This is a genomic window from Kribbella polygonati (assembly GCF_050320105.1).
Lineage (GTDB): Bacteria > Actinomycetota > Actinomycetes > Propionibacteriales > Kribbellaceae > Kribbella.
In genome coordinates, this window is the sequence record NZ_CP190129.1 from 565,592 (window position 1) to 620,501 (window position 54,910).

The following is a 54,910-nucleotide window of genomic DNA, read 5'->3' on the forward strand; positions in this document are numbered from 1 at the left end:
CGTGTCGTACGACGACCCGGCCGAGACGCGGGCGATCGTCCGGGAGGCCGTTGGGCTGGGGTTCGACCACATCGTGCTGTCACTGCGGAGCCCGTATCCCGACCGCGTCGTGGAGTGGCTGGTGCGGGAAATCATCGACCCTTTCGACTGAGATCGAACCGTGCGGTGATTTTTTCACCGCAATGCGGCTGAGTGTGTCAGCATCAAACACAGACGATCCGCCCCGGTCGTCCAGTGAGGAGCTGACATGATTCCCACGACGAAGTTCAAGGCCGCGCTCTGCGGTCTCACGCTGATCGCGGCAGCGGTCCTCCCGGTGAACGCCGCCGGCGCCGTACCGGCCGGCACGTCGATCGCAGTGACCAAGCCGGTGCCGAAGCTCGGCTACTCGACGCAGAGCGTCAAGACGCTGAACATCGACTTCCAGTACCAGCAGACCGGCTACTGGTGCGGCCCGGCCGCGACCCGGATCGCACTCTCCGCCCGGATCTCACCGCCCAGCCAGCAGCAGCTCGCCGACGAGCTGCCGACCACGACCAACGGCACGGACTGGATCGGTCAGGTCACGCGGGTGCTGAACAACCACGTCGGCACCGGCTGGTACGAGACCAAGGAGATGCCGAACGACCCGCCCACCCAGGCGCAGCGCGACCTGCTCTGGCGGGACATCGTGCTCGACATCGACAACAACTACCCGATCGTCGCCAACATCGTTGCCCCGGCCAACAACCACCCGCCGGGCTACCCGAACTACACGATCTACCACTACTTCACGGTGATCGGGTACGACTCCGGCGACCAGACCGTGCTGATCGCCGACCCGGCCGGCTTCGCCCCGACAGCGACGTACTGGCTGACCTTCGACCAGCTCGCCACCCTCATCCCGCCGAAGGGCTACGCGGCCTGAGGCCGGCGCCGGGCGCCGCCGCGGCGCGGCGTCCGGCGTGATCCACGGCACGAAACGGATGTGAATTTGTGAAGCGCCACACCGGCGGGCGACAATAGGGCGGTTATGTCTACCTCCCTGCCTCTTGTCTTCGATGAGCCGCGCCGTGCCAAGAAGCCGCCGCGGCACCTGGCCGACCTGTCCGGGGAGGAGCGGCGGACGGCGGTCGAGGCGCTGGGCGAGCCCGCGTTCCGGGCCAAGCAGCTGTCCAACCACTACTTCTCCCGGCTGGTGTCCGACCCAGCCGAGATGACCGACCTGCCGGCCGCGACCCGCGACAAGCTGGTCGGCGAGCTGATGCCGCCGCTGCTGACCAAGGTCCGCGACCTGGAGTGCGACAACGGCGAGACCCGGAAGACGCTGTGGAAGCTGCTCGACGGTTCGCTCGTCGAGTCGGTGCTGATGCGGTACCCGGGGCGCGTGACGATGTGCGTGTCGTCGCAGGCCGGCTGCGGGATGGCGTGCCCGTTCTGCGCGACCGGCCAGGGCGGCCTGACCCGGAACATGACCACCGCGGAGATCGTCGAGCAGGTCGTCGACGGTGCGCGGGCGCTGGCGCGCGGCGAGATCGCCGGCGGGCCGGGGCGGGTCTCGAACATCGTGTTCATGGGCATGGGCGAGCCGATGGCCAACTACAAGGCCGTGATCGGCGCGGTCCGGCGCTTCACCGACCCGTCGCCGGAGGGCCTCGGGATCTCGGCGCGCGGCGTGACCGTGTCGACGGTCGGGCTGGTGCCGCGGATCAACCAGCTCGCGACCGAGGGGATCCCGGTGACGCTGGCGCTGTCGCTGCACGCGCCGGACGACGAGCTGCGCGACGAGCTGGTGCCGATCAACAACCGCTGGAAGGTCGACGAGGTGCTGGACGCGGCCTGGGCGTACGCCGAGCAGACCAAGCGCCGGGTCTCGATCGAGTATGCGATGATCCGCGACATCAACGACCACGCCTGGCGCGCCGACCTGCTGGCCGAGAAGCTCCGCGCCCGTGGCAACTGGGGCTGGGTGCACGTCAACCTGATCCCGCTGAACCCGACGCCCGGCTCCAAGTGGACCGCGTCCGACCCGGCCGACGAGCGCGAGTTCGTCCGGCGGCTCGAGGCCGGCGGCATTCCGGTCACGGTCCGCGACACCCGCGGCCAGGAGATCGACGGCGCCTGCGGGCAGCTCGCCGCGGCGAGCAAGTCCTGATGCTCCGCCCGCAGTTCCGGGTCCGCCGGATGGGGCAGCGGTACGACTGCGCCCAGGTCGACGCACTGGTCGACCGGATCGTCGCCACCGCCGAACGCCGGTCCGCCGGGCCGGACGTCACAGTCGGCGACCTCCGCCAGGCTGCCTTCGGTACGCCGGTCTTCGGGCCTGGGTACTCGATCGAGGAGGTCGACAACTTCCTGACCGAGGCCGAACGCTGGCTCCCGGGTGCGCCGCCGCCGAGCGCACCGGCGCCAAGCGTTGCGGTAGGACGCTCGGCGCCCCAGTTCACTCCGGTGCGACTCCGCGAGGGCTACGACGTCGGTCAGGTGGACGACCTGGTCGACCGGGTGATGGCGACCGTGAACGGCCAGCCGGTCAGTCGTCCGGTGACGGCGCAGGAGGTCCGCGACGTGCAGTTCCGCACGGTCCGCCTGACCGAGGGTTACGACATGTCCGAGGTCGACGCCTTCCTCGACGAAGCCGCGACCTGGCTCGTCTAGACCTCGAACACGTTCGGCCGGTCGAGGATCCACCTCCAGGTCCCGTCCGGCTGTCGGCGCGCAACTTCCGCGGTGGCGACCGTCGGGCTGAGCACAGTCGACGTCAGCGCCAGATCTCCGGCGACGAGCGTCGGAGACTGCTTGCCCGGCCGCGCGGTGAGGTCCGGCGGCAGCGAGGCGTAGTACGCCCGGATCGCCTGGTGACCGACCGCGAGCGAGCCGTCCGGGAGCGCGAGCACCGCATCCGGCTCGTACAGGTCGACCAGGCCGTCGACGTCGTGGGCGTTGAGCCGGTCGACAATCAGCTGGGAGAGGTCGTGCGGCGACTGGGCTGTCATGCCGTTCACGCTAGAGCAAGCCACCGACAGTCCCGGCGTACCCGGTCTGGGATGATCGGCTGGTGAAGATCCTCTCGATTCAGTCGGCGGTGGCGTTCGGGCATGTGGGCAACTCCGCGGCGGTGTTCCCGCTGCAGCGGATCGGCGTGGAGGTGCTGCCGGTCTACACGGTGAACTTCTCGAACCACACCGGGTACGGCGCGTGGCGGGGGCCGATGATCAGCCCGGACGACGTACGGGAGGTGCTGCGGGGGATCGAGGACCGGGGCGTGCTGCCGCAGATCGACGTGGTGCTGTCCGGGTACCAGGGCGGCGAGGGGATCGGGGACGTCATCCTCGAGGCGGTCGAGCGGGTGAAGGCGGCCAACCCGGCGGCGGTGTACTCGTGCGACCCGGTGATGGGGAACGCGAAGTCCGGGTGCTTCGTCGCGCCCGCGATCCCGGTGCTGCTGCGCGACCGGGTGGTGCCGGCGGCCGACATCATCACGCCGAACCAGTTCGAGCTGGGCTTCCTCACCAACACCGAGCCGGACACGCTCGAGTCGACGCTGGCCTCGGTGGAGCTGGCCCGCGCGACCGGTCCGAGCACGGTGCTGGTCACCAGCGTGGAGCGCCCCGACCGCGAGGACGGCACGATCGAGATGCTGGCCGTGGACGACAGCGGCGCGTGGCTGGTGCAGACGCCGTACATCCCGATGAAGGCGAACGGGTCCGGCGACGTGACGGCCGCGCTGTTCACGGCGCACTACCGCAGTACGGGCGATCTCGCGGACGCGCTCGCGCGGACCACGTCGAGTGTGTTCGACCTGCTCACCCGCACCCACGAGTCGGGGGAGCGGGAGCTGCAGCTGGTCGAGTCGCAGGACGCGTACGCGAACCCGAAGCTGGAGTTCAAGCCGCAGCAGGTCGGCTAGGCGTCGGCGAGGATCTTCGCCAGCTCGTCCGGCTGGGAGAGCATCGGCCAGTGGCCGGTGTTCAGCTCGGCGAGCTCCCACCGCGGTGACTCGAGCTGCTCGAGCACCGCGGCGGACGGCATCGGGCCGTCCATCAGGCATTTCAGGTACGTCGTGGGCAGCTCGCCGATCGGCCGGACCAGCTCGGCCGGCTCCGTGATCGAGCGTGCCGGGTGCGGCGTACCGCGGGACAGGATCAGCGCGATCGTCTCCTCGCACAGGTCCTGGCCCACGTAGTCCTCGGCCTCCAACGGCGGCCAGTACCCGCCGGACTGCTCCATCTGGTCCCGCAACCAGGCCTGCCCTTCCGCGGACCAGCCGTCCACGAACGACTGACCGTCGGCCGGGATGTTCGAGTCGACGTACACCACCCGCCGCAGCCGGTCCCCGATCCGCCCCGCCGCCTGCCCGGTCGGCACGCCGGCGTAGCTGTGCCCGACCAGCACGACGTCCCGCAGATCGTTCTCCTCGACGACCCGCACGATGTCCTGGACGTGCTCCTGCTGCCCGGCATCAACCCCACGCCGCTCGGCCAACCCGCTCAACGTCACCGGATGAACCTCGTGCCCGGCGTCCCGCAGCACCTGAGCCACCTCGTCCCACGCCCAAGCACCCAACCAAGCCCCCGGCACCAACACAAAGCTCACCATGCCCAGCACCGTAAACCACCCCACCGACAAACTGAGTCCATGCAGGTACGCCGCTACACCGAAGCCGACCGCCAAGCCGTCCTCGCACTGGCCCCACGCCTCGCGGAAGGAGTCGCCCCATGGCGATCATCCGAGGGAGTTCTCGCCGCCGTCACCGGCTGGGTCGTCGAGGCCCTCGCACGATCGACCGAACCGGGCCGGATCGTGCTCGTCGCCGAGGACGACGGCATCGTCGGGTTCGTCTCCGGCGAGCAGCGCACGCACTGGGCTGGCGACCGCGAGCTGTATGTGGGTGAACTGGTGGTTGCCCCGGGTCATGAAGGTCAGGGCGTGGGGCGGGCGTTGATGGAGTCGGCCGCGGAGTACGCCAAGCTGCAGGGGCTCAAAGCGGTCACCCTCGACACAGGTGCTGCCAACAGCAATGCCCGTGCGTTCTACGGCCGCCTGGGCTTCGCTGAGGAGGACGTGAAGCTGACCAAGACGCTCAGCTGACCAGGTCGGCTGCTTCGTTGATGGTGGGGACCAGGTGGACCGACATGGGGCGGTTGGTGGAGAGGGACTGGAGTAGGGGCCAGACGGGGAGGGTGGTGGTCCAGTGGTTGACGTCTACGAGGACCAGGGGGATCTGGGTGGCTGCGTCGCCGTAGTAGTTGGGGGTGGCGGCCTGGAAGACCTCCTGGACGGTGCCGGCGGCTCCTGGGAGGTAGATGATGCCGCCTCGGGCGCGGCTGAGCAGTACGTCCTCACGCTGTGCGTTGGAGAAGTACTTCGCGATCGCGGACGCGAACACGTTCGGCGGCTCGTGACCGTAGAACCAGGTCGGGATCGACACCCCACCGTCGCCCGGGAACTCCCGCCGTACGTCGAGACCCGCCGTGGCCCACGCCGCGATCGACGGACGGAACGACGGTACGGCGGCCAGCCGGGTCAGCACGTCCTCGACCACGGAGTCGTCGTACGCCGCCAGCGACGCCCCGAGGTTGGCCGCCTCCATCGCGCCCGGACCGCCGCCCGTGACCACCACATGCCCGCGGCGGGCCAGCGTACGGCCGAGTAACACGGCAGACCGGTAGTCGGAAGAACCGCGCAGTACGCCGTGGCCGCCCATCACGCCGACCCACGACTTCGACGAGGGCAGCTCCGTCAGCGCATCGGCGATCGCGTGGTCGTGCAGGGCAGCGGCGAGCGTACGGCCCGTGTCGCCCTTCTCGTCGTGTTGCCGGGACCACGCGTAGATCTGGGCATCCGGCGTGGCGTCGTACCCGTGCTCGAGCCCCGCGTACAGCTCGTCGGCGTCGTACAGCCGCCCGCGGTACGCGTCGAACGGCAGCTCGGGGATCGCCGGGAACACCAGCCCGCCGCCGTCCCGTACCCAGGCGTCCGCCTGATCCTCCAGCGCACAGCCGAGGAACACCGACCCGGTCGGCTTCAGCCCGAGGAGTTCCGTCGTACGACGGGTCAGGTCCACCGACTGCACCCGCCAGCCGGCCATCGACGCGGCCCCGGCCGCCAGCAATCGGTCGAAGTGCTCCAGGGATTCGATGTCCACATGCGGGATGCTCGGCAACGTCACGGACAGCACCGTAATGGACGCGCACCACCAGGTGAGGTAATGGTTGGACATGACACAGCGGACACATGCGGAGCTCTGGGAGCGTCACAAGGCCGTCATGCCGGCATGGCTCGCGTTGTACTACGAGGAGCCGATCGAGATCGTGCAGGGGTCCGGCCGCCGGGTGACCGACGGCGAGGGCAACACGTACCTCGACTTCTTCGCCGGCATCCTGACCAACGCGATCGGGTACGACATCGCGGAGATCTCGGACGCGGTCCGCGAGCAGCTCGGGTCGGGGATCGCGCACACGTCGACGGTGTACCTGATCCGCAAGCAGATCGAGCTGGCCGAGCAGATCGCCGAGCTGTCCGGGATCCCGGACGCGAAGGTGTTCTTCGCGAACTCCGGCACCGAGGCGAACGAGACGGCGCTGCTGCTCGCCACCCAGGCGCGGCGCTCGAACCAGGTGCTCGCGATGCGCAACTCGTACCACGGCCGCGCGTTCGGCACCGTGGCGATCACCGGCAACCGCGGATGGTCCGCGAGCAGCCTGTCGCCGGTCAACGTGCAGTACCTGCAGGGCGCGTACCGGTACCGCAGCCCGTTCCGCGACCTGCCGGACGCGGAGTACGTCAAGGTCTGCGTCGACGACCTGCGCAACGTCATCGAGACCACGACCGCGGGTGACGTCGCCTGCCTGATCGCGGAGCCGATCCAGGGCGTCGGCGGGTTCTCCTCGCCGCCCGACGGGCTGTACGCCGCGTTCAAGGAGGTGCTGGACGAGTACGGGATCCTGTTCATCTCGGACGAGGTGCAGACCGGGTGGGGCCGCACCGGCGAGCACTTCTGGGGGATCCAGGCGCACAACGTCGTACCGGACGCGATGACGTTCGCGAAGGGGCTCGGCAACGGGTTCGCGATCGGCGGGGTGGTCGCCAAGGGCGAGCTGATGGACAGCATCAAGGCGAACTCGCTGTCCACGTTCGGCGGCAACCCGATCTCGACCACCGCGGCGAAGGCGACGATCGACTACCTGCTCGACAAGGACCTGCAGGCGAACGCGGCCAAGCGCGGCGCCCAGCTGGCCGACGGGCTGCGCGGGATCTCCGACGAGTTCCCGGAGCTCGGCGACGTCCGCGGCAAGGGGCTGATGCTGGCCGCCGAGATCGTCAAGCCCGACGACCAGACACCCGACCCGGCCGCCACCGCCAAACTCCAGCAGGAGACCAAGGACCGCGGCCTGCTGATCGGCAAGGGCGGCCTCTACGGCAACGTCCTCCGAATGGCCCCACCGATGACCCTCACCGAGGAAGAGGCCGCCGAAGCACTGGAGATCATCCGCGACTCCTTCGGCACCCTGCACTGATCACGAGGTGAGGTGCAGAACCTCCGCACGACGGCTCAGCCAGAGTTCGTTGCCTTGTCGCTCGATCGTCGGTCGGGCGGCAAGGAACGCGGCCAGCCACCGGTCCTGAGCCTGTAGCGCCGGCTCGCAGGCCTTCCTGGTGGCCGCGAGCGAGCTGACGACCATCTCGTGCTTGTCGATCGACGCGGCGCCGGTCAGCGTGTTGCAGCCCGCGTCGGCCGTCACCGTGTCGGTGGTGAACGTGAGCCGGATGACCGATCCCGCGACGATGCCGCGGTTGGCGATGCTGTGGGCGACCCAGGTGGCGTCGGTGAGGTCGGACAGCTCGGGAGTGTGCCCCAGCGCGTACGTCGCGCTGCGCCCCGCGGCGGCGCCGCAGGCGGACAGTACGACCATCGCCGTGACGACGCTGAGTAGGCCGCGGCCGGACATGGTGATCAGTATGCCCCAATACACCATTGACAGCATTGTCGGGGCGGGGGAAATTTGAATGACACAGGCCGGAATGTGGCAATAGCCGCCGGCCAGGGGGATTTTTGCGCAAATTCCCGGATCGAGCCCGATTGCTCACCGAGGGGCGCGGATGACCACAACAGCGGAAGGCGTTCCGACCGCACAGAAGCTCACTTTCGCGACAATGACGACGATGGTCGTCGGCAGTATGGTCGGCGCCGGCGTGTTCTCGCTGCCGGCCCGGTTCGCCCAGCAAACCGGTGTGGCCGGGGCGCTGATTGCCTGGACGATCGCGGGCGTCGGCATGCTGATGCTGGCGTTCGTGTTCCAGACGCTGGCGGTCCGGAAACCTGATCTGGACGCCGGTGTGTACGCGTATGCCAAAGCCGGTTTCGGTGATTATCCGGGCTTCTTCTCGGCTTTCGGCTATTGGGCAAGCGCTTGTGTGGGAACGGTCACCTACTGGGTGCTGATCATGTCGACCGCCGGTGCCGTCATTCCGGCGCTCGGCGACGGCGACACCTGGCCGGCGGCGGTTTTGTCGACGATCGGTACCTGGGTTTTTTACTTCTTCGTCAGGAAAGGTGTTCGGGAGGCAGCGGTCATCAACCGGATCGTCACGATCGCCAAGGTGATCCCGATTCTGGTGTTCGTGGTGCTGTGCGTGTTCGCGCTGCGTCCGCGGGTCTTCGCGGACAACTGGAGCGGCGGCTCCGACGTCGGCGGCCTGTTCACCCAGGTCCGCGGCACGATGCTCGTGACCGTTTTCGTGTTCCTCGGCGTGGAAGGCGCGAGCGTGTACTCGCGGCACGCCAAGCGGCGGGAGGACGTCGGCCGGGCCACGGTCCTCGGCTTCCTGTGCGTCTTCGCGGTGTTCGCATCGGTGACGATCGTCTCCTACGGGATCATGCCGTACTCCGAGCTCGCGGACCTGCGGCAGCCGTCGATGGCGTCCGTACTCGAGACGGCGTACGGGCAGTGGGGGAAGGTCTTCGTCAGCCTCGGGCTGATCATCTCGGTGCTCGGCGCGTACCTGGCGTGGACGCTGATGGCGGCTGAGGTGCTGTTCGTGGCCGCCAAGGACAACGACATGCCGCGGTTCCTGAAGGCGCACAACCCGGAGACCGACGTACCCGGCGCGGCGTTGCTGATGTCGACGCTGCTCGTCCAGGTGATGCTGGTCGTGGTGCTGTTCTCGGAGGACGCGTTCGGGTTCGCGCTCGACCTGACCAGTGCGCTGACGTTGATCCCGTTCCTGCTGGCGGCGGCGTACGGCCTGAAGATCGCCCTGAACGGGGACGGCTACGAGGGGGCCGGGAGGACCCGGGACCTGGTGATCGCGTCGCTGGCGACGATCTATACCGCGTTCCTGCTGGTGGCCGCCGGGATCCGGTTCATCCTGCTCGCGCTGATCATCTACGCGCCGGCGACGGTGCTGTTCGTGATGACGCGGCGCGAGCAGGGCAAACGACTGTTCAGCCCGGTCGAGCTGGTCATCCTCGCGGTTTCGATCGCGGGCGCCGTGATCGGCATCGTCGCGCTCGCGGCCGGCTGGATCACCATCTAGGACGAGAGGACCCACCCCATGACCGAGGCACATGGCGTTCACTCGGAGGTCGGGAGGCTGCGCAAGGTGCTGGTCTGCGCACCGGGCCTGGCGCACCGCAGGCTGACCCCGACGAACGCCGACGACCTGCTGTTCGACGACGTGATGTGGGTGGAGAACGCGCAGCGCGACCACGCCGACTTCGTGAACAAGCTCCGCGGCCGTGGCGTCGAGGTGGTCGAGCTGCACGATCTGCTCACCGGGACGTTGGAGATCCCCGAGGCGAAGGCGTGGCTGCTGGACCGCAAGATCGTACCGAACATCGTCGGGCTCGGCCTGGTCGACGACACCCGCGCGTACCTGGAGTCGATCCCGGAGCGGGAGCTCGCCGAGTACCTGATCGGTGGGCTCGCGGTGTCCGACCTCTCCGGCGAGTTCGGGACCGGGTACGTCGCCCTGGCGCGTGAGCAGATCGGCGCTCGCGAGTACCTGATGCCGCCGCTGCCGAACACCCTCTACACCCGCGACACCACCTGCTGGCTGTACGGCGGCCTGACGATGAACCCGCTGTACTGGCCCGCCCGGCACGACGAAACCCTGATCTACAAGGCGATCTACTCGTTCCATCCCGGGTACGTCGGGTCGACGGTGTGGTGGGGCGATCCGGAGAAGGACTGGGCGCAGGCCACCTTCGAGGGCGGCGACATCATGCCGGCCGGGAACGGCGCCGTACTGATGGGGATGAGCGAACGTACGTCGCGGCAGGCGATCACGCAGGTCGCGGCCGCGCTGTTCGCGCGGGAGGCCGCCGAACGCGTGGTGGTGGCCGGGATGCCGAAGCTGCGGTCGGCGATGCACCTCGACACGGTCTTCACGTTCGCCGACCGCGACGTCGTCACGCTGTACCCGGCGATCGTGGACGCTATCCACAGCTTCAGCCTGCGCCCGAGCGACAAGAAGCCCGGCCTGGAGGTCACCGACGAGGGAACCAAGCCGTTCGTCGAGGTGGTGGCCGAATCACTTGGCCTGAAGGAACTCCGCGTGATCGAGACCGGCGGCGACCTCTACGCGTCCGAACGGCAGCAGTGGGACAGCGGCAACAACGCGGTCGCCGTCGAGCCCGGCGTCGTCTTCACTTACGACCGCAACACCACCACCAACACCCTGCTCCGCAAGGCCGGGGTGGAGGTCATCTCAATCGTTGGAGCCGAACTGGGCCGCGGCCGAGGCGGGGGCCACTGCATGACTTGCCCCCTCACCCGCGACCCAGTCGACTTTTGATCCGGTGGTGCCCCGGCCGAGCGCTTGTCGTGCCGGTCGTACTTGTCAGATCGGGGCGCCTTGGCCCGGGTCATTGGTCAGGGGGAGGGGTGGCGGGGCGCCGGTCACCTTGCGGCGGCGGCGCGAGCGGCCCTCGAGGTACTTCGCCAGCAGGGACAGCAGCGAGCACAGGCCGATGTAGATGACCGCGGTGACGATGTACGTCGGGATGTACGGGAACCCGTACGTGAGCCGGCCGCCCATCTGCTTCGCGACGTACAGCAGCTCGCCGTAGGTGATGATGAAGCCGAGGGCCGTGTCCTTCAGCAGGACGACGAGCTGGCTGACGATCGCCGGCAGCATCGCGCTGATTGCCTGTGGCAACAGCACCAGCCGGACCACCTGGTTCTTCCGAAGTCCGAGCGCGTACGCCGCCTCGCGCTGACCCTTCGGCACCGCGGCGATGCCGGCCCGGAAGATCTCCGCCAGCACCGAGCCGTTGTACAGCGTGAGGCCGAACACGACCGCCCAGAACGGGCCCAGCCCGAGGCCGAACTGGATGTTGCCGAAGTAGAAGTAGAACATCAGGATCAGCAGCGGGACCGCGCGGAACAGCTCGACGATCAGCGTCGCGGGCGTCCGCACCCACTTGTGGTCGCTGATCCGCGCCGCGGCGAACACCGCACCGAAAACCAGAGCCAGGACGGCCGCGAGGCCGGCGGCCTTCAGCGTGTGCAGCAGCCCGTCCAGCATCTGCCGCTGGATCGCCTTGTACTGGAACTGCTGCCAGAGCCGGCCCTCGAACTGGCCGTACACGTACATCCGGTGGATCAGCCAGGCGAGCGCGCCCAGCAGCACCACGACGACCACGACGTTGGAGATCCGGTTCCGGACCTTCGCCCGCGGACCGGGGGTCTCGTACAGGACTGAGCTCATCAGGCCACCGCCGTCCGTCGTTCGGCCCACCGTTGCAGGAAGATCAGCGGCACGATCAGGATCAGGAACCCGATCGTGATCCAGAGCAGCGTGAGCAGTTGGTTCTCACCGCGCTCGGACATCGCCGCCGGGATGGCACCGGCCTCCGCGACCGAGAAGCCGGCCGCGATCGTGGTGTTCTTCAGCAGCGCGATCAGCACGCTCATCAACGGCGGGATGATCGCCCGGAACGCCTGCGGCAGTACGACGATCGTGAGCACCTGGAAGAACGACATACCGACCGCGCGGGCAGCCTCGGACTGACCGGGGGCGATCGTGTTCACGCCGGACCGGACCACCTCGCAGATGAACGCCGACGTATAGATCGTCAGCGCGCCGACCGCGGTCCAGAACGGGTTCGGCAGCGCGAGGTGCATCTTGGCGGCGCCGAAGAACAGGAACGCGAAGACCAGCGTGAGCGGGGTGTTCCGCAGGACGTTGACGTAACCCGTGCCGAAGCCACGCAGCGCCGGTACCGGGGACACGCGGCAGGCACCCAGCAGCGTGCCGATGACGAGACTGAGTACGCCGGACACCACGAACAGGCGGATCGTCAGCCAGAAACCGTCCCGGAACAGCGGCCAGTTGTCGGTGAGGACCGAGAACATCGCGACCTTCCTCTTGCCTTACAGGAACAGAGTCCGGCCGCGGCGCCTGCAGGAGGTCGCCGCGGCCGGCCGATGGATCAGTACTTCTCGAGCGGCGGCGGGGTCGAGTCCGAGCCCGACTTGCCGAGCGTCTCGTCGTAGATCGCCTTCCAGGTGCCGTCCGACGCGGACGTCTCCAGGATGGAGTTCACCTTGTCGCGCAGCGCCTTGTCGGCCAGCGGCAGGCCGATGCCGTACTTCTCGGTGCTGAACGGCTTGCCGACCACGCGGAGCTGGTCGGGCGCGGTGGCGGCGTACCCCTTGAGGATCGCGTCGTCGGTGGTGACAGTGTCGACCTTGCTGTCCAGCAGTTGCGAGACGCACTCCGAGTAGGTCTTGAACTCGGAGATGTTGCTCGCCTCGGTGAGCTGCTCGTCCTTGACCCGCTGGATCGGGGTCGAGCCGGTCGCGGAGCAGACCTTCTTGCCCTTCAGGGCGGTCTTGCCGGCGTCCATCGAGGTGTCGGCCTTGCGGACCAGCAGGTCCTGGCCGGCGATGAAGTACGGACCGGCGAACGAGACCTGCTTCTTGCGCTTGTCGGTGATCGAGTAGGTGCCGACGTAGTAGTCGATCTCACCGCCGGCGATCGCGGTCTCGCGGTTCGCGGACGGGATCTCCTTGTACTCGATCTTGTCGGGGTCGAAGCCGAGACCGGCCGAGACCATCCGGGCGACCTCGATGTCGAACCCGCAGCGCTTGCCGCTGGCGTCCTTGTACCCGAGGTTCGGCTGGTCGGCCTTGACGCCGACCGTGACCTTGCCGGCCGTCTTGATCTTGCTGAAGGTCGGGCTGCCGGCCACGTCGACGCCGGTCGCGGTGGTGAACTTGTGCAGGTCGCCGCACGAGTCGGACGCGTTGCCGCCGCCGCCGGAGGCGCTCGGCTCGTCCTTGCCACAGGCGGCCGCGGTCAGCGCGAGCGCTGCGACGCCGACCGTGGCGACGAGGGTGCGCATTCTCATGATCTGGATTTCCCCTTCGTTTCGTTACTGGGCACAGCTGCGGGCGGCAGGACTGCCGGGTCAGTGCTTGAGGATCTTGCCCAGGAAGTCCTGGGCCCGCTTCGAGGTGGGGCTGGTGAAGAAGGTCTCCGGGTCGGACTCCTCGACGATCTCGCCGTCGGCCATGAACACGACCCGGTTCGCCGCGGTCCGGGCGAAGCCCATCTCGTGCGTCACCACGACCATCGTCATGCCCTGCTTGGCGAGATCGACCATCACCTCGAGGACCTCCTGGATCATCTCCGGGTCGAGTGCCGAGGTGGGCTCGTCGAAGAGGATGACCTTCGGGTCCATGGCCAGGGCGCGGGCGATCGCCACACGCTGCTGCTGGCCGCCGGACAGCTGGGCCGGGTACTTGTCGGCCTGGCTGGCCACACCGACCCGTTCCAGCAGTTCCAAAGCCCGCTTCTCGGCCTGCTTCTGGTCCGCCTTGCGGACCTTGGTCGGGCCGAGGGTGACGTTTTGGAGGATCGTCTTGTGGGCGAACAGGTTGAACGACTGGAACACCATGCCGACGTCGGCCCGTAGTTTGGCCAGGGCGCGGCCTTCGCTGGGGAGGGCCTGGCCGTCCAGGGTGATGCTGCCGGAGTCGATCGGCTCCAGCCGGTTGATCGTGCGGCACAGCGTCGACTTGCCGGAGCCGGACGGGCCGATCACGACGACCACTTCGCCCTCGGCGATGGACAGGTTGATGTCCTTCAGGACGTGCAGATCGCCGTAATGCTTGTTGACGCCGGTCAGCGCAACCAGACCAGTTTTCGTCAAGGTTCCGGAATCGCTCATGGCCAGAACCTAGCGGAGCCGAGGGTGCGGTCGCAGGCCCGGGTGGTTCCACGGTGGTAACGATCTGCAATAAACCGGAGCGGACCGTGATCCGGTGGTCACGGTCCGCTCCGGTTTGTGCTTCAGTGTCCGGTTGTGCCGGTTCCGCAGCAGCCTCCTGCAGCGATGGTTGCGGCGGTCGGCGGCTCCTTGACCGCCCGTTCGACCCCGGCGAGTAGTTGCTCGCGTGCCGTGGGGGAGATCACGCGGCCCCGGGTGACGACCGTGTCGATCCGGCGGCTGTTGCGGATGTCGCGCAATGGATCGGCGTCCAATACAACCAGGTCCGCAATCCGGCCTGCTTCGACCGATCCGAGCTGTGCCTCCAGCCCGAGGAACTTCGCCGGTTCGACGGTCGCGGCGTACAGCGCCTGCCTCGGTGTGGCACCCGCCCCGACCAGGTGCTCCAGCTCGTCGTGCAGCGCGAACCCGGGCACGGAGTACGGCGTACCCGTGTCCGTGCCGGCCATGACCGGTACGTCGTGCGCGAACAGTTCCCGGACGAACCGCTGCCGCCACGCCCACATCTCGTGCTGGTGGGAGATCTCCTCGGCGGTCCGGTTCGCGGCGTACAGGTTCTGGATCACGTAGTCGTACGTCCCGATCGAGTCCTCGCCCAGGTACTTCGCCAGCGCCGGGTCGAGGCGGGTGTAGTCGATCTGGTCGAGGACGTTGTGCATCGTGAGCGTCGGCGTGACCCGGGTCCGGTTCCGGCGGAGCGTGCCGAACACGTCGGCGGCGCGGGCCGGGCTGTACGTGTTGGCGGCGATCCACTCGATCGGGTGCAATTGGCGGAACCAGCTGTTGTAGTCGCCGTTCGCGACCTTGATCGCGAGCAGCATCCGCCGTACCTCGTCCTCGCGGGTGGAGACCGACAGGCCGAGCGAGTGGATGTGTTCGATGCTGCGCTGGCTGCGGTTGCTGACCTCCTTGCTGGTGACCTGGTCGGGCCCGTGGCCGTGGACGGTCAGGCCGACCGTGCGCGCCTCGTCGACGATCGCCAGCCAGGACTCCCGGCTGAGCCGCGAGTACACCTTGACGAAGTCGGCGCCCTCGGCCTTGACCCGGCGTACGGCGGCCCGCGCGTCGGCGGCGCCGTCGACCACGATCACCTTGATCAGGTTCGGGTCCCACAGCGTCGGGTCGCCGTCGATGATGTTGCTGGCGACGACCATCCGCGGGCCGAGCAGGGTGCCGGCCTCGATCCGGTCCCGCCAGTCGTACAGCGCGGGGTTCGTGCCGGACATCTCGCGGACGGTGGTCAGCCCGTTCGCGAGGTAGAGCGCCGGCGACACCCGCTCGTCGCCGAGGCTGTGCACATGCATGTCGGCGAGGCCGGGAATGACGTACTTCCCGCGGAGGTCGACCTCAACCGCGCCCGGCGGCACGGGGAACCGCCCGACGCCGACGATCCGGTCGCCGCTGATCAGCACCGTTTGGTACGGGTTCCGGCGCCCGGTGCGGACGTCGATCACCGTGACTCCGGTGAGTGCGGTGAGCTTCGAGGACTTCGCCTGGGACGTAGACGCAGTAGTAAAGGTGCCACCGGCGACGATCGCGGCACCGGCCGCGGTACGGGCGAGAAACTGACGACGAGAACTGTTCATGGGTTCCAGTGTTCTGCCGCCGACGCGCCGGAGCACTGGGTGCAGAACCACGCTCAGAGGTAGGGAAAGGCCCCTTGTCGCCTACTGTCTGCTCCGTGAAGATCACACGGGGAACCCTGGCCGGGCTTTGCGTCCTGGCCGTTGCTGGACTAGCTGCAGTGGTGTGGGCCATCGCCGTACCGCGTCCTGCGCTGTACGTCGTCGGCCTGATCGCCTGTGCTCCGCTGATAGGCGCCCTGCTGGTACGTCGGAAGGTCCTGGCGGGCGCGGTCGCAGTACTGGTCCCGGTTGCGGCAATCGCCGTACCGAGAGTCGTCTTGTCAGCACAGGTGCCGTCGGACGTGCTGTGGTCCGCACGGATCGCCGAGAACAAGCCGGAGAGCCTGAAGCTGCAGACGTGGGTCGTTGGGGACCACCTGTACGTGGCTGGTGAGCAGGAGCCGATGCACTCGTACGACCGGTCCAACGGCCACCTGATCGGCACCTACCCGGCTGCCACGGCTGACCACGCTGCCGTCGCCGCGGACGGCTCGGTGGTTGGGTGGACGTCCGAGAACGACAAGCAGCAAGTGACCTATTACTCGCCTGACGGGAAGGTCAGGTGGGCGCAGGCGCATCAGGGGTGGACCCAGCTCGACAGGTATCCAGCGTGGACGCCCGTGGTCGCGGCTGCTGACGGGGTCGTCGTACTCGCGGACTGCGACGTCGCCAAGCTCCCCGTCGGGCCTTGCACGTGGACCGGTGTGGACGCGGCCGGCAAGACCAAGTGGAGCCACAGGACGAACTGGCGCCCGGCGGAGAGCAAGGGCGCCACGCTGGTGTCCTCGCGCACCCTTCCAGTACTGCCGTCGGTGGTGCTGGTTCGGGCGGACAGCCAGTACGTCGTACTCGCTGCGACCGACGGCCATGAGGCCGTGCATCGGCCGTGGCTCGTGTACACGAGGACCGCGGTACAGGCTGACCTGGCGCTCTTCTCGGAGCGGGACGGCGAGCAATGCCGGCTCGTCGGGGTCCGGGTGACGGGGCAGGCGTTCGTCACCAAGGGCATGCCGTGCCTGCCCGACGGGCCGGGGCCGATACGGGTGATCGGAGACCGCGCCTATCTCTTTACGGACGACGCACAGCTGACGGTGAGCTTGAAAGACGGCAGTTGGCGCGCACTCACCGGGGTGTCCGGCTACCCGGACCCGACGAGCAGCACCGTTTTCGGCCCCGACGTACTCGTGCGTCGCACGGACCGGACCCTGACAGCGACCGATTCCGCCAGCGGCGCTGTGCTGTGGACCAAGAAGCTGCCCGGGAATGTACGGGGCGTTCTGGTCGACAACGGCGGCGTGTACGTCGAGAGCGAACCGGCCGTGCACAACCCGATGTGGTCCCGGGGCGACCAGCGGAACAACTACAGCCAACTGACCGCACTGGACGCCCACACGGGCCGTGGGACGAGCAGCATCCTGCGTGGCGCCGGCCGGGTGTACGGCGGTTCGGCGATCGGGCCGGGGCTGGCCTTGGCCGAGTCGGACGACGGGCGGACGGTCTCGCTGGTCGGCGCTTTCTGACCCGCGCCCGCGAGGACGTACTCTTGGTGGCTGTCATGCGTACTTATGAGGTCCGCACCTACGGGTGCCAGATGAATGTCCACGACTCCGAGCGGCTGCGCGGGCTGCTGGAGGATGCGGGCTATGTCCGCGCGCCCGAGGGGGACGACGCCGACGTGGTCGTCTTCAACACCTGTGCGGTCCGTGAGAACGCCGACAACAAGCTGTACGGCAACCTCGGGCACCTGGCGCCGGTGAAGGCCAAGAAGCCGGGCATGCAGATCGCCGTCGGCGGCTGTCTGGCGCAGAAGGACAAGGCGTCGATCGTCCGGAAGGCCCCGTGGGTCGACGTGGTCTTCGGGACGCACAACATCGGGTCGCTGCCCGCGCTGCTGGAGCGGTCCCGGGTCGAGCAGGAGTCGCAGGTCGAGATCCTCGAGGCGCTCGAGGTGTTCCCGTCGATGCTGCCGACCCGGCGCGAGTCGCCGTACAGCGCCTGGGTGTCGGTGAGTGTCGGCTGCAACAACACCTGCACGTTCTGCATCGTGCCGTCGCTGCGCGGCCGGGAGAAGGACCGCCGGCCGGGCGAGATTCTCGCCGAGGTCGAGGCGCTGGTCGCCGAGGGCGTGCTCGAGGTGACGCTGCTCGGGCAGAACGTGAACTCGTACGGCGTGGAGTTCGGCGACCGGTACGCGTTCTCGAAGCTGCTCCGCGCGTGCGGCTCGATCGACGGCCTGGAGCGGGTCCGTTTCACCTCGCCGCACCCGCGGGACTTCACCGCGGACGTGATCGAGGCGATGGCCGAGACGCCGAACGTGATGCACTCGCTGCACATGCCGCTGCAGTCCGGGTCCGATCAGATCCTGAAGGCGATGCGCCGCTCGTACCGCCGGGATCGGTATCTCAAGATCATCGAGGACGTCCGGGCGGCGATGCCGGACGCGGCGATCACCACCGACATCATCGTCGGGTTCCCGGGGGAGACCGAGGAGGACTTCCAGGGCACGCTCGACGTGGTCCGGCAGGCGCGGTTCGCGGGCGCGTTCACGTTCCAGTACTCGAAGCGTCCGGGGACGCCGGCCGAGTCGATGGAGAACCAGGTCCCGCGCGACGTCGTCCAGGAGCGGTACGAGCGGCTGGTCGCGCTGCAGGACGACCTGGCCTGGGACGAGAACAAGTCGCTCGTCGGCCGTTCGGTCGAGGTGCTCGTGGCCGAGGGGGAGGGGCGGAAGGACGCCTCCACCCACCGGCTCAGCGGCCGCGGCGCGGACAACCGGCTCGTCCACTTCGCCGTACCGGACGACGTCGAGGCGCCGCGACCGGGTGACATGGCAACGGTCGAGATCACGTACGCCGCTCCGCACCACCTGGTCGCCGACGTGTTCGGGACGGTACGCCGGACCCGCGCCGGCGACGCGTGGCAGCGGGCGCAGGAGACGCCGGACGCACCGGCCGGATCCGGCGTGATGTTGGGCATGCCAACGATCGGGCCCACGCCGCTCGAGCCGGCAGCCGGCGGCTGCCAGGCCGGATGAGCCTGCTCGCTCCGGACGCCGAGCCGTTCGCGTTCGGGCGGGACGCCGATGTCTACGCGATCGACCAGGACTGGGTCCTGCGCCGGTACCGCGACGGTACGCCGGTCCGCGACGAGGCCGACTTCATGCGGCACGTGGCGCGGTACGGGTACCCGGTGCCGGCGGTCCGTGAGGTGGACGGCGCGGACATGGTCGTGCAGCGGCTCGAGGGTCCGACGGTCGGCGAGGCCGCGATCGCGGGCGCGCTGAACGCGACCGACATCGGCCTGCTGCACGCCGACCTGCACCGGCGGCTGCAGTCGATCCCGGCGCCGAGCGGTACGCCGGGGCTGGTCGTGGTGCACGGCGACCTGCATCCGCTGAACGTGATCTCCACCCCGGACGGGCCGGTCGTGATCGACTGGCGGAACGCGGAGGAGGGGCTCGCGGAATTCGACATCGCGATGTCCGCGATCATCTTCGCGCAGGTCGCGCTCGACCCGGAGTACGCGGACCTCAGCGCGCTGCTCCGGGACGCGCTGGCGACGTACCTGGCGAACTCGATCGACCCGACGCCGGGCCTGGACGCCGCCCTCGCCCGCCGCGCCGCGAACCGTACGTTGACCCCGGCAGAGCGGGAGCTTCTCCCTGCGCAGGAGAAGCTCATCCGCTCCCACCTCAGGCGTTCAGGAACTCCGACGGCTTGAGCGGGCGGGCGACGACGCGGAGTTCGCCGATGTTGCCGGCGAAGCCCTGGTCGATGGTGTTCGCGTAGTGCCCGGCCGCGACCAGCCACGGCTTGTTCGCGGTCGCGAGGCCGTTGGACGGGGTGGCCGGGTTGCGCAGCAGCTCCGAGGAGTCGACGTACACGACGCTGTGCCGCCCGTCGTTCACGATCGCCAGGTGGAACCACTCGCCGGCGCGCTGCTCGTGGCCCCAGTTGGTGAACGTGTCGTTCTTGTCCGCCGGGTACACCGCCCACTGCACCTGCAGCCCGCCGGAGAACCCGAGCTTCGCGGCCGGCTCGTCCGGGTCGCTGCCCGTCTTGCCCGCGTCGGCCCCGGTGCCGAGCCGGGTGAACAGACCCTCCCACGAGTGGTCCTGCCCGTCGTCGGCGAGCTTCACGAACGCCTCGATCGTGTACCCCTTCGGGAACGTCATCGCGTTCAGCGGCGCCCCGTCCGCGGTCTTCAGGTACCCGCCGCGCGCCGGATTCTTCCCACCCGGGAAGACCCAGCTCGCGTGCCCCGGCTGGTCCGGGTGGTACTCCGCGGACGCGGTCGGTAGGTCGTTGCTCAGCTGCACCCGGGTGAGGTCGTTGCCCTGCCCGGACTGGTCGGCGACCTTGTCCGCGACCGGCCCGTCGAAGCGCCAGTACGCCGCCGTACCCGGAATCACGAGCTGCTTCGCCGGACGCGCCGGGCGGACCGGCTCCGGCGCGAACTTCGCGAACCGCTGGGCGAAGTCGATCGGGATGCCGAAACGGTTCGTGTCGTCGCTGAGCTCGATCTCCGCCTCGGCCAGTTCGTTGCGCCGGGCCGGGTCCTGGGCCATGATCCACGGCGAGATCGTCTCGACGTCGATGGTGTTTCGGGCCAGGTCGAAGTGGTAGAGCCGGACCATCCCGGAGCCGCCGTAGTACCGGTCCTGGTAGTTCGTGATGTGCAGGTGCACGTCGTCGCCGGCGGCATTCTTCCGGGTGACCCGGCCGGGCGGCCAGTAGTGCCCGTTCAGCGTCAGGAAGATCTGGTCGCTGCCGTCGACGAGCTGCTCCCAGACGCGGTTGCCGTGGTCGCTGAAGTACGCCACCGGGTTGCCGTGGTCGGCGTTCACCAGCTCGTGGATCGTGAGGATCACCGGCAGCTTCGGGTGGGCCTTGATCACCGCGCGGGCCCAGGCGAAGCTCGCGTCCGACGGCCGCCAGTCCATTGCCAGCAGCAACCATTGGCGGCCGCCCGCGCGGAAGACGTGGTACTGGTTGTACCCGTTCGCGGTCGATCCGCCGTACGTCGGCATCCAGCGGAACCGCTGCGGGCTGAACGTGTCCAGGTACGGCGACGGGCCGCGGGTGTCGTCCTTCGACCCGTCGATGTCGTGGTTGCCGGCCAGGACGGAGTACGGGAAACGAGCGCGGTCGAGCAGCTTGAAGACCGGGTCCGCCTTCGCGAACTCGCTCGCCTGCGCGTTCTCCACGACGTCGCCGAGGTGCGCCATGAACACGATGTTCTGCGCGCCGCGCTGGTCGATCAGGTACTTGAACGTCGCGGTCAACGGCGCGGCGTCACCGCGGTCCTGGTCGAACTGGTACTGCGTGTCCGGGACGACCGCGAGCGTGAACTGCGGGTGCTCGGTGTCGATCCGTCCTGCTCGTGCCTGCCCAGCAGCTTCCGCGCTGCCCGCGCTCAGGGTGCCCGACGCCAGCACCGCACCCGCCCCGATCGCGCCCAACAACCCGCGCCGGCTGGTCCCGCCGTACTGCTCGTCCATCGCCCCACGCTCCCAAGTCCGTTGACAACGTCGGCACAGTAGAGCGCGGCAGACGGCCCGACGGTGAACTCAGGCGAAACCCTGGACGATCACCGCGGGAAGCGCTTCGGCTCGCAACGACCCGAGCACCCGGGCCTCGTGCGGTACGAGCGGGTCGGGGAGGTCGTCCAACGAGTACCACCCGAGGCCGGCGGCCTTGTCGGGCTCCATGAGGGTCGGCTCGCCGGTCCACTTCTCGGTCATGAAGAAGAAGTCCACCCGTTCGTCGATCGGATCCCCGTTCGCTTGGGTCCGGTGCATGGCCGTCACCGCCACCAGGTCAGCCGGGTCGACGTCCAGCCCGACCTCCTCCTTCAACTCCCGCACGGCGGCCGCGACCGCCGACTCACCCTGCTCGACATGCCCCGCGGGAACCGCCCAGTACCCGTCCATGTACCCGGTGTTGGCCCGCAGCAACAACAACACCTCATCCCCCCGCCGCACCACCACATAAGCCGCAGGCACCACCCGAAACCGATCCATACCCCAAACCCTAAACACCCCCACCGACACCCAACGGACACCGCTCCGCGGCGGCTGTTTGTTGCCGCCTCCGGCGGGCGCGCGCGAGGTACCTCCGGGCGGGGGTGGTGGCGCGGGGTGTGTGCGGGCGGGGGTGCGGAGGTCGCCGCTGCGCGGCGGCTGTTGGTTATCGCCTCCGGCGGGTGCGCGTGAGGTGCTGTTGGGCGGGTGGTGCTTGCGCGGGTGCTGTTGTTTGGGAGTGGGTTGCAGGGTCGCCGCTGCGCGGCGGCTGGCTGTTGGCGCCTTTGGCGGGTGGGCGTGAGGTGTCATCGGGTGGGGTGGTGGCGCGAGGGTGGGTGTATTTGCGCGGGCGGGGGTGCGGAGGTCGCCGGTGGGCGGCGGCTGTCTTGCTGCCGATGGCGGGGTGCAGAGGGGTGTACGCGCGGCGATCGAGTTCCAGGCGTTCGGGTGCGTACCGAGCGACGGGTAGTGGTGGCGCGGATCGGCTCTTGGTGGATGGGGCTGAGCGTGGGGGGACGGGCGAGGGGGGAGTACTACCCGTTCTTCGGTACTAGAGGGTCTTGGTCATCACGCAGTGGTTCTTGCCTTTGGGGCGTTGGTAGGTGAAGCCGGCTTGTTCGAAGAGGGTGCGGGTGCCGTTGTAGAGGAAGGAGGCGGTGATCTTCTTGCCGCCGGTGTCTTGGGGGTAGGCCTCGACGAGGCCGCCGCCGGCGGCGGTGATCAGGGAGAGGGCGCCGGAGAGGGCGACGGTGGAGACGCCTTGGCGGCGGTAGTTGCGGTCGGTGAAGAAGCAGGTGAGGCGGTAGTCGGGCAGCCGCTCCAACCCGGCCTCGTACTCCTTGCGGTGGTAGATGTTCGGCAGCTCAGCAGGCGTGCCGTACTCGAGCCACCCCACCGCCCGCTCCCCGTCGAACACCAACGCTGCATGCGCTCGCCCCTCGAGGACCAGGCGCTGCTTCACCGAGCGGTTGCTGGAAGCGTCGAACGTCTTCTCGTTGTGCAGCGTCTGGAACCACGTGCACCAGCACCCGCCCCACACCCCGTTGTGCCGCTCCGCGAGTGCCGCGAACGCGTCCCACGTCTCGGGCGTCAGCGCCCGGACGGTCAGCCCATCGACCATGAGCCGAGCGTACGACGACACCCGGACGATCTGCGTCCGGAAACTAAAGAATCGACCCAGGCGCCGCGTACTCCACCGGCCCGTCGTACCGCGTCCGAGCCCGCGCAACAGCCTCAGCAGGCGTGATCCCCGGACCGACATGCGTCACGACCAACCGTCCCGCGCCGGCCGCGCTGTCCCCGGCCTGTTCCGGCGTGTGATGCGCAGGATCTGCCCCGCCGGCCTCACACAGCAGTACGTCGCACCCGTCCGCCAGCTCGCTCAGCGCCGCACACGGTGCCGTGTCGCCCGAGTACACGAGCGACCCCCCGCTCTCCAGCCGCACCGCGAACGCAGGCAGCCCATGCTCAACGGCCCGCGACGTCAACCGAACAGAGCCGACCACCGCCGAATGCCCGTCCGTCAGTTCCGTGACCGCGAACGCCGACTCGATCGGGCTCCGCGTCGGCCCGTTCGTCAGGAACCCGGCGAGCCGATCCGCGATCCCCGGCGGCCCGTACAACGGGATCGGCGCCCGCGGCTCCAGGTCGGCGTACAGCAGCCCGTAGTACGCCGTCAGCAGGTCGGCGCTGTGGTCCGCGTGCAGGTGTGAGATCCAGATCGCGTCGAGCTTGTCCAGCCGGGTATGGCGTTGCAGCGGCCCGAGCGTGCCGGTGCCGGCGTCCATCCAGATGCGGGTGTCGCCGGAGGTCACGAGGTAGCCGGAGCAAGGGTTGTCGGCGGACGGGTACGGCGTCGCCGACCCGAGGACGGTCAGCCGGAGGTCGCTCATGGCTGCGATCGTAGGTCAGCCGAGAACGCACAGGGCCGCAAGCGGGGTGCTTGCGGCCCTGTGGGGGAGTACGGCGTCAGGCGGACGGGTTGTCCGGGATGTCGTCGTTCTGGCCGTCGAGGTTGTCGAGGCCTTCCTTGGCCTTCTCGACGCCCGTGTCGATCTGGTCGCCGTACTTGCCGCCGGTCTTCTCGTCGACGAAGTCACCGGCCTTGTCCAGGCCTTCGCCGACCTTGTCACCGTGGCCGTCGACCAGGTCGGCGGCCTTGTCCTTCAGGTTCTCGGCGGTGTCCTTGAACTTGTCGAAGATGCCCATCGCGGGGCTCCCATTCTCGAGTAGTGGTGTGACTACTCTATGTCGCCACCGCTGTCCGTGGTCTCCCCACCGGACTCGATGTCGCCGCCGGACTCGGTCCCGGGCTCGGTGCCGGGCTCGGTGTCGGCCGCGAACTCGATGTCGCCGCCGCTCTTCTTGGCGGCGGTCAGGCCCTCGGCCTCTTCGGGCTGGTCCTTCGCCGACTCTTCGTCGAACGGATTCGTCACTTGGTGTCCTCCCGTAGAAATGTCACGAACTCCATGGTTACTACCGAACATTCCGGGTCATCCACAAGACCGGTCCGCACCTCTTGGCGAACTCTGAATCCGGCACTGCCAGACTGGAGCGATGCCTGCACCACTCGTCGTCGCGGTCGTCGGCCCCACCGCGGCCGGCAAGTCCGACCTCGCCGTTGCCCTGTCCGAGCGCCTGGGCGGCGAGGTGGTGAACGCCGACGCCATGCAGGTCTACCGCGGGATGGACATCGGTACGGCGAAGATCACCGACGCCGAGCGGCGCGGCGTACCGCATCATCTGCTGGACATCCTGGACGTCACCGAGACCGCGACCGTCGCGGAGTTCCAGGAACTCGCCCGGGCCGCGATCGACGACTGCCTGAACAGGCAACGAGTTCCCGTCCTGGCCGGCGGCTCCGCCCTGTACGTACGGGCGATCCTCGACGACTTCGTGTTCCCCGGCACCGACCCGGACGTCCGCGCCCGGCTGGAGGCCGAGCTCGCGGCGCACGGCTCCGGCGTACTGCATGCGCGCCTCGAGGAAAAGGATCCGAAGGCGGCCGCGCAGATCCTGCCCAGCAACGGCCGGCGGATCGTCCGGGCGCTGGAGGTCGTCGAGATCACCGGCGGCCCGTACGTCGCGACGCTGCCCGAGCACCGCTACGTGTACGACGGCGCGATCCAGCTCGGGCTCGACGTACCGCGGCCGGTCCTCGACGAACGGATCGACCGCCGGGTGGACCGGATGTTCGACGCCGGTTTCGTGGCCGAGGTGCGAGGTCTGCTGGACAAGGGTTTGATTGAGGGAAGGACCGCCAACCGCGCACTCGGATACTCGCAGGTGATCGCGTTGCTGAACGGTGAGATCGACGAAGCCCAGGCAAGGGAGCGGACGGCGCAGGCCACCCGCCGGTTCGCGCGCCGGCAGGACTCGTGGTTCCGTAAGGACCGACGCATCACCTGGCTGCCGTACGACGCGCCCGATCTGCTCGCCCAGGCACTCGAAGTGACGGCCCGAGGCAACCGCGAGACCGCCGCCGGCGTAGTCGAGGTGAACACCGGGATCGTCGATGCGAGGGGGTGACCGTGAGGCCGAGTTCCGCGAGTACCTGATCGCGGATCGCACCCGGCTGATGCGTACGGCGTTGCTGCTCACCGCGGGGGATGTGCACACCGCCGAGGATCTGGTCCAGACCGCCTGTACGCGAGTTTACGTGCACTGGCACCGGATCAAGCACGAAGGCGCCGGCCCGTACGCCCACCGGATCCTGGTCAACGCCTTCCTCGACGAGCGCCGCCGGGCCGGCCGCCACCCCGAGGTGGTGACCGCGGAGACGCTCGAGCCCCGACTGAGCGACGTACCGGATCAGGCGGACACGCTGGCGATCCGGGGCGCGCTGCTGGACCTCGCGCCGCGGCAGCGGGCGGTGCTGGTGCTGCGGTACTTCCAGGACCTCGACGTCGCGACCTGTGCGCGGATCCTGGAGTGCACCGAAGGCACCGTGAAGAGCCAGACAGCGAAGGCGCTGAAACGCCTCAAGGAACTGATGACGGAAGAGACGGGGAGTAGCTGAGACCGCCGATGGACGAGGTCAAGAAACTGCTGGAGGGGTTCGCGGACCGCGCGGCCGAGGGGCTGCCGGACGCGGACATCGACGCGGACGTCACCCGCGGCCGGCGCGCGTTGCGCCGGATCAAGCGCCGCCGCCGGGCCACCGGCGTGCTCTGCGTGGCCGCCGCGTCGGCTCTGGTGCTCGCGATCGGCAACCAGGTGAACTGGTGGCGGGGCGGTGGCGAGGTCGCCGGCGGACCGGTCGGGCCGGAGACCGCCGCGTCGGCCGCCGGTCCTTCGACGCTGCCGCCGGCGACGCCGCGGTCGAGCCACACGTTCTCGGAGTTCGGCGCGCCGGTCGTCCAGCTGGTCGCCAACCAGCAGGTCTGGAGCACGATCGACTGCAGCCTCGCCCCGAAGGGCTGGTCGGCCGAGTCGCCGATCGCGGCGAACCATGTGGTGCTGTCGCAGCCGAAGATGCGGACCGCGGACACTGCGGCGAAGGTGATCCTGCAGGCGTCCACGCAGGCGCGCGCCCTCTCGGCGCCGCGGGTCACCGACGCCGGCGGCAAGACCTTCCACATCGGCACCCTCGACGGTCGCCTGACCGCCCAGGTGAAGCTCTCGAGCCAGTGGCTGCTGGTGTCGTTCCCGTCCGGCACGGTCGAATGGCCGGACGATGCTGTCAGGCGCTTCCTAGACTCCTGTGCGGTGCGGTAGGAAGAGTCCGTGAAGAAGCTGATCGCCTCTCTGTCCGCAGGAACCCTCGCTCTCACGGCCTTCACCGCGACCACCAGCGCCCAGGCCCAGGCGCCGACCAGACAGCCGACCGCGATCGGGTACGGCGGCGCGGTGTCGTCGGTCGACCCGGATGCGACCAACATCGGCCTCGACGTACTGCGCCGGGGCGGCAACGCGGTCGACGCGGCCGTGGCGACGGCCGCCGCGCTCGGCGTCACCGAGCCGTACTCGGCCGGCATCGGCGGTGGCGGGTACTTCGTGTACTACAACGCCAAGAGCCACCGGGTGACCACGATCGACGGCCGCGAGACCGCGCCGGCGACGATGCCGTCGGACGCCTTTGTCGACAAGCAGACCGGCCAGCCGTACCAGTTCGCGAACGCCGTGACGTCCGGCGTCTCGATCGGCGTACCGGGCACGCTCGCGACCTGGAACAGCGCGCTGCAGCAGTGGGGTTCGCTGTCGCTCGGCAACGCGCTGAAGCCGGCCGCGGACCTGGCCGAGCGCGGATTCGTGGTCGACCCGACGTTCCGCCTGCAGACGCTGGAGAACAAGAGTCGGTTCGCGCAGGTCGTGCCGACCGCCAAGCTGTTCCTGCCGAACGGCGACGCGCCGCAGGTCGGTTCGCTGTTCAAGAACCCGGAGCTTGCCGCGACGTACAAGCTGATCGGCCAGCAAGGCCCGTCGGTGTTCTACAACGGTCAGCTCTCCGGTGAGATGGCCGCGGTCGCGAAGAACCCGCCGAAGACCGCGGACGCGACGCTGCCGTTCTACCCGGGGTACCTCCAGACCAGCGACCTCTCGTCGTACCAGGCGATCGACCGGGCGCCGACCAAGGTCCGGTACGACGGTCTCGACATATACGGCATGCCGCCGTCGTCGTCCGGCGGGATCACCGTCGGCGAGGCGCTGAACATCCTGCAGCCGCAGCACATCGCCCGGATGTCCACCACGCAGGCGCTGCACACGTACCTCGAGGCGTCCGCGCTCGCGTTCGCGGACCGGGGCGCGTACATCGGCGATCCGGCGTACGTCGACGTACCGCAGCAGGAGTTGTTGTCGAAGGGGTTCGGGGCCGAGCGGTCCTGCCTGATCGACCCGCGGAAGGCGGCGACCAAACCGGTGCCCGCGGGATCGCCCGACGGTTCGTACTTGCGGTGCGGCAAGGGCAGCGCCGTCGAGCAGCGCTCGGACACCGAAGGGCGGTCGACGACGCACCTGGTGACCGCGGACAAGTGGGGCAACGTGGTCTCGTACACGCTGACCATCGAGCAGACCGGCGGCAGCGGGATCACGGTGCCCGGTCGCGGGTTCCTGCTCAACAACGAGCTGACCGACTTCTCGTTCGCGCCGAACCCGAAGGACCCGAACATCGTCATGGGCGGCAAGCGGCCGCGCTCCTCGATGTCGCCGACGATCGTGCTGCGCGGCAACCAGCCGTACATCGCGATCGGATCGCCGGGCGGTTCGACGATCATCACGACCGTCCTGCAGACGCTGACGAACCGGCTCGACCGGGGGATGACGCTGCCGCAGGCGATCGCGGCCCCGCGGGCGTCCCAGCGCAACACCGCGTCGGTGACCGCCGAGCAGTCGTTCATCGATCAGTACGGCGCCGCGCTGGCGCCGTACGGGCACACATTCACGCCGGCCGGTGCGCCGGGGAGCTCGGCCGCGGAGATCGGTGCGGTCGCGGCGCTCGAGTTCCTGCCCGGTGGTGCGATCCTCGCGGCGGCCGAACCCACCCGGCGTGGTGGGGGAGACGCGGGGGTCGTCAGAGCGCGGTGATGATCGCGGCAACCAGGGCCGCCCGTTCGGCCAAGGTCGCCGCGACCACCTGTTCGTGGACGGCGTGGGCGCCCTTGCCGACGGGGCCCAGGCCGTCCAACGTTGGGATTCCCAACCATCCGGTGAGGTTTGTGTCGGCGGCACCGGACGCGGGCGCTCCGCCGACTTCCTGACCGACCGACCGTCCGGCCGCGATCACCTTCGCCAGCAGTTCGTCCGTCGCGGCGGACGGCTCCCAGGCCGGCCGGTTCGACAGGACCTGCACGCTCAGTCGGGCGTCTCGTCGCGGCTCCAACGCCTTCACCGCGGCCAGCACCGCATCCTCGGTTGCCGGGTCGACGAACCGGAACCCGATCTCCGCCGACGCCTGTCCCGGTACGACGTTCGTCCGGCCGCCGCCGCTGATCGTCCCGACGTTGCACAGCACGTTCTCGTGCTCGGCGACCACCCGCCGGACGGCGATCAGCTGGTCGACCAGTTCGTCGATCGCGGAGACACCACTGTCCGGATCCAGCGCCGCATGCGCCTCGCGGCCGGTGACCTCGACGCGGACCCGTGTACTACCCCAGCGTGCCGTTTTCAGGTCGCCGTTCGGATGCGGCGGCTCGAACCCGAACGCGGCATACGCACCCTCGGCCTCGGCGGTCACGAGGGCGCGCGCGGACGGCGAGCCGATCTCCTCGTCGGCGACCACCACGATCCGCAGCGGGCGGTGGTCGCGGCCGGCGACCTGTTCGAGGGCGGTCTCCAGCACGACCAGGCCACCCTTCATGTCGAAGACGCCCGGGCCGTGGATGATCCCGTCCGCCGCGCGCCACGGCATCGCGCCGGCGAGCTGCCCGGCCGGCCAGACGGTGTCGTGGTGGGCCAGGAAGAGCAGCGGGGCGTCCGCCCGGCCCGGGAAGTCCGCGATCAGGTGGTCGCCGGTCGGGTGCGGGTCGCGGCGTACGGTCGCGCCCAGGTCGGCGTACCGCGTCGCCAGCCGGTCGGCGAACGCGTCCAGCGCCGCCGCGTCACCGGTCGGGGTCTCCGCGCCGACGTACTCCCGGAGTCGATCGATCATCATGGATAGTCAACGTATCATCAGCTGATCCACCGTTGGCCAGAGTTCACCGACTGCGGCTATGGTCAGGATATGAATCGTATCTCTGAGGTGAGCTTTCGCGCGGTGTCGCTCACCACGGCGTCCCGGTTCGCCGAGGCGTCGGCGCTCTACCGGGAGGTGTTCGGGTACGACGACCCGGCGTACGGGCTGAATCCGCGGCTGCTCGGGGCGCTCGCGAGCAACGGCGGCTCGGTGGTCGGGATCCTCGACGAGAGCGATCAGCTGGTCGCGTTCGCGTACGGCTTCTGCGCCACCGACCGGCGCGGGTTCTACCACTACTCGCAGTCCGCGGTGGTCGCCGCCGGGCAGCAGGGCCGCGGCCTCGGGCGGATGCTCAAGCACGCTCAGAAGGAAGTTGCCCTCAGCCACGGAATGTCGCGGATGCGCTGGACCTACGACCCGGCGCAGATCCGCAACGCGCACTTCAACCTCGACGTACTGGGTGCGCGCGGGCGCTGGTTCGCGCCGGACATGTACGGTCCCGGCACCGACCGCGTCGTGGTCGAGTGGGACCTGACCCGCGAGCATCCGGCCACGCCGACCCCGGTGGCCGAATTGGCGGTGCCGACGACCGACCTGCGCGGCTCGTTCGAGGCGCTGCTGGGCAAGGGCCTCGTCGCGGTGTCGTGCCGGCGGCGCCCGGACGGTACCGGCGTCTACTACTTCGCGGCGGCCGACGATGCGTGACAACCGCGAGCTCACCAGCCCCCAGGAGCGGTACGACGCCCGCCTCCAACGCCGCTCGTCGACGCTGCTGCAGCGCCGCGTGGTCGAGCAGGAACGCGCCTCCATCGACGAGGCGCTGGACCAGATCCTCACCGACGGAGCGATCGCCCAGGCGGCCGCCCGGATCGTCGCGGCCCGCCGCCGGTTCATCATCGGCTCCGCGAAGTCGTTCTCGTACGCGTCGCTGCTCGCGTTCGACCTCGGCGCGGGGCTGTCCCAGGTGACGCTGGTCGACGGCACCGTCGTGCGCGGCGTCGACGTACTCGCCGACGTCCGGTCGAACGACCTGATGGTGGCGTTCTCGTTCCGGCGGTACCGGCGGGACACGGTCGAGATCGCGCAGCGGTTCGTGGATGCAGGCGGGGAACTCGTCGCGATCACGGACTTCGAGGACGCGCCGCTCGCGAAGGTCGCCGACCAGAGCATCTACGTCGCCACCGGGAGTGCGTCGTACGTCGACTCGCCGACCGTCGTCGCCTCCGTACTGCACGTCCTCGCGACGCTCACCACCGCCAGCGCGAAGGGCGCTCGGCGGCGGCTGGTCGAGCGGGACCGGCTGAACACGGAGCTGGGGTTGTATGTCAACTGAGCTGCAGGTGGTCGCGGCGCGGCTGCACCGGGTGCGGATGCCGCTCGTCCACGCCTTCCAGACCAGCTCCCACCGCAAGGCCTACCTCGACCACATCCTGGTGGCACTGGAGGACGCGTCGGGCGCCGTCGGCTGGGGCGAGATCGCCTCGCCGTCCGACCCGTACTACGCCTCCGAGACCGTCGAGACGTGCTGGCACATCGCCTCGCGCTACCTCCTCCCGGCGATCATCGGCCGCCGCTGGACCCACCCTTCCCAACTCCAGGCAGACAAGATCCGCGGCAACCAGTTCGCCAAGTCCGGGCTTGATGTGGCCGCCTGGGTCCTGTGGGCCGAGGCGCAACAACTGCCTCTGGCAACAGTTCTGGGAGGACAGCGCACCGAGGTCGTCGCGGGTGTTTCGCTCGGTATCGAACCGACGATCGACGATCTCCTGGCGCAGGTACAGCAACAGGTCGAATCCGGGTACCCGAGGGTGAAGTTGAAGATCGCCCAGGACTGGGATGTGGAACCGGTGCGGGCGGTGCGGGCGGCGTACCCGAAGCTGGATCTGCATGTGGATGCGAACGGGATCTACACCGCCGGCGAGCTGGATCGGCTGGTCGAGCTGGATGGCTTCGGGCTGACGATGATCGAGCAGCCGTTCGCTCCGCGCGACCTGCTCGCGCATGCGGAGTTGCAGCGGAGGATCGGTACGCCGGTGTGCCTCGACGAGAGTGTCGAGACGGTGGCCGACCTGGAGACGGCGCTCGGGCTGGGGGCGCTGCGGGTGCTCAACATCAAGGTGTCGCGGATGGGCGGGCTGACTGCGGCGCGGGCGGCGCACGATCGGGCCCAGGACGCCGGGATCCCGGTCTGGTGCGGCGGCATGCACGAGTTCGGCGTCGGCCGGCTCGCGAACGTCGCGCTATCCAGCCTCGCCGGCTTCACCCTCCCATCGGACGTGTCCGCCTCGGAGAAGTACTACGCCCGGGACATCGTCGAGCCCGCCGTGACCGCCGTCGGCGGGGTCGTCCAGGTACCGGACGGGCCGGGGCTCGGGCATCAGGTCGACCGGGAGTTCGTCGTCGCGAACACGGTCGAGGAACTGCGCCTCGGCCCAGGACAGGAGTGACTCGATGCGCGTCGCGGTGACCGGCGGGACGATCGTGGACGGCACCGGCAGCGAGCCGTACCCCGGGACGGTCGTGATCGAGGGCGGCCGCATCAGTGCGGTGCTGCCGCCTGCCGAACCGGTCTCCGACGCCGAGGTGATCGATGCCACGGGCAACATTGTGGCACCGGGGTTCGTCGATCTGCACTCACATGCGGATTTCAGTCTCGGCACAAGTCCGGCCGCCGAGTCGCAGCTCGCGCAGGGCGTCACGACGCTGGTCGCGGGGAACTGCGGGTGGTCGCCGTTCCCGGTGGGTGACCTGGAGGCGTTGAAGGCCGGTACGGCGTTCCTCGGCGAGCAGCACGGGTGGTCGTGGACCGATCTGGGCGGGTTTGCTGCAACGTTGGAACCGGCGGTGAACCTGGCGCTGCAGGTCGGCCATTGCACGTTGCGGATCGCCGCGATGGGCACTGCTCAGCGAGCTCCGTCACCGGACGAGCTGCGGCTGATGCAGGACCTGCTGCGCTCGGCCGCGGACCAGGGTGCGGTCGGCTTTTCCACAGGCTTGATCTACGCGCCTGGTACGTATGCGTCCCCCGAGGAAGTCGCCGCCCTGGTCGCCACGGCCGCCGAGTGCGACCTCCTCTACTCCACCCACATCCGCAACGAAGGCGCCGGCCTCCTGACAGCCCTCGACGAAGCAATCACCGCGGCTCGCGCCGGCGGAGCCCGCCTGGAAATCTCCCACCTGAAGGCCGTCGGCCACCCCAACCACGGCCTCGTCACCACCGCCCTCGAACACCTCGACCGCATCACCGACCTGGACCTCGGCTGGGACGCCTACCCCTACACAGCCACCAACACCACCCTCACCACCCGCCTCCCCAGCTGGGCCCTCGCAGCCCCTCACCCCCAAGCCCCACCCTCCACAGAGCCCACCCACCCACCGCGGGATGCGGCGCATGCCGCCCGCCCACCGCGGGGCGCGGAGCACCGCGCCCGCCCACCGCTGGACGCGGAGCGTCGTGCCGACCCGCCGCTGGAGGCGGAGCGCCCTGCCCGTCCACCGGCGGATGCGGCGCATGGCCCCCGCTCACCGCGGGGCGCGGAGTGGCGCGCCCGCTCACCGCTGGACGCGGAGTGGCGCGCCGAGCCGCCGGTGGAGGGGGAGCGCCCTGCTCGTCCGCCGCTTCTTGAGCGGCTGGCTGATCCGGTGGAGCGTGCGCGGATTGTGGAAGCGCTGCGGGCAGACGAGCTGCTCTCGCCGGACACGGTGGTGATCGCCTCGTTGCCGCCCGGGCGCTACGAGGACTGTCGCGGGATGAGCCTGTCCGAGATCGCTCGTCAGGACGGCGTCGACGCCGCCGAGATCGTGCTGCGGATTCTCGAGTCGCACGATGCCGCCGTCAGCGTCGTCAACCATGCGATGCGGGAGGAGGACGTGACGACCGTCCTCCAGCACCCACGGACCGCGATCGCCAGCGACGGCTGGATCATGGACGCCGCCGGCCCCGGGCACCCGCATCCGCGGAACTTCGGCACCTTCCCGCGCGTGCTCGGCCACTACGCCCGCGACCGCGGCCTGTTCACCCTCGCCGAGGCGATCCGCCGGATGACCTCGCTCCCGGCGTCCCGCCTCGGCTGGTCCGACCGCGGCGTGATCAAGCCCGGCGCCATCGCCGATCTCGTCGTCCTCGACGCCACCCGGATCGCCGACAAATCGACGTACGACGACCCCTGGCAACTCTCGGTCGGCGTACAACACGTCCTGATCGCCGGCGAACCAGCCCTCACCGCGGGCGTACCGACCGGCCGCCGCGCAGGACGGGTTATCGCTTGAAGCGCTTCGGCTCGGTCGGCAACGGGACCGGCGGTGTGTCCTGCGGCCGGGATCCAGCCGCTGGCGCGACACCGTGCCGTACCGCGGAGTCGTCCTCCAGCCAGCCGTCGTACTCGTCGAGCGCTTCGTCGAGCGCCAGCCGATCTGGGTCAGCCAGCACGACGATCCACGGGTGATCCTCGTCGTCGTCCTCCCCGTGGAAGCGCCCGCGCCGCACCACCCCACCCAGCCGCTCGGCAACCGCAGCGGCATCCTCCCGCTCCCAGAAGCACGCGATCATGCTCAAACGGTACGACCCGGACCTGCACCACTCATCAACCACACCTGCGGCCGGCAGGCGGTCGACGACTGAGTGTGCGGCCGCCTCACGGCCGATGGTTACTGAGTGGTGGAGATCCGCCCCGTACGCTTGCCCCATGAGTACGTTTCCCTGGTTGAAGGGCCACGGCACGGAGAACGACTTCGTGATCCTGCCCGACCCGGACGGTTCCGTGCACGGCGAGCTCGACGCGGCCGTGGTGCGGTTCCTCTGCGACCGGCACGCAGGTCTCGGCGCGGACGGCGTACTGCGGGTGATCCAGGGCGACAGGCAGTCGTACGTCGAGGACGGCGGCGACTGGTTCATGGACTACCGGAACGCGGACGGCTCGATCGCCGAGATGTGCGGCAACGGCGTCCGGGTGTTCGTGAAGTACCTCGCGGAGGCGGGCCTGATCGACGGCAAACCGGTCCGGGTCGGTACCCGCGCCGGCGTCAAGGAGGTCTCCCAGAACGACGACGGCACGCTCACCGTCGACATGGGCGCCCCGCGACTCCCCGACGCTGCCGGGATCGTAGTGGAGGCCAACGGTCACCAGTGGCCGGCGCTGCACGTCGACATGGGCAACCCGCACGCGGTCGCGTTCGTCGACAGCCTGGACGAGCCGGGCAACCTGTGCGACCAGCCCACCTGGACCCCGGCGGCCGCGTTCGCGAACGGGGTGAACATCGAGTTCGTCGTACGGCGGGACGCGCACGACGTACAGATGCGCGTGCACGAGCGCGGCGCGGGGGAGACCCGCTCGTGCGGCACGGGGACCTGCGCCGTGACCGTGGCGGCGGCGCGGCAGGCTCGGGACGAGCTCCCGGTGACGTACCGGGTCGGCGTACCGGGCGGTGAAGTCAGTGTGACATGGCGTGCGGACAACCATCTGGAACTCACCGGTCCCGCGGTACTACACGCGCGGGGTGAGTTCGATCTAGCCTGGTTGCCTTAAACGAGTCGCCGGAGTTGGTGGCCCGTGCCACCATGGAAGGCATATGACGACCCATTCACATTCTTACGACGAGACCACCGACGTCGAACTTGACCTCATCGAGGGCGAGGACTCAGGCGATTCGTTGACGGGTCACGACTCCGAGTTGGGCACCGACGGTCTGGAGCTCGAGGAGCGTCAGGCGCTGCGACGTGTCGTCGGTATGTCGACAGAGCTGACCGACATCAGCGAGGTCGAGTACCGCAAGCTGCTGCTCGAGCGGGTGCTGCTGGTCGGCGTCTGGACCGAGGGCAGCGCCGAGGACGCGGACAACTCACTGGCCGAGCTGAAGCTGCTCGCCGAGACCGCCGGTTCCGAGGTGCTGGACGGCGTGATCCAGCGCCGGAAGAAGCCGGACCCGGCGACCTTCATCGGCTCCGGCAAGGTGGCCGACCTGCGCAACCTGGTCGCGGCCCTCGGCGCCGACACGGTGATCGCGGACGGCGAGCTGGCGCCCGCGCAGCTGCGCAACCTGGAGGACAAGCTCAAGGTCAAGGTGGTCGACCGGACCGCGTTGATCCTGGACATCTTCGCGCAGCACGCGAAGAGCAAGGAAGGCAAGGCCCAGGTCGAGCTGGCGCAGCTGCAGTACATGAAGCAGCGCCTGCGCGGTTGGGGTGGAAACCTGTCCCGCCAGGCCGGTGGACGTGTCGGTGCGGCCGGTGGCGGTATCGGTGGCCGTGGTCCCGGTGAGACGAAGATCGAGACCGACCGGCGCCGGATCAACACCAAGATCGCCAAGCTCCGCCGCTCGCTCAAGGACATGAAGAGCACCCGGTCGACGATGCGCCAGGAGCGCCGCCGGAACCTGGTGCCCTCGGTCGCGATCGCTGGATACACCAACGCCGGCAAGTCCTCGCTGCTGAACCAGATCACCGGTGCGGGCGTGCTGGTCGAGGACGCGCTGTTCGCGACCCTGGACCCGACGACCCGGCGGACGACGACCGCCGACGGCCGCGTGTACACGCTGACCGACACGGTCGGGTTCGTCCGGCACCTGCCGCACGACATCGTCGAGGCGTTCCGCTCGACGCTGGAGGAGGTCACCGACGCGGACCTGCTGCTGCACGTGGTGGACGGTTCGCACCCGGACCCGATCGCGCAGATCCAGGCGGTCCGCGAGGTGCTGGCCGAGATCAACGCGACCGGCGTACCGGAGATCGTGGTGATCAACAAGGCCGACGCCGCCGACCCGCTCGCGCTGGCTCCGATCCTGCACCGCGAGCCGCACGCGATCGTGGTGTCTGCGCGGACCGGTGAGGGCATCGACAAGCTCCGCGAGCTGATCGAGGGCTCGCTGCCGCAGCCGCACGTCCTGGTCGAGGTGCTGCTGCCGTACGAGCGTGGCGACCTGGTCTCCCGGATCCACTCCGAGGGGTCGGTCGAGCAGCTCGAACACACCGCCGACGGCACCAGGATCAGCGGCCGGGTCCACCCGGCGCTGGCCGGCGACCTGACGCCGTACCAGGTAGCCGCAGCCTCGTAGTAACGATCCGTGAGAGGGCGTCGTCGAAGTCTTGGCGGCGCCCTCACTCTGTGTCATCCTCCGATCCAGGGGTGGGGGGATGGCGATCACGATCGGCGTCGTCTGGGCGACGCATTTCCAGCGGCAGGGCCTGAACAAGCTCTGGTACCGGCGGCTGCGGTACGCGTACCGGGCGCCGTCGCTGTTCCTGGAAGGCATGCTCGCGGCCGGTGCGGAGGCGCACCTGGTGACGTTCGACGAGAACCTCGACGACGCGGACCTGGATCCGGGCGGCAGCGCCCAGCAGGTCGACATCCTGTACGTCGCGACGCACGGGATGCGCGGTGCGAACGGATTCGAGCTCGCCCTGCACGCGAACGACTGGCGGCTGCTGGGCGGCGGATTCGGCGACAACGGCCCGGCGATCGTGATCTTCGACTGCTGCGACCTGGTCGACCTGACCGCCAAGGACTGGGACCGGCAGTGGCGGACGGACCGGCTGGGGCCGGAGTTGCGGCTGATCCTCGGGTTCGCCTCGCCGGCGTCGGTGTCCCTGCAGGCGTCGATCCGCGGTACGGCGTTCGCGCGGGAGCTGGCGACCAAGCCGGTGACGGACGCGTGGTTCGTGTCGATCCAGGCCGGGAGCTACGTCGGCACCGACAAGCCGGTCGCGATCGCGTTCGGCGACGACGACCAGGACGCGCGCAACGTCCTCGACCAGCTGAGCATCGGCGCGCTGCCGGGCCCCCGGACCAGCGCGGTCCCCGGCGTCGCGTGGAGGTCGTGAGATGGAGTGGGAAGACCTGTTCCTGCCGGACACGGCCGACTGGGCCGCCGGGCTGATGGGCCGGTACGAGCTGCCGCCGATCCTCACGTACGCGCCGCCGTCGGTGCAGGACGAGGAGGCGGCGCCGAGGTTGCGCGATGTCTCGCTCGAACCGTTCGACATCTCCGGGGGACTGGCCCGGATCCGGCTTGACCAGGACCCGTACCGGCTGTGGGAGTCGGCGCTGGTCTACCTGTACCGGACCGTCCCCGAGCGGCAGGTGTACTCCGAGGAGGACGAGCCACCGTCGTACGTCGACCGGCAGGTGCTGACCCGGATCGCCGGGCTGCCGTCGATCGGCCCCGGCGGCCGGATGATCTGGTTCGACCTTCCGAGCGGGTCGTTCATCGACATCGGCGTCCGGCCGGTCGCGTCGCTGCGGCCGTCGGCCGGCTGGCGCGATCCGGGGCAGCTCCAGACCGCCGTCGACGCGATGGCCGGTGCGGCCCGGGGGTTCAGGTTGCGCGGTGCGCTCGGCTATACGGAGCCCTCGCGGTACGAGCCCGCGCGGACGGCGCGGCCGATGTTCGTGTTCGTGCTGGACGGTCCGCCGCTCGAGGGCGGGCCGCACTGGCGGGTCAGCATCGCCGTACCGGCGACTGTGGACGACGGCGACGGCGCCGGCGCGCAGGATGTGGATTGGTGCGTTTGAGGGGGTTCGGAATGGAAGCGTTCCTGGGAATCGCGTTGGGGGTCCTGATCGCGATCGTCTATCCGGTGCTGAAGGGGTATGTGAAGAAGCAGTTCGGCACGACCGCCAGGCCGGGTCTGCCGGCCTGGGTGCCGAAATACGCCGCGCTGTTGGTGTTCTGCGCGGTGAGCGCGCTGATCCTGCTCGCCGTCGTCAAGGCCGCGAAACCCGATCTGCGCATCACCTTCTGGCCGGCGCTCGTGATGGGCTTCGGCTACGAGGCCGCGATCGAGAAGATCTTCGCGAAACCGCTGACGGCCTAGGCGACGAGTGGCCCGGGAGCCGCAGCTCCCGGGCCACTGGTTGCTCAAGGCATCACTTGCGCTTGCTGACCTGGACCTTCATCGAGGTGCCGGTCTTCGCGAGGACCTTGATGTCGACGCCGTTGTTCGGGACCTTGACGCTGCTCGCCGGCAGGTCGGCGGACCAGTACGACTTGCTGTCGTTGAACGTCGGTACGGCGTTCTGGCCGCGGACGTAGCTCGCCTGCCCGTTGACGTGCAGGGTGAACGAGTCCGCCCGCTCGAGGCCGAACGGCGCGTCGTACGCCGACACCCGCGGCCGCCACAGGGTGCCGTCGATCCGGTTGATCGGCACCGGGTGCGCGTCGACCGGGAGAACCAGGCCGGACCCGGGGTGGGTGCTGGTGTTGTTGTCCGACTGCGAGGTGTCCCAGTACCAGATCAGCAGACCGTCCTGGTACGCGAAGTGCTCCACCTTGTCGCCCAGCGTGTTCAGCCAGCCGAAGTTGTACGGCCCGGTCTGCAGGAACTTGTCGTGGTCGACGTAGTTGATGTTCGACGCCAGGTAGTAGTTGTCGTGCTGGCTCGTGTACGACGACCCGACCGAGCTGAACCCGTTCAGCGTCCAGCCGTCCGGCGAGGTCTCCGCGCCGGAGTCGAGCACAGTGGTGGATCCCGACGTCACCTTGATGTCGTCGGCGAAGAACCCGAACCCGCCGGACGCCGGGTCGGTGACGTAGCGGAACTGCAGCGTGATCGTCTTGCCGGCGTACGCCGACAGGTCGAACGTGGCCGGCTTCCAGCCGTTGCTCTTGCCGTCGATCCCGTTGCCCTCGGCATCGTTGGTGACGGTGCCCTTGATCGGCTTCGCGCCGGTGCCGTCGTTGACGTCGACGTACGCGTAGTCGCAGGCCGTCGTACCGCAGTCCTCGATGTCCCAGTTGGCCTGGAACGTGAGGCTCGCGGGCTGACCGGCCGGCAGGGTGACCTGGCGGCTCATCGTGTGCGTGAAGTTGTTGCCCTGACCGCTCCACCAGTCCTTCGTACCGGTGGGTGGCGTGACGAGCTGGTGCTCCACCGACTTCTTCGGCAGCGGCACCACCAGGCCCTGGGCCTTCTTCGTGTTGTACTCGTGCGGGCCGAGGTCGACGGTCCGGGTCTGGCCGGCGTTCACGATCTCGTAGTCCAGCCAGCCGAGCTGCAGCTTGTCCCAGGCGCCGAGGTCGGCGGCCTGCTCGCCGATACCGCCGTCGGTCGGCGCGCTCACCCGGCTCTGTGCCATCAGGGTCCACCAGTTGACGCCGTTCTCGCCGCCGGCCGTGTCGTACTCGTCCGGGAGGCCGAGGTCGTGGCCGTACTCGTGCGCGAACACGCTGACGCCGCCGTTCTCCGGCTGGATCGTGTAGTCACCGACGTACATGCCGGTGTCGCCGATCTGCGCGCCGCCGTTCGGGTTGCTCGCCGGGCCGCCCGGGAAACCGGCGTACCAGCGGTGCGACCAGATCGCGTCCTCGCCCTGCCACGGGTCGCCGTCGGCCTGGTCACCGCCGGCGTGCACGATCTGGAAGTGGTCGATGTAGCCGTCCGGCTCGTTGAAGTTGCCGTCGCCGTCGTAGTCGTAGCGGTCCCACTGGTCGAACGACTTCAGGTCCGCGGTGATCTCGGCCTTCGTCCGGCCCTTGGCCTCCTGGTCCGCGACCCACTGGTTCACCGCGTCCTGGATCAGGTTCCAGGTGTTGCTGCAGACGTTGCCGGCGCACGGGTAGCCGTTCGACCGGCCGTAGCGGGCCTCGTTGTACTTGACCTTGACCCAGTCGGTGACCTCACCGGACACCGAGTAGCGGCCCGACGACTGCTTCTCGTAGTAGCTCTTCAGCGAGTTGCCGGTGCCGAAGTACATGTCCTGGTAGTGCTGCCGGCTGTAGTCGGCCTGCCAGATCGTCGAGTTGTCGACCGAGCGGTCCGGGGCCGGGATCTGGTTGCGCACCGGTCCGTCGAACCGCGCCGGGCCGGGTGTGGCCGTCGACGTGTCCTGGTCGGGGTAGTTCGGGTGCCGCTCGTTGCCGAACTCCGCGAGTACGACGAAGATCCGGTCGGTCTTCTCGCGGGACAGCTCGACGTACTGGTCGACCTTGCCCTTGGCGTTCTTGGTGCCCTTCGCACCGGCCGCCTTCGCGCCGAGGTTGACGACTGTACTGCCGTTGCGCTGCTCCGGGGTGGCCTGCCCGTTGATGACCTTGGTCAGGGCCTCCTGCCGCAGGTCGCGCCGCTTGTCCTCGAGCGGGCTGGACAGCTCATCTGAGGCCGCTTTCGCATTGGCGATCGGCGCCGACCCTGACGTGGGCGGTGTGGCGGCGGTCCCGGCCGAGGCGGCGGTGATGCCGAGCCCGGTCGTCGCGGCCAGGGCCAGGCTGAACAGCCCGGCGGGTAGCTTGCGCACGATTCCCCTCCGTGTGTGATGACGCTGTGTGATCGATGCTCCCCCGAGCGTGTTTTGCGCGAGGTTACGGGGAAAATCCGGTGAGCTGAAGTGGAAACTGAGCAAAACCTGTGAATGAGCGGGGAAACCTGCATCTCTGAGTAGAAGGGCTCACGCGTGCGCGAGGGCGGGCTTGGCAGACTGTTCCGCGTGGAGCGCCCGACCGTCGACCTGCTGCAGCCGCTGTGGCGTGCGCTGGTGGTGTTCCGGGTGCTCACCTGGGTGTTCGCCGGCCTCGGCGTGTGGGCCCGGTGGGACGGGATCGTCCGGCCGTACGGCGCGGTGCTGCAACTCGCGGTGATGGGCGTGTGGACGCTGATCTCGTCGTACGGCTACAGCATCCGCTGGGGGCGGCGGAACACGCGGCTGGCGTTCGCGGACCTGATCGTCACGGTCGGCTGCATGTACGCGACGCTGTGGGCGCAGCCGCTGCTGGACATCCGCGGGGGTGCGTCCGTGCTGACGTCGGTGTGGGCGGCCGGGCCGGTCCTCGCGCTGGCGATCTCCCGCGGGCGGGACGGCGGGCTGCTCGGCGCGATCACGATCAGCCTCGCGTTGCTGTCACTGCGCGGGGTGGACCACGTGTCGAAGATCCTCAGCAACGTGCAGCTGTTGCTGGTCGCCGGGTTGGTGGTCGGGTACGCCGCCACCACGATGCGTCAGGCGGGGGAGCGGCTGCGGTCGGCGATCACCGCGGAGGGCGCGACCGCGGAACGGCTGCGGCTCAGCCGGTCGATCCACGACGGCGTACTGCAGGTACTGGCGCAGGTCCAGCGGCGCGGTACGGCGATCGGCGGCGAGGCACTCGAACTCGCCGAACTGGCCGCCGAACAAGAGGTTGCCCTGCGCACCTTGATGTCCACGCGCCCCGCCGTGAACGGTGACCGGGTGGATCTGTGCGGGTTGTTGTTGCCGTTGGCCACTACGCGCGTGGACGTCGTCGTACCGGCTGGTCAGGTTCTGTTGCCTGCGGCTACTGCCACGGAGTTGGTTGCCGCGGTCAAGGAGGCGCTGAGCAACGTGACCAAACACGCCGGCGCCGGAGCCCGGGCGTGGGTGGTCGTGGAGGAGCTGGGGGCGGACGTCGTGGTGTCGATCCGGGACGACGGCCTCGGTACGACGCCCGCCCGCCTCGAACAGGCCCGCGTCGACGGCCACCTCGGCGTCAGCCAGTCCATCCGCGGCCGCATCACCGACCTCGGCGGCACCGTCACCGTCCGCACCGCCCCCGGCGAAGGAACCGAATGGGAGCTGAAGATATGACCGCAGTGCTGGATGTCGCCGAGCCGTGTTCGCTTCGACCGTACGGCGGCCGGCGATGACCCGCGTGATGATCGTCGACGACCACCCGATGTGGCGCGAAGGCGTCGCCCGAGACCTCGGCAGCCGCGGGTACGACGTGTGCGCGACCGCCTCGGACGTCGCCTCCGCGGTGAAGATCGCGCTGGCGACCCGGCCGGACGTGGTGGTGATGGACCTCCAGCTCGGCACCGGATCCGGCGTCGACGCGACCCGCGAGATCACCACGGCGCTACCCGACACCCGCGTACTGGTGCTGTCCGCCAGCGCCGAGCAGGACGACGTACTCGCCGCGGTCAAGAACGGGGCGTCCGGGTACCTGGTGAAGTCGGCGTCGCTGGACGAGTTCGACGACGCCGTACGACGTACCGCCGAAGGCGACGCGATCTTCAGCGCGGGGCTGGCGGGATTGCTGCTGGGGGAGTACCGCCGGCTGGGTGGGACCGGTCCGGAGGTCCCGCAACTCACCGACCGCGAAACCGAAGTCCTCCGCCTGGTAGCCCGAGGCCTCACCGCCAAACAGATCGCCACCCGCCTGGTCCTCTCCCACCGCACCGTCGAGAACCACGTCCAAAACACCCTCCGCAAACTCCAACTCCACAACCGCGCCGAACTCGTCCGCTACGCCATAGAAAACGGCCTGAGCGAGTAAGCCCCCCGCGGCTCCCCAGGAAATCCCCCCGCCTGCTCCGCGGGAAAGCCCCCCGCGCGCTCCGTCGCCGCTAGCTTCGTCGCGCTGCTCCTCAGACGCGTCCACTCCGCGCGCCCCACCCGCCCCCCGGGGCTGCCGCCCGGTTTCTGCGAGCTGCCGCTCGCGGGTGACGGCTTGGTGGAGGTGGTGTGTAAGGCGGCTGGTGGTGAGTGGTTGCTGGGGCGTGGGACGAGCGGGTGTTCCGCACGTGTGGAGGTGGTAAGCCCCCGCGTGCTCCGCAGATGCTCCGGTCGCTGCGCTCCCTCCCGCATCCGCTACGCGCGCTCCCACCCACCCCCGGGCTGCCGCCCGGACTTGCGAGCTGCCGCTCGCGGGTGACGGCTTGGCGGAGGCGGTGCGTATGGCCGCTGGTGGTGAGTGGTTGCTGGAGCGTGGGACGAGCGGGTGTTCCGCACGTGTGGAGGTGGTAAGCCCCCGCGTGCTCCGCGGCTGCTCCGGTCGCTGCGCTCCCTCCCGCATCCGCTGCGCGCGCTCCCACCCACCCCCGGGCTGCCGCCCGGACTTGCGAGCTGCCGCTCGCGGGTGACGGCTTGGTGGAGGTGGTGGGTAAGGCGGCCGGTGGTGAGTGGTTGCTGGGGTGTGGGACGAGCGGGTGTTCCGGACGTGTGGAGGTGGTAAGCCCCCGCGTGCTCCGCGGCTGCTCCGGTCGCTGCGCTCCCTCCCGCATCCGCTGCGCGCGCTCCCACCCGCCCCGGGCTGGCGCCCGGTTCTTGCGAGCTGGCGCTCGCGGGCGACTGCTTGGTGGAGGTGGTGTGTGGAGGTGCAGGTGATGGGTGGTTGCTGCGACGCGGACCTGCGCGACGGGCAACTCCCGCTCGTGGGACGGACCGGCCGGCATCAGTTCGATGGCACCCCGGTCGCGCGGCGGATGAACGCGTCGAAGGTTCGGTCGGGCAGCACGTCGCGGAGGAAGATCATCGGTTTGGCGCCGTACCCGATGGCGTAGCGGGTCTTCGGGCTGCGGGCGGCGACGGCCTTGGTGATCGTGCGGCCGATCAGTTCCGGTGGTGAGGAGCGCCGTTGGGTGGAGTCTGAGGCGAGGGAGTCGGCGACGGCGTTGCCTTGTGGTGCGTAGGCGCTGTCGGAGGAGACGGTGCGGACCTTGTCGGCGGCGATGCCGGCCCATTCGCTTCTGACGCCGCCGGGCTCGACGACGATGACGTCGATGCCGAAGGGTGCGACTTCGAGACGCAGGCAGTCGCTGATCGCTTCGAGGGCGAACTTGGTGGCGTGGTACCAGGCGCCGAGCGGGGTGTGGATCTTGCCGCCCATGGAGGTGATGTTGACGATCTTCCCGACGCGGCGGGCACGCATGTGCGGCAGGACGAGCTGGGTCAGCCGTGCGGCTCCGAAGACGTTCACCTCGAACTGGTAGCGGGCCTCGTCCAGCGGCACGTCCTCGAGGGCGCCGTAAGAGCCGTAGCCGGCGTTGTTGACGAGGACGTCGATGCGGCCGGCTTCGGCGATGATCTTGGCGATGCCTTCCTGCAGGGAGACGTCGTCGGTGACGTCCATGCGGATCGGGCGGATGCCTTCGTCGGTGAGCGACGTCATCCGTTCGACCCGGCGGGCCGCCGCGTAGACGGTGTAGCCGGCGGCGACGAGCTCGCGTGCGGTGGCTTCCCCGATGCCCGACGACGCGCCGGTGACGAGGGCGACCTTGGCCGTGTTGTTGCTCATGGTGTGAATCCTTCTTTGAGCGGTGTCGTCGATTTCTGCCTCAACGCTATGAACCGGACAGCGCGGCCGGCACTAGCAGCGGACGCCGTTCGGCATGCAGATCACGCCACGATCGGGTTGACGTGATCTGCAAGCCGTGTGGCGTCCGATGCATGTCCGTGGAGCCGCCTCGGCGACTACGCTCGGCGCATGGCCGGCGAACGCTTCGACCTCGAGCCGAGCATCACAGCCCTCCTGCGCGATGTCGGTATCCCGACCGCGAGGCTCCTTCGGCGGGCCGGCCTGCCGGCAGACCTGTTCGTCCGGCGGCCGGTCGAACTGTCGGTTCCGGAGTACTACCGGTTCTGGGACGCGCTCGACGCCGAGGGCCAAGCTGCCGACTCTGATCGGGACCTCGCGGTCACCATCGGGAACGCGATCTCGGTCGAGCTCTTCTCGCCCCCGATCTTCGCCGCGCTCTGCAGCCCGGACCTCAGTACGGCCGCACGACGCCTCGCCGCATACAAACCCCTCATCGGCCCGGTCAAACTCGACATCGCCACCGCCGAGGACGTGACGATCACCTATCACTGGCCGACCGGCCTGACGCCGCCGGCGCTCCTCGGCACCACCGAGCTGGTCTTCTGGGTCGCGCTTGCCCGCATTGCGACCCGGGAGCACGTCCGTCCCGCTCGCGTCACGATGCCTTCCCCGCCTGCGAACCGCATGCCACTCGAGAACTACCTCGGCCGCCGGGTCCGCAAAGGCGCCGGCTACTCCGTCGTCTTCACCGCCGCCGACGCCGCTCGCCCCTTCCTGACCCAGAACGACCAGATGTGGCGCGTATTCGCCCCCGATCTCCGCCGACGGCTCGCCGACCTGCAAGCCTCGGCCACCGTCGCCGAACGAGTACGCGCCGCCCTCGTCGAAACCCTTCCGGCAGGCGATCCGTCGATCACCGCAGTCACCAACCAGCTCGGCACCACTGCCAGAACTCTGCAGCGCCAGCTCAGCCAGGAAGGCACCTCGTTCCAGGCGGTCCTCGCCGGAACCCGCGAAAACCTCGCCCGGCACTACCTCGCCGGCGGCAACCTGCGCACGTCGGAGATCGCGTTCCTCCTCGGCTACAACGACACCAACTCGTTCTACCGAGCCTTCAAGACCTGGACAGGCGCAACCCCCGAGGCGATCCGGGCAACCGCACGAGCTGCTCCTGTTACGGTTGCGACACGGTCGCTTGTGTGATTGTGGGGTGTTCGTACACTGGGCGTTCCACGGGTGCGTGGATGCTCTGTGTCATGACACCTGCGCTGCGGGTGCCCACCTCCGGAGGCTTCGGTGAACCGGTCGTCCCTTGTCCGTGCTCTGCTCGCGTTCCTGGTGCTGGCGGCGTCGACGTACGTCACGTTGACCGCGAAACCACAACTCGGTCTCGACCTGCGGGGTGGGACGCAGATTGTGCTGGAGGCGAAGGATTCGCCGACGGTGAAGGCGACCAAGGAGACCACCGACAAGGCGACGCAGGTGCTGCACCGGCGGATCGACGCGCTCGGGGTGAGCGAGCCGAACGTCACCCGCCAGGGCGAGAACCGGATCATCGTCGAGCTCCCCGGTGTTCAGGATCCGCGGGAAGCGGCGAAGGTGATCGGCAAGACCGCTCAGCTCACCTTCCACGAGGTCCTCGACCAGGTGGCGACCAAGCCGGCCAAGCCGGCGGCCGGCGAGACCTACCTGCCGCCCGAGCAAGGCCAGGGGTACCTGCGCCTCGCCAAGCCCGCGATGACCGGTGAGCTGGTCAGTGGGGCCGAGGGGATGCTCGACCCGCAGCAGGTCGGGCAGGGCTGGTTCGTCGAGATGAAGTTCAAGGGGAACGGCGGCAAGACCTGGGCGAACATCACCGGCAAGGCGGCCTGCAACCCGGTCGGTACGCCGCAGCGCCTGATCGCGATCGTGCTCGACAACGAGGTGATCAGCGCCCCGCAGGTCGACCCGAACGGTGGCAACCAGCTCTGCAACCTGGGCATCTCCGGCGGTACGACGACGATCTCCGGCTCGTTCACCGAGGAGGAGGCGAAGGACCTGGCCGCGCTGATCTCCGGCGGCGCGCTGCCCGTACCGGTCGAGGTGATCGACCAGCGCACCGTCGGCCCGTCGCTCGGCCAGGACGCGATCCAGGCCAGTGCGCTCGCCGCGATCATCGGCCTCGCGCTGACAGCGCTGTTCATCATCGTGGTCTACCGCCTGGTCGGCCTGATGGCGGTGCTCGGTCTGATCGGGTACTCGGCGATCTCGTACGCCGCCCTGACCGCGATCGGCGCCACCCTGACCCTGCCCGGGCTGGCAGGGTTCGTGCTCGCGATCGGTATGGCGGTCGACGCGAACGTCCTGGTCTTCGAACGCGCCCGCGAGGACTACATCGCCGGCCGCACCGACGGTCTGCGGCGTTCGCTGCGCAGCGGCTTCCAGAATGCGCTGTCCGCGATCGCCGACTCCAACATCACCACCCTCCTCGCGGCCGGTCTGCTGTTCTTCCTGGCCGCCGGCCCGGTCCGCGGCTTCGGCGTCACGCTGTCGATCGGTGTGATCGCCTCGATGCTGTCCGCCCTGGTGGTGACCCGCGTGTTCGCCGAGTTCGTGGTCTCGCGCGGGTTCGTACTGCGGCGTCCCGGGCTCAGCGGGATCGCCGGCCACGGCCGCGTCCGGACCTGGCTGGAAGCCCGGCAGCCTGCACTTATGAAGCACAGCAAGCGCTGGCTGGTGATCACCGCGGCCGCGATCATCGTCAGCGTCGCCGGTGTCGCGGTCCGCGGCCTGAACCTCGGCATCGAGTTCACCGGGGGCCGGCTGCTCGAGGTGAGTACGGCGCAGCGGATCACGCCGGACCAGGCGCGCGCCGCGGTCACGGAGGCCGGCTATCCGACCGCCGTCGTCCAGGCGTCCGGCACCGACGACTTCACGATCCGGACCGGCACGATCAGCGACGACGAGGCGGAGAAGATCCGCGAGTCGGTCTCCCGGACCGCCGGCGACACCGAGGTGATCCGGAACGAGAGCATCGGCCCGTCGCTCGGCAAGGAGTTGCGCAACAAGGGCCTGATCGCGCTCGGCATCGCGTTGTTCGCCCAGCTCGCGTATCTCGCCGTACGGTTCCGCTGGACGTTCGGCGCCGGCGCCGTACTGGCGTTGCTGCAGAACGTCGCGGTCGTGGTCGGGATCTTCGCGTGGACCGGGAAACCGATCGACGGCATCTTCCTGGCCGCGATCCTGACGATCATCGGGTACACGGTGAACGACTCGGTCGTGGTCTTCGACCGGATCCGCGAGACCCGCAGCGCCCGCGCGACCGGCAACCTCGGCGCCATCATCGACACCGCGATCGTGAACGTGCTGCCGCGGACCATCAACACCGGCATCTCGACGCTGTTCATCCTGGCCGCGCTGCTGTTCCTCGGCGGCGACTCGCTGGCCGACTTCGCGCTCGCGCTGCTGCTCGGCATCCTCGTCGGCACGTACTCCTCGAACCTGACGGCCGCGCCCCTGCTGCTCGAGCTGGAGCGCCGATTCCCGGCCCCGCCGCCGCGCCCGAAGCGTGCGCAGGTCGACCGGGACGCGCAGCCGGACCGCGGGGCGGTCGTCTAGGTTGTCCACACCCCCGCTCGCCGGAAGGAAATCTGTCGGTCCTCCGGGCTAGGGTGTGGCGGTGGGTGTAGATGTGCGGGAACTGCTGGAAGCTGCCGTGTCCGGGATCGCCGGACAGACCCGGCCCGGGCAGGTGGAGATGGCGCAGGCCGTCGACACCGCGATGCACGAGGGGTCGCACCTGCTCGTCCAGGCGGGCACCGGCACCGGCAAGTCCCTCGGGTACCTCGTGCCCGCGTTGGTGCACGCGATCGAGGACCGCCGGGTGGTGGTCTCGACGGCGACGCTGGCGCTGCAGTCCCAGCTGGTCGACCGCGACGTACCGGCGCTGCTGGACGCGACCGAGAAGCTGCTGCCGCGGCGGCCGAAGTACGCGATCCAGAAGGGGCGGAACAACTACGCCTGCCTGCACCGGATCCGCGAGGGCGCGCCGGACGAGGACGGCATGCTCGTCGACGTGCCGCCGGCCGGCGAGGTCGGCCGCCAGGTGGTCGAGCTGCGCGAGTGGGCCGAGCAGCAGCTCGCCGACGGCGAGGCCGGTGACCGGGACCACGCGCCGTCCCACCAGTACCAGGCCTGGCAGCAGGTCGCGATCGCCGCGCGCGAGTGCCTCGGCGCCCAGAAGTGCCCGTACGGCGAGGAGTGCTTCGCCGAGAAGGCCAAGGAACACGCCCGCAAGGCCGACATCGTCATCACCAACCACGCGCTGCTCTCGATCGACGCGTTCGAGAACCGGATGGTCCTGCCCGAGCACGACGTGATCATCGTGGACGAGGCGCACGAGCTGCCCGCCCGGGTGACCGGCGCGGCCGGCGACGAGCTCTCCCCGCAGCTGGTGGAGCGGGCCGCCAAGCGGGCCCGCCGGTTCGTCGACGACGACAAGGCCGACGATCTGATCGACGCCTCGGACGCGCTCCGGGCCGCCCTCGACGGCACCCGCGAGGGCCGGATCGAGCCGGCCAACACGGCCGTCCTGGAGGCCGCCGGCCTGGTCCGGGACGCGGCCCGCGGGCTGTACTCGGACCTGAACAAGAAGTCCGACGACAAGGACGACGACCCGGACGGCGCCAAGCGGCAGTCCAAGGGCGCGGTCAAGGAGATCTTCGACGTCGCCGAGCGGGTCGCCGCGCTGAGCGACGCGGACGTGGTCTGGATGATCGACCGGGACCGGTTCGGTCGCGAGCTCCGGATCGCCCCGCTGACCGTCGCCGGCCTGCTCCGCGAGCTGGTCCTCCGGGACCGTACGGCGGTGCTCACGTCCGCGACGCTGACGCTCGGCGGCGACTTCGACGCGATCGCCCGCCAGGTCGGCCTGCGCCCGAACGACAAGCTCGACAGCGACGACGAGATGCCCGACCTCGACGAGTCCGACGAGAAGGGCCCGCTGCCGTGGCGCGGCCTCGACGTCGGCTCCCCGTTCGAGTACGAGAAGCAGGCGATCCTGTATGTCGCCAAGCACCTGCCGGCGCCGCACCGCGACGGGCTCGGGAAGAAGCAGTTCGAGGAGATCGTCGACCTGATCACCGCGGCCGGCGGCCGGACGCTCGGGCTGTTCTCCTCCCGCCGCGCGGCCGAGGCCGCTACCGCCGCCGTGCGGGAGGCGACGGACCTGAAGGTGCTCTGCCAGGGCGACGCGCAGCTCGGGGAGCTGGCCCGCGAGTTCGTCGACGACCCAGAGACCTCGCTGTTCGGCACCCTGTCGCTGTGGCAGGGGATCGACGTCCCCGGCTCCACCTGCAACCTGGTGATCATCGACCGGATCCCGTTCCCGCGGCCGGACGAGCCGTTGATGGCGGCCCGGCAGCGGGCGGTCGACGAGGCCGGCGGCAACGGGTTCATGTCGGTCGCCGCAACCCATGCCGGGCTGCTGCTTGCGCAGGGCACCGGCCGGCTGATCCGCCGCAGCACCGACCGCGGCGTGGTCGCGATCCTCGACCCGCGGATCGTCACCCAGCGGTACGGCGGGTTCCTGCGCGCCTCGCTGCCGCCGATGTGGCCGACCGCCGACCGGGAGAAGGTGCTCGGCGCGCTGAAACGACTGCAGTCCTCATGAGCCCGGTGACCGCTCCGCCGGTGCTGCCGATGATGGCGTCGCTGGGGGAGCTGCCGTCCGGCGCGGGCTGGTCGTACGAGCTGAAGTGGGACGGCATCCGGGTGATCGCCGACGTCGACGACGGTGTCTGCCGGCTCTGGTCGCGGAACAGCCACGACGTGTCCGGGGGATACCCGGAGCTGATCGGCCTGGCGGACGCCCCGGGGCTGCGGCTGCCCGCCGTACTGGACGGGGAGATCGTCACGCTCGACGAGCACGGGGCGCCGTCGTTCGGCCTGCTGCAACGGCGGATGCACGTCCGCGACCCACGGCACCTCCGGCACCTGATCACCGAAGTGCCGGTGTCGGTGCGGCTCTTCGACGTACTCCGCTTCGACGGCAAGTGGTTGCTAGAGGCAACGTATGACGACCGCCGCGGGCTGCTCGACTCGCTCGACATCGGGGACCCGTTCTGGGAGGTTCCGCCGGCGCTCACCGACGGCGCCGAGGCGCTCGAACTCTCTGCGGAACAAGGGCTCGAGGGTGTGGTCGCGAAGCGCCGCAAGTCGCGGTACCTGCCCGGCAAGCGGAGCTCGGACTGGATCAAGATCAAGCCGGTGCAGACCCGCGACGTCATCCTCTGCGGCTGGCATCCGGGGGAGGGCAACCGGGAAGGCAAGATCGGTTCGTTCTACTGCGGCGCGTACGACGGCGACGAGCTGGTGCTGATCGGCAAGGTCGGCTCCGGGCTCGACTTCGCCACTCTCGACATGCTGAGCGCCGAGCTGACCGGTCTCGAGATCGACCGGCCCGCGTTCGACCCGGCGACGATCCCGCTGACCGACCGGCGCCGGGCGCACTGGCTCGATCCGGTCCTGGTCGCCGAGGTGACGTTCTCCGGGTGGGGCGGCGACGGCCGGCTGCGGCACCCGGTGTGGCGCGGTCTGCGGCTCGACATCGACCCGGATTCGGTCCTTCTGGACCGCACCTGAATACATTTCACGACATGCGGCCGACCGCGAATTGTTCGGAATGCGGCGAATTGCGCGCGTCGCTGCGACAATTGCTGTTCAACTGTCGCAGGAATGCAGCGGAATGTCAGTCGTTCGTTTTCGGCGACGGTGCCGGAACGGCGAGCGCGGACTCGATCTTGTCGGCCAGCTTCTCGGGCGTGTGGGTGGGCGCGTAGCGGGCGATCACACCGCCGTCGCGGCCGACCAGGAACTTGGTGAAGTTCCACTTGATCCGGCCGCCGAGCAGGCCGCCCTGCTCCCGCTTCAGCCAGTTGTACAACGGGATCGTCTTCGACCCGTTCACGTCGATCTTGGCGAACATCGGGAACGTCACGTGGTAGATCGTCGAGCAGAAGTTGGCGATCTCGTTCTCGTCGCCGGGCTCCTGGTGGCCGAACTGGTCACAGGGGAAGCCCAGCACTGCGAAGCCCTGCCGGCGGTAGGTCCGGTAGAGCTTCTGCAGGCCGGTGTACTGCGGGGTCTGGGCGCACTGCGATGCCACGTTGACCACCAGCAGCACCTGGTCGCGGAAATCGGCAAGAGACTGTTCATTGCCTTCGATCCGCCGCGCGCTGAAGTCATAGACAGTCGTCATGACTCAATGCTGACACGTCACGCCCGACTTCGCTCGCCGTCCGATATGTCAGACTCGGCGCAGAACTGTTACGACCTTTCCGAGAATGGTCGCGTCCTTGCCGTCGATCGGCTCGAAGGCCGGGTTGTGCGGCAGCAGCCAGATCTCGTTCTTGGTCTTCTTGAACGTCTTCACGGTCGCCTCGCCGTCGATCATCGCGGCCACGATGTCGCCGTTCTCCGCGGTCGGCTGCTGCCGGACGACGACCCAGTCGCCGTCGCAGATGGCCGCCTCGATCATCGACTCGCCCTTGACCTTCAGCATGAACAGCGTGCCCTCGCCGACCATTGCCTTGGGCAACGGGAAGACCTCCTCGATCTCCTGCTCGGCAAGGATCGGTCCACCGGCGGCGATCCGGCCGACCACCGGCACGTACGCCGCGTCCGGGTGCGCGTCGCCGGCCCCGGTCTCGTCGTACGCCGTCTGCCGCACCGGGCCGAGGGCCGACCGGCGGGCCGCCGCGTCCACCTCGCCGGGGTAGCGGACCTCGATCGCGCGCGGACGGTTCGGGTCGCGGCGGAGCAGGCCCTTCTGCTCCAGCACCCGGAGCTGGTGCGACACCGAGGAGGAACTGGTCAGCCCGACGCGCTCGCCGATCTCGCGCATCGAGGGCGGGTAGCCGCGGCTGTCCACCGAGTCCCGGATCACGTCCAGCACGCGGCGCTGCCGCGGGGTCAGTCCGGTCGCGTCGGCCGGCCCGTCGGGAAGCTCGGCGACGGTCCGGTCGGCGTCCTTGGCCGGCTTGCCGGACGACTTGCCCGCTGCCTTGTCCACGCTGATTGCTCCTCGGGTCGGGCCGGCGAACCCGCACCGGCCGAAAGCTTGCTCGACTGAGATGACCGTAGACCGAATCTTGAGATTCTTCAAACATCTGTTCGAAGGCGTGTCGGTTCGCAAGTTTGTTCGGGTGTCGGGTTATAGGGCGTACGCGGGCAGCTTCGGCGTCAGGAATTTTCTGGGCGTGTCCTGGTTGGAAGTGGTTGCGCGACGGGCGGCTGTCGGTTAATCATTCGTACAGACGTTCGATCGAACAGGTGTTCGGGCCGGTCGAACTGGTCGCTCTTCAGAAACTGTCGGAGGCGGCCGATAGACAGGAACCACACCGCGAGAACGTGCACCAACCGAGGTATGGAGGACTGATGAGCACAGCAGCCGTTGCGGCCGACGCCCTGGCCCCGCGCCGCTCGACGAAGGCCGAGCCACACCTCAAGCTCGTCCCGACGCAACGCCAGGTCGCGCCGGTCCGGCGCCGGATCGAGGGCGCGACCACCGATCGGATGCCCGTGCGCGGCTGCGCCGGTGAATCGGTGGGCCGCCGGGTGCACGTCGAGCCGGCCACCCTCCGCCTCACCCGCCGTGGGCGGATGCTGCTGACGGCGGTCTCCGTGCTGGTCTTCGGCGCCGCGGTGCTGGTCCTCGGCCTCCGGGTCGCCGGCGTCCTCGAGCCCGGCCCGCACTTCACTCACACCGTCCCGGTCCAGGTGGCGCCCGGTCAGACCCTCTGGTCGATCGCCGAATCCACCAACCCCGGCCAGGACCCGACGATCGTCGTCGAGAGGATCGCGAACCTGAACAAGCTCGCCACCCCCGCCGACATCACCCCCGGTCAGACGCTGCAGATCCCGGTCGCGGGCTGAGCCCGGCGCGCCACTCGTCCGCGAGCAACGCGTAGACGTACTCGTTCGCCCACTCACCCTTGAACCGCAAGGCCTGCAGGTGATGCGCCTCGCGCCGCATCCCGAGTCGTTCGAGCAACTGGGCCGACGCCGTGTTCCGGTCGTCGAGCACCGCCACAATCCGATGTAGTCCGAGCTCCTCGAAGCCGACCCGCAGCATCTCCCGCGCGGCCTCCGCCGCGAGGCCCTTGCCCTGGTAGTCGGTGTGCAGCGCGAACCCGATCTCACCCTGCTGATCCGCCTCGCTGGCCCACTTCAGCAGCACCTCGCCGATCACGGTCCCGGCCTCGCGCAGCTCGATCGCCAGCACGAGCCATTGCCCGGCCTCGGTCAGCTCACCCTGCGGCAGCTTCCGCTCGAGCGCCACCCGGGTCTCCTCGCGATCCCGTACCGGCCACGGCGTGTACCGCACGACCTCCGGCCGCGAGTGGAACGCGAACAGGTCGTCCAGGTCGTCCCTCCGGTGCGGCCGCAGCTCCAGCCGTTCGGTCAGCAGGGGATACGCGGGTCGGAATCCGGTCACGGTGCCATCCTCGGAGGTATTGTCTAATCTCGTTAGACAGTACCCCGACGGACAACGAGATTCCATGAGTAATCGTGACCCCTCGTCGCATGCGGCAGCCGGCATCACGGTCGCTGCGATCGCCGACGCCGCCCTGACCGTGATCCGGGCGTCCGGCGTGGACGGCCTGACGATGCGTGCGGTCGCCGACCGCCTGCACGTCCGCGCGCCGTCGCTCTACCACCACGTCGGCAACAAGTCGGAGCTCCTCGACCTGGTCGCCCGGAACGCGTTCGACCACTTCACCGCGGACACCACGGCGTACGACGAACTCCGGACCGTCGACGAGTGGATCGAGCTGACCCGCTCCGGCTCGCTCGAGCTGCGTGCGTTCTACGCCGACCATCCCGGGCTGGCCGGCCTGATCCAGGCGAAGGCCACGCCGGACCGGGACCGCGGTGAAGGCTCGCGCGCCGAACTCGTCCGCGCGCAGATCCAGGCCCTGGTGCGGATCGGCGTACCGGAACCGGATGCTCGGCACGTCTTCGAGGTCACCGCGCGCTGGTCGCTCGCGGCGGTCGTCGCGGACCTGACCGACGACCTCTTCGGGGAGGGCCTCGATCTCTTCCTGTACGGCGTTCGCGCGCGGCTGCTTACCTGACGGTCGTCAGCCAGAGTTCGGCGTACCGCTCGGCGTCGACCGCCGTCGCGACCTGGATCACCGGCGCCGGGCCCTGGACGTCGTTCGCCTGGTCGGAGGCGGTCCGGGTGTCGACGATCGTCCGCCCGCGCGACCAGCCGCCGGACAGTTCGACGCGAACCGGATGGCGCTCGGTGGTCAGGCCGGACGGGTCGATCACCGCGCACACCGCGCCGCCGTCGCCGATACTTCCGCCGTCCGACTGGTACCGCTCGCCGCGCTTCTCGATCAGCTTGCAGGCCAGCTCCGCCGACGGCGAGCCGGTCAGCTTGCGCGCCTGGTCGAGCGTGACGACGA

Annotated in this window: 56 protein-coding genes (2 of these 56 cut by a window edge); 33 read left to right on the forward strand and 23 right to left on the reverse strand. The window is 69.3% G+C overall.

Going from position 1 to position 54,910, the window contains the following annotated elements; all coding sequences use genetic code 11:
* The 4 genes from ACQHIV_RS02645 to ACQHIV_RS02660 all read left to right on the forward strand — a co-directional run.
* Window positions 1-151, forward strand: the final stretch of a protein-coding gene (locus ACQHIV_RS02645) for an LLM class flavin-dependent oxidoreductase (RefSeq protein ID WP_427891276.1). Its footprint begins 746 nt before the window's first position; only the last 151 of its 897 coding nucleotides appear in the window; the start codon falls outside the window, past its left edge; the stop codon is at window positions 149-151.
* Window positions 152-247: 96 nt separating this feature from the next.
* Window positions 248-907, forward strand: a complete 660-nt coding sequence (locus tag ACQHIV_RS02650; RefSeq protein WP_427891278.1) for a C39 family peptidase — start codon at window positions 248-250, stop codon at window positions 905-907.
* A gap of 105 nt (window positions 908-1,012) precedes the next feature.
* Complete coding sequence (gene rlmN / locus ACQHIV_RS02655) at window positions 1,013-2,134, forward strand: 23S rRNA (adenine(2503)-C(2))-methyltransferase RlmN (protein ID WP_427891280.1); 1,122 nt, start codon at window positions 1,013-1,015, stop codon at window positions 2,132-2,134.
* Window positions 2,134-2,637, forward strand: coding sequence for a DivIVA domain-containing protein (locus tag ACQHIV_RS02660; RefSeq protein ID WP_427891282.1), 504 nt, complete (start codon window positions 2,134-2,136; stop codon window positions 2,635-2,637). Before rlmN ends, ACQHIV_RS02660 begins: the two co-directional genes overlap by 1 nt.
* On the opposite strand, the gene ACQHIV_RS02665 is transcribed toward ACQHIV_RS02660, so the two are convergent.
* Window positions 2,634-2,975 (reverse strand): YybH family protein, encoded by a 342-nt coding sequence (locus ACQHIV_RS02665; RefSeq protein ID WP_427891284.1) that lies wholly within the window; start codon window positions 2,973-2,975, stop codon window positions 2,634-2,636. The genes ACQHIV_RS02660 and ACQHIV_RS02665 overlap by 4 nt on opposite strands.
* A 62-nt stretch (window positions 2,976-3,037) precedes the next feature.
* Here ACQHIV_RS02665 and pdxY point away from each other — a divergent pair, with 62 nt between their 5' ends.
* Window positions 3,038-3,889, forward strand: coding sequence for a pyridoxal kinase PdxY (gene pdxY / locus ACQHIV_RS02670; protein ID WP_427891286.1), 852 nt, complete (start codon window positions 3,038-3,040; stop codon window positions 3,887-3,889).
* Here pdxY and ACQHIV_RS02675 read toward each other — a convergent pair.
* Window positions 3,886-4,578, reverse strand: coding sequence for an alpha/beta fold hydrolase (locus ACQHIV_RS02675; RefSeq protein ID WP_427891290.1), 693 nt, complete (start codon window positions 4,576-4,578; stop codon window positions 3,886-3,888). The two genes, pdxY and ACQHIV_RS02675, sit on opposite strands and share 4 nt — an antisense overlap.
* A gap of 39 nt (window positions 4,579-4,617) precedes the next feature.
* Between ACQHIV_RS02675 and ACQHIV_RS02680 the strand changes: the two genes are divergently transcribed.
* A complete protein-coding gene (locus ACQHIV_RS02680) occupies window positions 4,618-5,070 on the forward strand; it encodes an N-acetyltransferase family protein (protein WP_427891292.1) in 453 nt (150 codons plus the stop codon).
* Here the strand turns inward: ACQHIV_RS02680 and ACQHIV_RS02685 are convergent.
* Window positions 5,063-6,151, reverse strand: coding sequence for an LOG family protein (locus tag ACQHIV_RS02685; RefSeq protein WP_427891294.1), 1,089 nt, complete (start codon window positions 6,149-6,151; stop codon window positions 5,063-5,065). The genes ACQHIV_RS02680 and ACQHIV_RS02685 overlap by 8 nt on opposite strands.
* Before the next feature lie 49 nt (window positions 6,152-6,200).
* Between ACQHIV_RS02685 and ACQHIV_RS02690 the strand changes: the two genes are divergently transcribed.
* Window positions 6,201-7,499, forward strand: coding sequence for an aspartate aminotransferase family protein (locus tag ACQHIV_RS02690; protein WP_427891295.1), 1,299 nt, complete (start codon window positions 6,201-6,203; stop codon window positions 7,497-7,499).
* Here ACQHIV_RS02690 and ACQHIV_RS02695 read toward each other — a convergent pair whose 3' ends face one another.
* On the reverse strand, window positions 7,500-7,958 hold the full coding sequence (locus tag ACQHIV_RS02695; RefSeq protein ID WP_427891296.1) for an META domain-containing protein: 459 nt from the start codon (window positions 7,956-7,958) through the stop codon (window positions 7,500-7,502).
* 124 nt (window positions 7,959-8,082) lie between these two features.
* Here ACQHIV_RS02695 and ACQHIV_RS02700 point away from each other — a divergent pair, with 124 nt between their 5' ends.
* Window positions 8,083-9,519, forward strand: coding sequence for a basic amino acid/polyamine antiporter (locus tag ACQHIV_RS02700; RefSeq protein ID WP_427891298.1), 1,437 nt, complete (start codon window positions 8,083-8,085; stop codon window positions 9,517-9,519).
* Window positions 9,520-9,537: 18 nt separating this feature from the next.
* The gene (locus ACQHIV_RS02705) at window positions 9,538-10,779 is read left to right on the forward strand and encodes an arginine deiminase (RefSeq protein WP_427891299.1); all 1,242 of its coding nucleotides are present in this window, start codon (window positions 9,538-9,540) and stop codon (window positions 10,777-10,779) included.
* A gap of 45 nt (window positions 10,780-10,824) precedes the next feature.
* Here ACQHIV_RS02705 and ACQHIV_RS02710 read toward each other — a convergent pair whose 3' ends face one another.
* From ACQHIV_RS02710 to ACQHIV_RS02730, 5 genes are all read right to left on the reverse strand, one after another.
* Window positions 10,825-11,694 (reverse strand): amino acid ABC transporter permease, encoded by an 870-nt coding sequence (locus tag ACQHIV_RS02710; RefSeq protein ID WP_427891301.1) that lies wholly within the window; start codon window positions 11,692-11,694, stop codon window positions 10,825-10,827.
* Complete coding sequence (locus ACQHIV_RS02715; RefSeq protein WP_427891303.1) at window positions 11,694-12,341, reverse strand: amino acid ABC transporter permease; 648 nt, start codon at window positions 12,339-12,341, stop codon at window positions 11,694-11,696. The genes ACQHIV_RS02710 and ACQHIV_RS02715 overlap by 1 nt, the downstream gene beginning before the upstream one ends.
* A gap of 77 nt (window positions 12,342-12,418) precedes the next feature.
* Window positions 12,419-13,339 carry a glutamate ABC transporter substrate-binding protein gene (locus ACQHIV_RS02720; RefSeq protein WP_427891305.1) on the reverse strand — a complete coding sequence of 307 codons (921 nt, stop codon included), beginning with the start codon at window positions 13,337-13,339 and terminating at the stop codon, window positions 12,419-12,421.
* A gap of 60 nt (window positions 13,340-13,399) precedes the next feature.
* A complete protein-coding gene (locus ACQHIV_RS02725) occupies window positions 13,400-14,128 on the reverse strand; it encodes an amino acid ABC transporter ATP-binding protein (protein ID WP_380196953.1) in 729 nt (242 codons plus the stop codon).
* Between the two features lie 155 nt (window positions 14,129-14,283).
* Window positions 14,284-15,807 (reverse strand): amidohydrolase family protein, encoded by a 1,524-nt coding sequence (locus ACQHIV_RS02730; protein ID WP_427891307.1) that lies wholly within the window; start codon window positions 15,805-15,807, stop codon window positions 14,284-14,286.
* Window positions 15,808-15,902: 95 nt separating this feature from the next.
* On the opposite strand from ACQHIV_RS02730, the gene ACQHIV_RS02735 reads away from it, so the two are divergent.
* Genes ACQHIV_RS02735 through ACQHIV_RS02745 form a run of 3 tightly spaced genes read left to right on the forward strand, consistent with a single transcriptional unit; the run spans window position 15,903 to window position 19,566 of the window.
* Window positions 15,903-17,366, forward strand: a complete 1,464-nt coding sequence (locus ACQHIV_RS02735) for a PQQ-binding-like beta-propeller repeat protein (protein ID WP_427891309.1) — start codon at window positions 15,903-15,905, stop codon at window positions 17,364-17,366.
* Between the two features lie 35 nt (window positions 17,367-17,401).
* Entirely contained in the window at window positions 17,402-18,880 is a 1,479-nt protein-coding gene (gene miaB / locus ACQHIV_RS02740) for a tRNA (N6-isopentenyl adenosine(37)-C2)-methylthiotransferase MiaB (RefSeq protein ID WP_427891311.1), read from the forward strand.
* Complete coding sequence (locus tag ACQHIV_RS02745; RefSeq protein ID WP_427891312.1) at window positions 18,877-19,566, forward strand: phosphotransferase; 690 nt, start codon at window positions 18,877-18,879, stop codon at window positions 19,564-19,566. Before miaB ends, ACQHIV_RS02745 begins: the two co-directional genes overlap by 4 nt.
* Here ACQHIV_RS02745 and ACQHIV_RS02750 read toward each other — a convergent pair.
* The 6 genes from ACQHIV_RS02750 to ACQHIV_RS02775 form a co-directional block, all read right to left on the reverse strand.
* A complete protein-coding gene (locus tag ACQHIV_RS02750) occupies window positions 19,538-21,346 on the reverse strand; it encodes a LamG-like jellyroll fold domain-containing protein (protein ID WP_427891314.1) in 1,809 nt (602 codons plus the stop codon). The genes ACQHIV_RS02745 and ACQHIV_RS02750 overlap by 29 nt on opposite strands.
* Window positions 21,347-21,415: 69 nt before the next feature.
* On the reverse strand, window positions 21,416-21,868 hold the full coding sequence (locus ACQHIV_RS02755; RefSeq protein ID WP_427891316.1) for an NUDIX hydrolase: 453 nt from the start codon (window positions 21,866-21,868) through the stop codon (window positions 21,416-21,418).
* A gap of 550 nt (window positions 21,869-22,418) precedes the next feature.
* Window positions 22,419-22,988 carry a GNAT family N-acetyltransferase gene (locus ACQHIV_RS02760; RefSeq protein ID WP_427891318.1) on the reverse strand — a complete coding sequence of 190 codons (570 nt, stop codon included), beginning with the start codon at window positions 22,986-22,988 and terminating at the stop codon, window positions 22,419-22,421.
* 43 nt (window positions 22,989-23,031) lie between these two features.
* Complete coding sequence (locus tag ACQHIV_RS02765; protein WP_427891319.1) at window positions 23,032-23,760, reverse strand: MBL fold metallo-hydrolase; 729 nt, start codon at window positions 23,758-23,760, stop codon at window positions 23,032-23,034.
* A 76-nt stretch (window positions 23,761-23,836) separates the two neighbouring features.
* Window positions 23,837-24,076 carry an antitoxin gene (locus ACQHIV_RS02770; protein ID WP_380202740.1) on the reverse strand — a complete coding sequence of 80 codons (240 nt, stop codon included), beginning with the start codon at window positions 24,074-24,076 and terminating at the stop codon, window positions 23,837-23,839.
* A 32-nt stretch (window positions 24,077-24,108) separates the two neighbouring features.
* Window positions 24,109-24,303, reverse strand: a complete 195-nt coding sequence (locus ACQHIV_RS02775; protein ID WP_427891322.1) for a hypothetical protein — start codon at window positions 24,301-24,303, stop codon at window positions 24,109-24,111.
* 121 nt (window positions 24,304-24,424) lie between these two features.
* On the opposite strand from ACQHIV_RS02775, the gene miaA reads away from it, so the two are divergent.
* Genes miaA through ggt form a run of 4 tightly spaced genes read left to right on the forward strand, consistent with a single transcriptional unit; the run spans window position 24,425 to window position 28,393 of the window.
* Window positions 24,425-25,396: a tRNA (adenosine(37)-N6)-dimethylallyltransferase MiaA gene (gene miaA, locus ACQHIV_RS02780; protein ID WP_427891323.1), complete on the forward strand. Its 972-nt coding sequence runs from the start codon at window positions 24,425-24,427 to the stop codon at window positions 25,394-25,396.
* Complete coding sequence (locus ACQHIV_RS02785) at window positions 25,383-25,886, forward strand: SigE family RNA polymerase sigma factor (protein ID WP_380202734.1); 504 nt, start codon at window positions 25,383-25,385, stop codon at window positions 25,884-25,886. The genes miaA and ACQHIV_RS02785 overlap by 14 nt, the downstream gene beginning before the upstream one ends.
* A gap of 8 nt (window positions 25,887-25,894) precedes the next feature.
* On the forward strand, window positions 25,895-26,584 hold the full coding sequence (locus ACQHIV_RS02790) for a hypothetical protein (RefSeq protein ID WP_427891326.1): 690 nt from the start codon (window positions 25,895-25,897) through the stop codon (window positions 26,582-26,584).
* Window positions 26,585-26,593: 9 nt separating this feature from the next.
* Window positions 26,594-28,393 carry a gamma-glutamyltransferase gene (ggt, locus tag ACQHIV_RS02795; RefSeq protein ID WP_427891328.1) on the forward strand — a complete coding sequence of 600 codons (1,800 nt, stop codon included), beginning with the start codon at window positions 26,594-26,596 and terminating at the stop codon, window positions 28,391-28,393.
* On the opposite strand, the gene ACQHIV_RS02800 is transcribed toward ggt, so the two are convergent.
* Window positions 28,380-29,459: a M20/M25/M40 family metallo-hydrolase gene (locus tag ACQHIV_RS02800; protein WP_427891330.1), complete on the reverse strand. Its 1,080-nt coding sequence runs from the start codon at window positions 29,457-29,459 to the stop codon at window positions 28,380-28,382. The two genes, ggt and ACQHIV_RS02800, sit on opposite strands and share 14 nt — an antisense overlap.
* Before the next feature lie 69 nt (window positions 29,460-29,528).
* Here ACQHIV_RS02800 and ACQHIV_RS02805 point away from each other — a divergent pair, with 69 nt between their 5' ends.
* From ACQHIV_RS02805 to ACQHIV_RS02820, 4 genes are read left to right on the forward strand one after another with little or no spacing between them, the layout of a single operon-like run.
* Entirely contained in the window at window positions 29,529-30,185 is a 657-nt protein-coding gene (locus tag ACQHIV_RS02805; RefSeq protein ID WP_427891332.1) for a GNAT family N-acetyltransferase, read from the forward strand.
* Complete coding sequence (locus tag ACQHIV_RS02810; RefSeq protein ID WP_427891334.1) at window positions 30,178-30,813, forward strand: MurR/RpiR family transcriptional regulator; 636 nt, start codon at window positions 30,178-30,180, stop codon at window positions 30,811-30,813. Before ACQHIV_RS02805 ends, ACQHIV_RS02810 begins: the two co-directional genes overlap by 8 nt.
* The gene (menC, locus tag ACQHIV_RS02815) at window positions 30,803-31,927 is read left to right on the forward strand and encodes an o-succinylbenzoate synthase (RefSeq protein WP_427891336.1); all 1,125 of its coding nucleotides are present in this window, start codon (window positions 30,803-30,805) and stop codon (window positions 31,925-31,927) included. Before ACQHIV_RS02810 ends, menC begins: the two co-directional genes overlap by 11 nt.
* Window positions 31,928-31,931: 4 nt before the next feature.
* Complete coding sequence (locus ACQHIV_RS02820; RefSeq protein WP_427891338.1) at window positions 31,932-33,749, forward strand: amidohydrolase family protein; 1,818 nt, start codon at window positions 31,932-31,934, stop codon at window positions 33,747-33,749.
* On the opposite strand, the gene ACQHIV_RS02825 is transcribed toward ACQHIV_RS02820, so the two are convergent.
* On the reverse strand, window positions 33,739-34,029 hold the full coding sequence (locus tag ACQHIV_RS02825) for a hypothetical protein (protein ID WP_427891340.1): 291 nt from the start codon (window positions 34,027-34,029) through the stop codon (window positions 33,739-33,741). The genes ACQHIV_RS02820 and ACQHIV_RS02825 overlap by 11 nt on opposite strands.
* 136 nt (window positions 34,030-34,165) lie before the next feature.
* Between ACQHIV_RS02825 and dapF the strand changes: the two genes are divergently transcribed.
* The 5 genes from dapF (at window position 34,166) to ACQHIV_RS02850 (ending at window position 38,289) form a co-directional block, all read left to right on the forward strand.
* On the forward strand, window positions 34,166-35,005 hold the full coding sequence (dapF, locus tag ACQHIV_RS02830) for a diaminopimelate epimerase (RefSeq protein ID WP_427891342.1): 840 nt from the start codon (window positions 34,166-34,168) through the stop codon (window positions 35,003-35,005).
* 43 nt (window positions 35,006-35,048) lie between these two features.
* Entirely contained in the window at window positions 35,049-36,530 is a 1,482-nt protein-coding gene (gene hflX / locus ACQHIV_RS02835; protein ID WP_427891344.1) for a GTPase HflX, read from the forward strand.
* A gap of 79 nt (window positions 36,531-36,609) precedes the next feature.
* Window positions 36,610-37,296 carry a DUF6345 domain-containing protein gene (locus ACQHIV_RS02840; protein ID WP_427891346.1) on the forward strand — a complete coding sequence of 229 codons (687 nt, stop codon included), beginning with the start codon at window positions 36,610-36,612 and terminating at the stop codon, window positions 37,294-37,296.
* A gap of 1 nt (window position 37,297) precedes the next feature.
* Complete coding sequence (locus ACQHIV_RS02845; protein ID WP_427891347.1) at window positions 37,298-37,987, forward strand: hypothetical protein; 690 nt, start codon at window positions 37,298-37,300, stop codon at window positions 37,985-37,987.
* Between the two features lie 11 nt (window positions 37,988-37,998).
* Window positions 37,999-38,289: a hypothetical protein gene (locus ACQHIV_RS02850; protein ID WP_427891349.1), complete on the forward strand. Its 291-nt coding sequence runs from the start codon at window positions 37,999-38,001 to the stop codon at window positions 38,287-38,289.
* A gap of 52 nt (window positions 38,290-38,341) precedes the next feature.
* On the opposite strand, the gene ACQHIV_RS02855 is transcribed toward ACQHIV_RS02850, so the two are convergent.
* Window positions 38,342-40,708 carry an immune inhibitor A domain-containing protein gene (locus tag ACQHIV_RS02855; protein ID WP_427891351.1) on the reverse strand — a complete coding sequence of 789 codons (2,367 nt, stop codon included), beginning with the start codon at window positions 40,706-40,708 and terminating at the stop codon, window positions 38,342-38,344.
* Window positions 40,709-40,897: 189 nt separating this feature from the next.
* Here ACQHIV_RS02855 and macS point away from each other — a divergent pair, with 189 nt between their 5' ends.
* Window positions 40,898-42,010 carry a MacS family sensor histidine kinase gene (gene macS, locus ACQHIV_RS02860; RefSeq protein ID WP_427891353.1) on the forward strand — a complete coding sequence of 371 codons (1,113 nt, stop codon included), beginning with the start codon at window positions 40,898-40,900 and terminating at the stop codon, window positions 42,008-42,010.
* A 55-nt stretch (window positions 42,011-42,065) separates the two neighbouring features.
* Window positions 42,066-42,698 (forward strand): response regulator, encoded by a 633-nt coding sequence (locus tag ACQHIV_RS02865; protein ID WP_427896395.1) that lies wholly within the window; start codon window positions 42,066-42,068, stop codon window positions 42,696-42,698.
* Between the two features lie 897 nt (window positions 42,699-43,595).
* Here the strand turns inward: ACQHIV_RS02865 and ACQHIV_RS02870 are convergent.
* On the reverse strand, window positions 43,596-44,438 hold the full coding sequence (locus tag ACQHIV_RS02870) for an oxidoreductase (protein WP_427891354.1): 843 nt from the start codon (window positions 44,436-44,438) through the stop codon (window positions 43,596-43,598).
* A 189-nt stretch (window positions 44,439-44,627) separates the two neighbouring features.
* Between ACQHIV_RS02870 and ACQHIV_RS02875 the strand changes: the two genes are divergently transcribed.
* The 4 genes from ACQHIV_RS02875 (at window position 44,628) to ligD (ending at window position 51,080) form a co-directional block, all read left to right on the forward strand.
* On the forward strand, window positions 44,628-45,662 hold the full coding sequence (locus tag ACQHIV_RS02875; RefSeq protein WP_427891356.1) for an AraC family transcriptional regulator ligand-binding domain-containing protein: 1,035 nt from the start codon (window positions 44,628-44,630) through the stop codon (window positions 45,660-45,662).
* A gap of 93 nt (window positions 45,663-45,755) precedes the next feature.
* Entirely contained in the window at window positions 45,756-48,056 is a 2,301-nt protein-coding gene (gene secD, locus ACQHIV_RS02880) for a protein translocase subunit SecD (RefSeq protein WP_427891358.1), read from the forward strand.
* Window positions 48,057-48,111: 55 nt separating this feature from the next.
* On the forward strand, window positions 48,112-50,109 hold the full coding sequence (locus ACQHIV_RS02885) for an ATP-dependent DNA helicase (RefSeq protein WP_427891360.1): 1,998 nt from the start codon (window positions 48,112-48,114) through the stop codon (window positions 50,107-50,109).
* Window positions 50,106-51,080 (forward strand): non-homologous end-joining DNA ligase, encoded by a 975-nt coding sequence (gene ligD / locus ACQHIV_RS02890; RefSeq protein WP_427891361.1) that lies wholly within the window; start codon window positions 50,106-50,108, stop codon window positions 51,078-51,080. The genes ACQHIV_RS02885 and ligD overlap by 4 nt, the downstream gene beginning before the upstream one ends.
* A 106-nt stretch (window positions 51,081-51,186) precedes the next feature.
* On the opposite strand, the gene ACQHIV_RS02895 is transcribed toward ligD, so the two are convergent.
* Entirely contained in the window at window positions 51,187-51,696 is a 510-nt protein-coding gene (locus ACQHIV_RS02895; protein ID WP_427891363.1) for a glutathione peroxidase, read from the reverse strand.
* A 48-nt stretch (window positions 51,697-51,744) separates the two neighbouring features.
* Window positions 51,745-52,509: a transcriptional repressor LexA gene (lexA, locus tag ACQHIV_RS02900; protein WP_380202694.1), complete on the reverse strand. Its 765-nt coding sequence runs from the start codon at window positions 52,507-52,509 to the stop codon at window positions 51,745-51,747.
* A 365-nt stretch (window positions 52,510-52,874) separates the two neighbouring features.
* Between lexA and ACQHIV_RS02905 the strand changes: the two genes are divergently transcribed.
* The gene (locus tag ACQHIV_RS02905) at window positions 52,875-53,372 is read left to right on the forward strand and encodes a LysM peptidoglycan-binding domain-containing protein (RefSeq protein WP_427891365.1); all 498 of its coding nucleotides are present in this window, start codon (window positions 52,875-52,877) and stop codon (window positions 53,370-53,372) included.
* Here the strand turns inward: ACQHIV_RS02905 and ACQHIV_RS02910 are convergent.
* Window positions 53,332-53,934, reverse strand: coding sequence for a GNAT family N-acetyltransferase (locus ACQHIV_RS02910; protein WP_427891367.1), 603 nt, complete (start codon window positions 53,932-53,934; stop codon window positions 53,332-53,334). The genes ACQHIV_RS02905 and ACQHIV_RS02910 overlap by 41 nt on opposite strands.
* A gap of 64 nt (window positions 53,935-53,998) precedes the next feature.
* Between ACQHIV_RS02910 and ACQHIV_RS02915 the strand changes: the two genes are divergently transcribed.
* Window positions 53,999-54,574: a TetR/AcrR family transcriptional regulator gene (locus ACQHIV_RS02915; protein ID WP_427891369.1), complete on the forward strand. Its 576-nt coding sequence runs from the start codon at window positions 53,999-54,001 to the stop codon at window positions 54,572-54,574.
* Here ACQHIV_RS02915 and ACQHIV_RS02920 read toward each other — a convergent pair.
* On the reverse strand, window positions 54,567-54,910 hold the end of the coding sequence (locus ACQHIV_RS02920; protein WP_427891371.1) for a nucleoside hydrolase. It continues 610 nt past the right edge of the window; the window shows 344 of its 954 coding nt (coding positions 611-954); the start codon falls outside the window, past its right edge — the gene reads right to left on this strand; the stop codon is at window positions 54,567-54,569. The genes ACQHIV_RS02915 and ACQHIV_RS02920 overlap by 8 nt on opposite strands.

Excerpts from the sequence above, each read along its gene's own strand:
- ACQHIV_RS02650 (WP_427891278.1), top strand. The coding sequence starts at position 248 with ATGATTCCCACGACGAAGTTCAAGGCCGCGCTCTGCGGTCTCACGCTG.
- rlmN (WP_427891280.1), top strand. The coding sequence starts at position 1,013 with ATGTCTACCTCCCTGCCTCTTGTCTTCGATGAGCCGCGCCGTGCCAAG.
- ACQHIV_RS02660 (WP_427891282.1), top strand. The coding sequence starts at position 2,134 with ATGCTCCGCCCGCAGTTCCGGGTCCGCCGGATGGGGCAGCGGTACGAC.
- ACQHIV_RS02665 (WP_427891284.1), bottom strand. The coding sequence starts at position 2,975 with ATGACAGCCCAGTCGCCGCACGACCTCTCCCAGCTGATTGTCGACCGG.
- ACQHIV_RS02675 (WP_427891290.1), bottom strand. The coding sequence starts at position 4,578 with ATGGTGAGCTTTGTGTTGGTGCCGGGGGCTTGGTTGGGTGCTTGGGCG.
- ACQHIV_RS02680 (WP_427891292.1), top strand. The coding sequence starts at position 4,618 with ATGCAGGTACGCCGCTACACCGAAGCCGACCGCCAAGCCGTCCTCGCA.
- ACQHIV_RS02690 (WP_427891295.1), top strand. The coding sequence starts at position 6,201 with ATGACACAGCGGACACATGCGGAGCTCTGGGAGCGTCACAAGGCCGTC.
- ACQHIV_RS02695 (WP_427891296.1), bottom strand. The coding sequence starts at position 7,958 with ATGGTGTATTGGGGCATACTGATCACCATGTCCGGCCGCGGCCTACTC.
- ACQHIV_RS02700 (WP_427891298.1), top strand. The coding sequence starts at position 8,083 with ATGACCACAACAGCGGAAGGCGTTCCGACCGCACAGAAGCTCACTTTC.
- ACQHIV_RS02705 (WP_427891299.1), top strand. The coding sequence starts at position 9,538 with ATGACCGAGGCACATGGCGTTCACTCGGAGGTCGGGAGGCTGCGCAAG.
- ACQHIV_RS02710 (WP_427891301.1), bottom strand. The coding sequence starts at position 11,694 with ATGAGCTCAGTCCTGTACGAGACCCCCGGTCCGCGGGCGAAGGTCCGG.
- ACQHIV_RS02715 (WP_427891303.1), bottom strand. The coding sequence starts at position 12,341 with ATGTTCTCGGTCCTCACCGACAACTGGCCGCTGTTCCGGGACGGTTTC.
- ACQHIV_RS02720 (WP_427891305.1), bottom strand. The coding sequence starts at position 13,339 with ATGAGAATGCGCACCCTCGTCGCCACGGTCGGCGTCGCAGCGCTCGCG.
- ACQHIV_RS02730 (WP_427891307.1), bottom strand. The coding sequence starts at position 15,807 with ATGAACAGTTCTCGTCGTCAGTTTCTCGCCCGTACCGCGGCCGGTGCC.
- miaB (WP_427891311.1), top strand. The coding sequence starts at position 17,402 with ATGCGTACTTATGAGGTCCGCACCTACGGGTGCCAGATGAATGTCCAC.
- ACQHIV_RS02745 (WP_427891312.1), top strand. The coding sequence starts at position 18,877 with ATGAGCCTGCTCGCTCCGGACGCCGAGCCGTTCGCGTTCGGGCGGGAC.
- ACQHIV_RS02750 (WP_427891314.1), bottom strand. The coding sequence starts at position 21,346 with ATGGACGAGCAGTACGGCGGGACCAGCCGGCGCGGGTTGTTGGGCGCG.
- ACQHIV_RS02755 (WP_427891316.1), bottom strand. The coding sequence starts at position 21,868 with ATGGATCGGTTTCGGGTGGTGCCTGCGGCTTATGTGGTGGTGCGGCGG.
- ACQHIV_RS02760 (WP_427891318.1), bottom strand. The coding sequence starts at position 22,988 with ATGGTCGATGGGCTGACCGTCCGGGCGCTGACGCCCGAGACGTGGGAC.
- ACQHIV_RS02765 (WP_427891319.1), bottom strand. The coding sequence starts at position 23,760 with ATGAGCGACCTCCGGCTGACCGTCCTCGGGTCGGCGACGCCGTACCCG.
- ACQHIV_RS02770 (WP_380202740.1), bottom strand. The coding sequence starts at position 24,076 with ATGGGCATCTTCGACAAGTTCAAGGACACCGCCGAGAACCTGAAGGAC.
- miaA (WP_427891323.1), top strand. The coding sequence starts at position 24,425 with ATGCCTGCACCACTCGTCGTCGCGGTCGTCGGCCCCACCGCGGCCGGC.
- ACQHIV_RS02785 (WP_380202734.1), top strand. The coding sequence starts at position 25,383 with ATGCGAGGGGGTGACCGTGAGGCCGAGTTCCGCGAGTACCTGATCGCG.
- ACQHIV_RS02790 (WP_427891326.1), top strand. The coding sequence starts at position 25,895 with ATGGACGAGGTCAAGAAACTGCTGGAGGGGTTCGCGGACCGCGCGGCC.
- ACQHIV_RS02800 (WP_427891330.1), bottom strand. The coding sequence starts at position 29,459 with ATGATGATCGATCGACTCCGGGAGTACGTCGGCGCGGAGACCCCGACC.
- ACQHIV_RS02805 (WP_427891332.1), top strand. The coding sequence starts at position 29,529 with ATGAATCGTATCTCTGAGGTGAGCTTTCGCGCGGTGTCGCTCACCACG.
- ACQHIV_RS02810 (WP_427891334.1), top strand. The coding sequence starts at position 30,178 with ATGCGTGACAACCGCGAGCTCACCAGCCCCCAGGAGCGGTACGACGCC.
- menC (WP_427891336.1), top strand. The coding sequence starts at position 30,803 with ATGTCAACTGAGCTGCAGGTGGTCGCGGCGCGGCTGCACCGGGTGCGG.
- ACQHIV_RS02820 (WP_427891338.1), top strand. The coding sequence starts at position 31,932 with ATGCGCGTCGCGGTGACCGGCGGGACGATCGTGGACGGCACCGGCAGC.
- ACQHIV_RS02825 (WP_427891340.1), bottom strand. The coding sequence starts at position 34,029 with ATGATCGCGTGCTTCTGGGAGCGGGAGGATGCCGCTGCGGTTGCCGAG.
- dapF (WP_427891342.1), top strand. The coding sequence starts at position 34,166 with ATGAGTACGTTTCCCTGGTTGAAGGGCCACGGCACGGAGAACGACTTC.
- hflX (WP_427891344.1), top strand. The coding sequence starts at position 35,049 with ATGACGACCCATTCACATTCTTACGACGAGACCACCGACGTCGAACTT.
- ACQHIV_RS02840 (WP_427891346.1), top strand. The coding sequence starts at position 36,610 with ATGGCGATCACGATCGGCGTCGTCTGGGCGACGCATTTCCAGCGGCAG.
- ACQHIV_RS02845 (WP_427891347.1), top strand. The coding sequence starts at position 37,298 with ATGGAGTGGGAAGACCTGTTCCTGCCGGACACGGCCGACTGGGCCGCC.
- ACQHIV_RS02850 (WP_427891349.1), top strand. The coding sequence starts at position 37,999 with ATGGAAGCGTTCCTGGGAATCGCGTTGGGGGTCCTGATCGCGATCGTC.
- ACQHIV_RS02865 (WP_427896395.1), top strand. The coding sequence starts at position 42,066 with ATGACCCGCGTGATGATCGTCGACGACCACCCGATGTGGCGCGAAGGC.
- ACQHIV_RS02870 (WP_427891354.1), bottom strand. The coding sequence starts at position 44,438 with ATGAGCAACAACACGGCCAAGGTCGCCCTCGTCACCGGCGCGTCGTCG.
- ACQHIV_RS02875 (WP_427891356.1), top strand. The coding sequence starts at position 44,628 with ATGGCCGGCGAACGCTTCGACCTCGAGCCGAGCATCACAGCCCTCCTG.
- ligD (WP_427891361.1), top strand. The coding sequence starts at position 50,106 with ATGAGCCCGGTGACCGCTCCGCCGGTGCTGCCGATGATGGCGTCGCTG.
- ACQHIV_RS02895 (WP_427891363.1), bottom strand. The coding sequence starts at position 51,696 with ATGACGACTGTCTATGACTTCAGCGCGCGGCGGATCGAAGGCAATGAA.
- ACQHIV_RS02905 (WP_427891365.1), top strand. The coding sequence starts at position 52,875 with ATGAGCACAGCAGCCGTTGCGGCCGACGCCCTGGCCCCGCGCCGCTCG.
- ACQHIV_RS02915 (WP_427891369.1), top strand. The coding sequence starts at position 53,999 with ATGAGTAATCGTGACCCCTCGTCGCATGCGGCAGCCGGCATCACGGTC.